Source organism: Campylobacter sp. JMF_06 NA1 (assembly GCF_027737785.1).
Lineage (GTDB): Bacteria > Campylobacterota > Campylobacteria > Campylobacterales > Campylobacteraceae > Campylobacter_B.
Map to the genome: position 1 here is coordinate 1 of NZ_JAOVUA010000006.1, position 56,887 is coordinate 56,887.

General features: G+C 41.5%; 59 protein-coding genes and 5 tRNA genes (1 of these 64 cut by a window edge). 28 read left to right on the plus strand and 36 right to left on the minus strand.

Features of this window, described 5'->3' with window-relative positions; genetic code table 11:
• Together OFO07_RS06700 and OFO07_RS06705 are read left to right on the plus strand one after the other, a co-directional pair.
• A partial coding sequence (locus OFO07_RS06700) for a hypothetical protein (RefSeq protein WP_270871395.1) occupies positions 1-190 on the plus strand: 190 nt, incomplete at its 5' end.
• A gap of 174 nt (positions 191-364) precedes the next feature.
• A complete protein-coding gene (locus OFO07_RS06705) occupies positions 365-1,210 on the plus strand; it encodes a thiamine-phosphate kinase (RefSeq protein WP_270871396.1) in 846 nt (281 codons plus the stop codon).
• Between the two features lie 182 nt (positions 1,211-1,392).
• On the opposite strand, the gene OFO07_RS06710 is transcribed toward OFO07_RS06705, so the two are convergent.
• From OFO07_RS06710 to OFO07_RS06730, 5 genes are all read right to left on the minus strand, one after another.
• On the minus strand, positions 1,393-2,199 hold the full coding sequence (locus OFO07_RS06710; RefSeq protein ID WP_270871397.1) for a hypothetical protein: 807 nt from the start codon (positions 2,197-2,199) through the stop codon (positions 1,393-1,395).
• Between the two features lie 427 nt (positions 2,200-2,626).
• Entirely contained in the window at positions 2,627-3,412 is a 786-nt protein-coding gene (locus OFO07_RS06715; RefSeq protein ID WP_270871398.1) for a DUF817 domain-containing protein, read from the minus strand.
• Positions 3,409-4,062, minus strand: coding sequence for a tRNA threonylcarbamoyladenosine dehydratase (locus OFO07_RS06720; RefSeq protein WP_270871465.1), 654 nt, complete (start codon positions 4,060-4,062; stop codon positions 3,409-3,411). The genes OFO07_RS06715 and OFO07_RS06720 overlap by 4 nt, the downstream gene beginning before the upstream one ends.
• Positions 4,059-4,832: a 5'/3'-nucleotidase SurE gene (gene surE / locus OFO07_RS06725; protein WP_270871399.1), complete on the minus strand. Its 774-nt coding sequence runs from the start codon at positions 4,830-4,832 to the stop codon at positions 4,059-4,061. The genes OFO07_RS06720 and surE overlap by 4 nt, the downstream gene beginning before the upstream one ends.
• Entirely contained in the window at positions 4,832-5,314 is a 483-nt protein-coding gene (locus OFO07_RS06730; protein ID WP_270871400.1) for a hypothetical protein, read from the minus strand. Before OFO07_RS06730 ends, surE begins: the two co-directional genes overlap by 1 nt.
• A gap of 84 nt (positions 5,315-5,398) precedes the next feature.
• Here OFO07_RS06730 and lpxB point away from each other — a divergent pair, with 84 nt between their 5' ends.
• The 19 genes from lpxB to serC all read left to right on the plus strand — a co-directional run bounded on the left by lpxB (position 5,399) and on the right by serC (position 24,114).
• Positions 5,399-6,529 (plus strand): lipid-A-disaccharide synthase, encoded by a 1,131-nt coding sequence (lpxB, locus tag OFO07_RS06735; protein WP_270871401.1) that lies wholly within the window; start codon positions 5,399-5,401, stop codon positions 6,527-6,529.
• 32 nt (positions 6,530-6,561) lie between these two features.
• Positions 6,562-7,044 (plus strand): transcription elongation factor GreA, encoded by a 483-nt coding sequence (gene greA / locus OFO07_RS06740; protein WP_270871466.1) that lies wholly within the window; start codon positions 6,562-6,564, stop codon positions 7,042-7,044.
• Positions 7,045-7,053: 9 nt separating this feature from the next.
• The gene (gene argC / locus OFO07_RS06745) at positions 7,054-8,061 is read left to right on the plus strand and encodes an N-acetyl-gamma-glutamyl-phosphate reductase (RefSeq protein ID WP_270871402.1); all 1,008 of its coding nucleotides are present in this window, start codon (positions 7,054-7,056) and stop codon (positions 8,059-8,061) included.
• Positions 8,062-8,064: 3 nt separating this feature from the next.
• Positions 8,065-8,781 (plus strand): UDP-2,3-diacylglucosamine diphosphatase, encoded by a 717-nt coding sequence (locus tag OFO07_RS06750; protein WP_270871403.1) that lies wholly within the window; start codon positions 8,065-8,067, stop codon positions 8,779-8,781.
• A 39-nt stretch (positions 8,782-8,820) separates the two neighbouring features.
• Positions 8,821-9,444 (plus strand): phosphoserine phosphatase SerB, encoded by a 624-nt coding sequence (gene serB / locus OFO07_RS06755; RefSeq protein WP_270859700.1) that lies wholly within the window; start codon positions 8,821-8,823, stop codon positions 9,442-9,444.
• Positions 9,437-10,447 carry a transaldolase gene (locus tag OFO07_RS06760; RefSeq protein WP_270871404.1) on the plus strand — a complete coding sequence of 337 codons (1,011 nt, stop codon included), beginning with the start codon at positions 9,437-9,439 and terminating at the stop codon, positions 10,445-10,447. Before serB ends, OFO07_RS06760 begins: the two co-directional genes overlap by 8 nt.
• Complete coding sequence (locus OFO07_RS06765; RefSeq protein WP_270859698.1) at positions 10,447-11,667, plus strand: type IV pilus twitching motility protein PilT; 1,221 nt, start codon at positions 10,447-10,449, stop codon at positions 11,665-11,667. The genes OFO07_RS06760 and OFO07_RS06765 overlap by 1 nt, the downstream gene beginning before the upstream one ends.
• Before the next feature lie 100 nt (positions 11,668-11,767).
• On the plus strand, positions 11,768-12,304 hold the full coding sequence (locus tag OFO07_RS06770; RefSeq protein ID WP_270871405.1) for a 50S ribosomal protein L25/general stress protein Ctc: 537 nt from the start codon (positions 11,768-11,770) through the stop codon (positions 12,302-12,304).
• A gap of 7 nt (positions 12,305-12,311) precedes the next feature.
• Positions 12,312-12,869: an aminoacyl-tRNA hydrolase gene (gene pth, locus OFO07_RS06775; RefSeq protein WP_270871406.1), complete on the plus strand. Its 558-nt coding sequence runs from the start codon at positions 12,312-12,314 to the stop codon at positions 12,867-12,869.
• Complete coding sequence (locus OFO07_RS06780) at positions 12,866-13,912, plus strand: LptF/LptG family permease (protein ID WP_270865238.1); 1,047 nt, start codon at positions 12,866-12,868, stop codon at positions 13,910-13,912. Before pth ends, OFO07_RS06780 begins: the two co-directional genes overlap by 4 nt.
• A 47-nt stretch (positions 13,913-13,959) precedes the next feature.
• Entirely contained in the window at positions 13,960-15,165 is a 1,206-nt protein-coding gene (lysA, locus tag OFO07_RS06785; protein ID WP_270859694.1) for a diaminopimelate decarboxylase, read from the plus strand.
• Positions 15,165-16,241, plus strand: a complete 1,077-nt coding sequence (gene pheA / locus OFO07_RS06790; RefSeq protein WP_270859693.1) for a prephenate dehydratase — start codon at positions 15,165-15,167, stop codon at positions 16,239-16,241. The genes lysA and pheA overlap by 1 nt, the downstream gene beginning before the upstream one ends.
• Complete coding sequence (gene hisC / locus OFO07_RS06795; protein WP_270871407.1) at positions 16,241-17,341, plus strand: histidinol-phosphate transaminase; 1,101 nt, start codon at positions 16,241-16,243, stop codon at positions 17,339-17,341. The genes pheA and hisC overlap by 1 nt, the downstream gene beginning before the upstream one ends.
• Positions 17,341-19,191 carry a 1-deoxy-D-xylulose-5-phosphate synthase gene (gene dxs, locus OFO07_RS06800; protein ID WP_270871408.1) on the plus strand — a complete coding sequence of 617 codons (1,851 nt, stop codon included), beginning with the start codon at positions 17,341-17,343 and terminating at the stop codon, positions 19,189-19,191. The genes hisC and dxs overlap by 1 nt, the downstream gene beginning before the upstream one ends.
• 56 nt (positions 19,192-19,247) lie before the next feature.
• Positions 19,248-19,658: a Fur family transcriptional regulator gene (locus OFO07_RS06805; protein ID WP_270859690.1), complete on the plus strand. Its 411-nt coding sequence runs from the start codon at positions 19,248-19,250 to the stop codon at positions 19,656-19,658.
• Positions 19,659-19,706: 48 nt separating this feature from the next.
• Positions 19,707-21,125 (plus strand): CYTH and CHAD domain-containing protein, encoded by a 1,419-nt coding sequence (locus tag OFO07_RS06810; protein ID WP_270871409.1) that lies wholly within the window; start codon positions 19,707-19,709, stop codon positions 21,123-21,125.
• 8 nt (positions 21,126-21,133) lie between these two features.
• Positions 21,134-21,850: a bifunctional demethylmenaquinone methyltransferase/2-methoxy-6-polyprenyl-1,4-benzoquinol methylase UbiE gene (ubiE, locus tag OFO07_RS06815; protein WP_270871410.1), complete on the plus strand. Its 717-nt coding sequence runs from the start codon at positions 21,134-21,136 to the stop codon at positions 21,848-21,850.
• Positions 21,843-23,012: an exodeoxyribonuclease VII large subunit gene (xseA, locus tag OFO07_RS06820; RefSeq protein WP_270871411.1), complete on the plus strand. Its 1,170-nt coding sequence runs from the start codon at positions 21,843-21,845 to the stop codon at positions 23,010-23,012. The genes ubiE and xseA overlap by 8 nt, the downstream gene beginning before the upstream one ends.
• A 16-nt stretch (positions 23,013-23,028) precedes the next feature.
• Positions 23,029-24,114, plus strand: a complete 1,086-nt coding sequence (gene serC, locus OFO07_RS06825; protein WP_270871412.1) for a phosphoserine transaminase — start codon at positions 23,029-23,031, stop codon at positions 24,112-24,114.
• 274 nt (positions 24,115-24,388) lie between these two features.
• On the opposite strand, the gene OFO07_RS06830 is transcribed toward serC, so the two are convergent.
• The 3 genes from OFO07_RS06830 to OFO07_RS06840 form a co-directional block, all read right to left on the minus strand.
• Positions 24,389-24,562: a hypothetical protein gene (locus OFO07_RS06830; protein ID WP_270871413.1), complete on the minus strand. Its 174-nt coding sequence runs from the start codon at positions 24,560-24,562 to the stop codon at positions 24,389-24,391.
• A gap of 38 nt (positions 24,563-24,600) precedes the next feature.
• On the minus strand, positions 24,601-25,185 hold the full coding sequence (locus tag OFO07_RS06835; protein WP_270871414.1) for a hypothetical protein: 585 nt from the start codon (positions 25,183-25,185) through the stop codon (positions 24,601-24,603).
• A gap of 434 nt (positions 25,186-25,619) precedes the next feature.
• Complete coding sequence (locus OFO07_RS06840) at positions 25,620-26,198, minus strand: PAS domain-containing protein (protein ID WP_270871415.1); 579 nt, start codon at positions 26,196-26,198, stop codon at positions 25,620-25,622.
• Positions 26,199-26,347: 149 nt separating this feature from the next.
• Between OFO07_RS06840 and OFO07_RS06845 the strand changes: the two genes are divergently transcribed.
• Both OFO07_RS06845 and OFO07_RS06850 read left to right on the plus strand, forming a co-directional pair.
• Positions 26,348-28,255 carry a zinc finger-like domain-containing protein gene (locus OFO07_RS06845; protein ID WP_270871416.1) on the plus strand — a complete coding sequence of 636 codons (1,908 nt, stop codon included), beginning with the start codon at positions 26,348-26,350 and terminating at the stop codon, positions 28,253-28,255.
• Between the two features lie 207 nt (positions 28,256-28,462).
• Positions 28,463-28,900, plus strand: a complete 438-nt coding sequence (locus OFO07_RS06850; RefSeq protein ID WP_270871417.1) for a hypothetical protein — start codon at positions 28,463-28,465, stop codon at positions 28,898-28,900.
• Between the two features lie 206 nt (positions 28,901-29,106).
• Here the strand turns inward: OFO07_RS06850 and OFO07_RS06855 are convergent, their stop codons facing one another.
• The 15 genes from OFO07_RS06855 to OFO07_RS06925 all read right to left on the minus strand — a co-directional run bounded on the left by OFO07_RS06855 (position 29,107) and on the right by OFO07_RS06925 (position 45,923).
• Positions 29,107-30,213: a hypothetical protein gene (locus OFO07_RS06855; protein ID WP_270871418.1), complete on the minus strand. Its 1,107-nt coding sequence runs from the start codon at positions 30,211-30,213 to the stop codon at positions 29,107-29,109.
• Between the two features lie 12 nt (positions 30,214-30,225).
• The gene (gene trpA / locus OFO07_RS06860; RefSeq protein ID WP_270868822.1) at positions 30,226-30,972 is read right to left on the minus strand and encodes a tryptophan synthase subunit alpha; all 747 of its coding nucleotides are present in this window, start codon (positions 30,970-30,972) and stop codon (positions 30,226-30,228) included.
• Entirely contained in the window at positions 30,965-32,146 is a 1,182-nt protein-coding gene (trpB, locus tag OFO07_RS06865; protein WP_270871419.1) for a tryptophan synthase subunit beta, read from the minus strand. Before trpB ends, trpA begins: the two co-directional genes overlap by 8 nt.
• Positions 32,147-32,287: 141 nt before the next feature.
• Positions 32,288-33,967: an ammonia-forming cytochrome c nitrite reductase subunit c552 gene (locus OFO07_RS06870; RefSeq protein WP_270865224.1), complete on the minus strand. Its 1,680-nt coding sequence runs from the start codon at positions 33,965-33,967 to the stop codon at positions 32,288-32,290.
• Between the two features lie 21 nt (positions 33,968-33,988).
• A complete protein-coding gene (nrfH, locus tag OFO07_RS06875) occupies positions 33,989-34,489 on the minus strand; it encodes a cytochrome c nitrite reductase small subunit (RefSeq protein WP_270859678.1) in 501 nt (166 codons plus the stop codon).
• A gap of 188 nt (positions 34,490-34,677) precedes the next feature.
• Entirely contained in the window at positions 34,678-35,949 is a 1,272-nt protein-coding gene (locus tag OFO07_RS06880) for a uracil-xanthine permease family protein (protein WP_270871420.1), read from the minus strand.
• Positions 35,950-35,963: 14 nt separating this feature from the next.
• Positions 35,964-36,545 (minus strand): LysE family translocator, encoded by a 582-nt coding sequence (locus tag OFO07_RS06885; RefSeq protein WP_270859676.1) that lies wholly within the window; start codon positions 36,543-36,545, stop codon positions 35,964-35,966.
• 6 nt (positions 36,546-36,551) lie between these two features.
• Positions 36,552-37,919: a sodium-dependent transporter gene (locus OFO07_RS06890; protein ID WP_270871421.1), complete on the minus strand. Its 1,368-nt coding sequence runs from the start codon at positions 37,917-37,919 to the stop codon at positions 36,552-36,554.
• Entirely contained in the window at positions 37,919-38,254 is a 336-nt protein-coding gene (rsfS, locus tag OFO07_RS06895) for a ribosome silencing factor (RefSeq protein ID WP_270859674.1), read from the minus strand. Before rsfS ends, OFO07_RS06890 begins: the two co-directional genes overlap by 1 nt.
• Complete coding sequence (nadD, locus tag OFO07_RS06900; RefSeq protein WP_270871422.1) at positions 38,242-38,796, minus strand: nicotinate (nicotinamide) nucleotide adenylyltransferase; 555 nt, start codon at positions 38,794-38,796, stop codon at positions 38,242-38,244. Before nadD ends, rsfS begins: the two co-directional genes overlap by 13 nt.
• 102 nt (positions 38,797-38,898) lie before the next feature.
• Positions 38,899-38,975 (minus strand) — tRNA-Arg (locus tag OFO07_RS06905).
• Between the two features lie 13 nt (positions 38,976-38,988).
• Positions 38,989-39,369, minus strand: a complete 381-nt coding sequence (locus OFO07_RS06910; protein WP_270859672.1) for a response regulator — start codon at positions 39,367-39,369, stop codon at positions 38,989-38,991.
• A gap of 10 nt (positions 39,370-39,379) precedes the next feature.
• On the minus strand, positions 39,380-43,516 hold the full coding sequence (locus OFO07_RS06915) for an ATP-binding protein (protein WP_270871423.1): 4,137 nt from the start codon (positions 43,514-43,516) through the stop codon (positions 39,380-39,382).
• Between the two features lie 147 nt (positions 43,517-43,663).
• Positions 43,664-45,469, minus strand: coding sequence for an excinuclease ABC subunit UvrC (gene uvrC, locus OFO07_RS06920; RefSeq protein WP_270865948.1), 1,806 nt, complete (start codon positions 45,467-45,469; stop codon positions 43,664-43,666).
• Positions 45,435-45,923, minus strand: coding sequence for a hypothetical protein (locus OFO07_RS06925; protein WP_270865947.1), 489 nt, complete (start codon positions 45,921-45,923; stop codon positions 45,435-45,437). Before OFO07_RS06925 ends, uvrC begins: the two co-directional genes overlap by 35 nt.
• Positions 45,924-46,074: 151 nt before the next feature.
• Between OFO07_RS06925 and guaA the strand changes: the two genes are divergently transcribed.
• Positions 46,075-47,610, plus strand: a complete 1,536-nt coding sequence (guaA, locus tag OFO07_RS06930) for a glutamine-hydrolyzing GMP synthase (RefSeq protein WP_270865946.1) — start codon at positions 46,075-46,077, stop codon at positions 47,608-47,610.
• A 32-nt stretch (positions 47,611-47,642) separates the two neighbouring features.
• Here the strand turns inward: guaA and OFO07_RS06935 are convergent, their stop codons facing one another.
• The 7 genes from OFO07_RS06935 to OFO07_RS06965 form a co-directional block, all read right to left on the minus strand.
• On the minus strand, positions 47,643-48,440 hold the full coding sequence (locus OFO07_RS06935) for a class I SAM-dependent methyltransferase (protein WP_270871424.1): 798 nt from the start codon (positions 48,438-48,440) through the stop codon (positions 47,643-47,645).
• A 69-nt stretch (positions 48,441-48,509) separates the two neighbouring features.
• Positions 48,510-49,634 (minus strand): ABC transporter permease, encoded by a 1,125-nt coding sequence (locus tag OFO07_RS06940; RefSeq protein WP_270871425.1) that lies wholly within the window; start codon positions 49,632-49,634, stop codon positions 48,510-48,512.
• Positions 49,631-50,545, minus strand: coding sequence for an ABC transporter ATP-binding protein (locus OFO07_RS06945; RefSeq protein WP_270871426.1), 915 nt, complete (start codon positions 50,543-50,545; stop codon positions 49,631-49,633). Before OFO07_RS06945 ends, OFO07_RS06940 begins: the two co-directional genes overlap by 4 nt.
• On the minus strand, positions 50,542-51,468 hold the full coding sequence (locus OFO07_RS06950; protein ID WP_270871427.1) for an HlyD family secretion protein: 927 nt from the start codon (positions 51,466-51,468) through the stop codon (positions 50,542-50,544). The genes OFO07_RS06945 and OFO07_RS06950 overlap by 4 nt, the downstream gene beginning before the upstream one ends.
• A gap of 107 nt (positions 51,469-51,575) precedes the next feature.
• Positions 51,576-51,651 (minus strand) — tRNA-Lys (locus OFO07_RS06955).
• 17 nt (positions 51,652-51,668) lie between these two features.
• Positions 51,669-51,745, minus strand: a tRNA-Asp gene (locus tag OFO07_RS06960).
• Positions 51,746-51,750: 5 nt separating this feature from the next.
• A tRNA-Val gene (locus OFO07_RS06965) sits at positions 51,751-51,826 on the minus strand.
• 118 nt (positions 51,827-51,944) lie between these two features.
• Between OFO07_RS06965 and OFO07_RS06970 the strand changes: the two genes are divergently transcribed.
• The 4 genes from OFO07_RS06970 to OFO07_RS06985 all read left to right on the plus strand — a co-directional run bounded on the left by OFO07_RS06970 (position 51,945) and on the right by OFO07_RS06985 (position 54,046).
• Positions 51,945-52,532: a transglycosylase SLT domain-containing protein gene (locus OFO07_RS06970; RefSeq protein WP_270862130.1), complete on the plus strand. Its 588-nt coding sequence runs from the start codon at positions 51,945-51,947 to the stop codon at positions 52,530-52,532.
• A 57-nt stretch (positions 52,533-52,589) separates the two neighbouring features.
• Positions 52,590-53,396, plus strand: coding sequence for a 3-deoxy-8-phosphooctulonate synthase (kdsA, locus tag OFO07_RS06975; protein ID WP_270871428.1), 807 nt, complete (start codon positions 52,590-52,592; stop codon positions 53,394-53,396).
• 10 nt (positions 53,397-53,406) lie between these two features.
• Positions 53,407-53,868, plus strand: coding sequence for a hypothetical protein (locus OFO07_RS06980; RefSeq protein ID WP_270871429.1), 462 nt, complete (start codon positions 53,407-53,409; stop codon positions 53,866-53,868).
• A 101-nt stretch (positions 53,869-53,969) separates the two neighbouring features.
• Positions 53,970-54,046 (plus strand) — tRNA-Glu (locus OFO07_RS06985).
• On the opposite strand, the gene OFO07_RS06990 is transcribed toward OFO07_RS06985, so the two are convergent.
• The 6 genes in view from OFO07_RS06990 to OFO07_RS07015 are tightly spaced (at most 35 nt apart) and all read right to left on the minus strand, a layout consistent with a single transcriptional unit that may run on beyond the window.
• Positions 54,025-54,804: an energy-coupling factor ABC transporter ATP-binding protein gene (locus OFO07_RS06990; RefSeq protein ID WP_270871430.1), complete on the minus strand. Its 780-nt coding sequence runs from the start codon at positions 54,802-54,804 to the stop codon at positions 54,025-54,027. The genes OFO07_RS06985 and OFO07_RS06990 overlap by 22 nt on opposite strands.
• A 35-nt stretch (positions 54,805-54,839) precedes the next feature.
• Positions 54,840-55,505, minus strand: a complete 666-nt coding sequence (locus OFO07_RS06995; RefSeq protein WP_333720462.1) for an energy-coupling factor transporter transmembrane component T — start codon at positions 55,503-55,505, stop codon at positions 54,840-54,842.
• 9 nt (positions 55,506-55,514) lie between these two features.
• On the minus strand, positions 55,515-55,991 hold the full coding sequence (locus OFO07_RS07000) for a hypothetical protein (protein ID WP_270871431.1): 477 nt from the start codon (positions 55,989-55,991) through the stop codon (positions 55,515-55,517).
• On the minus strand, positions 55,988-56,578 hold the full coding sequence (cbiM, locus tag OFO07_RS07005; RefSeq protein WP_270871432.1) for a cobalt transporter CbiM: 591 nt from the start codon (positions 56,576-56,578) through the stop codon (positions 55,988-55,990). The genes OFO07_RS07000 and cbiM overlap by 4 nt, the downstream gene beginning before the upstream one ends.
• Positions 56,568-56,711 carry a hypothetical protein gene (locus OFO07_RS07010; RefSeq protein ID WP_270871433.1) on the minus strand — a complete coding sequence of 48 codons (144 nt, stop codon included), beginning with the start codon at positions 56,709-56,711 and terminating at the stop codon, positions 56,568-56,570. The genes cbiM and OFO07_RS07010 overlap by 11 nt, the downstream gene beginning before the upstream one ends.
• A 10-nt stretch (positions 56,712-56,721) precedes the next feature.
• A protein-coding gene (locus OFO07_RS07015) for a DUF4198 domain-containing protein (protein ID WP_270871434.1) crosses the window boundary here: on the minus strand, positions 56,722-56,887 show its end. The gene runs 590 nt beyond the window's last position; only the last 166 of its 756 coding nucleotides appear in the window; its start codon lies off the right edge, out of view; its stop codon occupies positions 56,722-56,724.

Below are 56,887 nucleotides of genomic sequence, written 5' to 3' on the forward strand. Positions count from 1 at the left end.
CACTAGCGATCTAAAATCTGCCGCGAAAAAAGAAAAAGAAAAAGCCACAAAAAAAGCCGATAAAAAGGTCAAAAAAGAGGTCGTAAATCTAAAAGACAAAGCTAAAAACACAGATACGGCTAAAAAAGCCAAAAAAGTAAAAGATACAGCCGATGAAGCCAAAAAAATCAAAAAAGCTGTGAGCGAGTAGAGAATTAGAATTTATAAATTCTGCAAAATTTTCAAATTTCCAAATTTAGGCTATGGGTTAAATTTGAAATTTAGCCCATAGCTTGAAATTCACGCCTAATATCGCTTTTACCCATAAATTTAAGCTAAATTTCATATAATAGCAAAATTTAATTCTCGCGAAAAAGGTTAGCAAATGGACAAAGAGGCCTACATTTACACGAAATTCAAAAGCAAACTAAACGGCGATGATTGCGCTATCGTGGGCGATTTGGCGTATTGCAAGGACCTTTTTGTCGAGGGCGTGCATTTTAGGCGCAAGTGGCTTAGCATGCACGAAATCGGCGCGAAAGCCATGCTGGTAAATATCTCGGACATGATCGCCAAAAACGCTAAGCCAAAATATGCTCTAATCGGGCTTTCGCTCCCAAAGGACATCACCACTGCCCAGATCGACGAGTTGTGCGCTGGGCTAAACGAAACCGCGCAGAAATGGGGCATTGAGATTATCGGTGGGGATACGATTAGCGACGATAAAATTTCCATTAGTATCACGATGATAGGCAAGTGCAAAAAGCCGATTTTCAGAAATGGCGCGAAGTGCGGGCATTTGATCGCGCACACGGGCAAGCTCGGCTATGTGGGCATTGATTTGCAAATTTTGCTAGGTGGGGGCAAAAGAAGCGAAATTTCGCCACATTCTCGCATGCTCCGCCCAGAACTCAGGGCGAAATTTTTCTACAAAGCCGCCAAATACATAAGCGCGTCTATGGATATCAGCGACGGGCTAGGGCAGGATTTGGAGCGCCTTTTGCGCGCTAGCGGCGTGGGTATGAGCTGGCTTGTTAGCCCCAAAGAATATGTGCTAAACTCGGGCGAAGAGTATGAGATTTTATTCGCGTTCGAGCCAAAATTTCTTAGCAAAATTTACGAAATCGCCTCCAAAACCAAAACCCCAATTAGCGTCATCGGCAAGGCAGAGGATCGAAATTTAGACAATACTTGTGAATTCAAGGGCGAAAGGCACCATTTTAGCGAGTAAATTTGTAAATTTTGAAATTTCGCTGTCGCAACCTCGCAATACTGCGCCGAAATTTTAGTTATAGAGTGGATATTTTGTCTAGCAAAATTTTGACAACCTTATGGTGAGCAAGGATACCCACCCTACGGTGCTATCTCCTTAAAAAAAATTTTTTATTAATATTTGAAATTTAAATTTTAAACTCAACCGCCATTTAATTCACGATTGCTAAGATACATTTGCTCTATATCATATTTCACATTTCCACAATTATCAAAAAATCTAATTTCACGGTCATTTCCATTTGTCTTATGATAATATTCAGAAACTTCTTGATTAAAATTCGACCAAATTATGAAATTTATTAAAAAGTATCCTTTTTTAAAAATATATTCCCTATCTAGCATAAGTAGTTCATCTTCGCCGTCTATTTCAATTATGGGACTAGAAAAACCGACACTGTTGTCATCTAAATTTATCTTTAAGTAATTTTTGGGGTTAATTTCTATTGCATTAAAATCGTTAATAAAAACTTTTTCCAAAGTCAAGTTTCTATCTTTTAAATTACTAACTATATCTAAATAATTATCATAATTTATCAGTGGCGACATATAATATTTTACATCATATTCAGGTTTATAAAACCAATATTCTTTTTTTCTAAATTCTAAAATTTTTTTATTAGCTTCAATATAGGCGCCCAAATATCTTTGTATTGTTTTCTCATAAAGTTCCTTTTTATCTAAAATTCTATTTTCTGCCAAACAATACCCTTGCTGATATTTTTCAAATTCATCTTTGCTTACTATTTCAAAGCCGTCATCTATGCCATAATTTGGAACTACACTTACAAATTTATTTGCAAATTCAAAAGCATTTTCTTTTTTATGTTCTAGTATTGTTTTTACAATGAATTTAGTTATTTCTGTTTTGTGAGTTATTGTTTGATATGCAATGAAGCTCAATGTAAAAAATATTGCAAGAATTAAAATTTTATATTTTCTTTTCACTTTTATTTCCTTTCAATACCGACAAAGTCAGCATTATACAAAAACAAATCAAGCTTAAATTTGATATGTTTTTAACCTTAAATTCGGTGTTTCCTTGCAAATTCGAATTCGGTCAGTATCGTTTATCTACGATACGAAAGTTTTTAAATTTACAATTTTGTTTCAATCTTGTCATTGCGAGACGGCGAAGCCGTCGTGGCAATCCAGCAACAGCGAAAGCTGTTTTAAAATCAAACATTGTTTCAATTCACTGGATTGCTTCGAAATGCTTCGCATTTCTCGCAATGACACCTAACTGCAAATTCAAATCGCGCAAAGCTCGCGAAGACTTTCGAATTTAAATGCCACAAGCAAAATTTGCAAAATCAAAGCCGAAATTTAAATTTTAAATTTCGCGCTTAGTATTTTGGGGTTGCGCTAGCGAAATTTAGCCATTACCCAAAATTTTGCCCTCTATTCGCTTCAAAATCGCCACGATAATAAAGCTAATAATACAAAGCAAAATCCAGCTAGAAATCTTGCCAAAGCTCACAATATGCCAAGTCTGAGCTTGGTTTGGATAAACCCATGCGCCAAAAAATGTAGCGATATTTTCGGCAACCCAGATAAAAAATCCGATTAGGCAAAACGCAAGCAAAAGCGGCATTTCATACTCTCTTTGGCGCGGGCGAAAATAGACTTTCGCGCGAAAATACAGCGCGCAAACAGCGATTAATAGGACATAGCGAAAATCATAACCTATGAAATGGTGTGTGAAAAAATTCGCATAAATTAGCGCGCAAAGGGCGAAACTAGCGTATGAGCGGGGCATGTGAGCGAGGCGTAAATGCAAAATTCGCCATGCCTGAATCATATAGCTCCCCACTGCCGCATACATAAATCCGCTATAAAGTGGCACGCCATAAATTTTAAACACTCCCGCCTCTGGGTAGCTCCACGAGCCGATAGCTGGGTGGGTTTTGAAAATCTCTAAGGCTAGCCCAATGGCGTGAAAAAGGCAAATCGCGCAAAGCTCGCGAAGACTTTCGAATTTAAACGCCACAAGCAAATTTTGCAAAATCAAAGCCGAAATTAGCAAAAAATCATAGCGCGCGATGAAGCCCAAATTTAGGTGTTTTGAGGCGAAAAGTAGCACAAAAAATGAGCCAGCAAAAATGCAGGCTCGGATTTGTTTTAGCCCAAAAGCCCAAAATTCGGCGATGAAAAATTTCATTTTTCGCCTATTAGATTTCGCACGACATAACTGGCGATAAAAAGCCCAAAACTAGCCGTTACGCCCATAAAACTGCCAAGCTTTTCGCAGTGCGGAAGCTCGGAGCTAAAAACGCAAGGAAAATCGCCAGAAAATCCCGCTTTTTTGAGTTCGTAGCGAAATTTGCGCGCAAATGGGTCGGTGTGGGTTTTCCACACGGAGGCGATTTCGATTTTGGCGGGATCTAGGCGTTTGGCGGCGCCAAGAGAGCTTATGAATCTCACATTTTTTTCGTGCGCAAGCGAGGCAAGCGCGATTTTGGCGCCCACATCGTCGATTGCGTCGATTATGAAGTCAAATTTGCCTATGTCAAAACCAGCTAAAAATTCGCTATCTATTTTGGCGCAGATTGCGCGCACGCCTTCAAATTTACGCGCGAAAACTTCTGCTTTTTTCTCGCCTAAATTTTCGCTTGCAAATTGTCTGTTTTGATTGGTGATGTCAAATTCATCGCAGTCAATCACACTCAAATTTACCACGCCACTGCGATACAGCGCCTCGATAACTGCGCCACCTACGCCACCGCAACCACACACAAGCACGCGCGCATTTTGCAAAATTTCAAATTTCTCGCCAAAAATCCAGCGCGCTCTGGTGAAGCGGTCATTTATTTCATAATCCACTCTTCAAGCCCCTTTAATTGGTCATTTGCGGTCAAATTTAACTGCACCGGCGAGAGCGTAGCGTAGCCCTTCATCAAAAGGTCTATGTCGCTACCTGCGTTTTTTTCGCTGTCAAACTCAAAAACCGCATTTCCTAGCCAGTAATACTCCTCTCCGCGCGGATTGCGATTTAGCGTGGCGTCGTGTCCGTAAAATTTCTCGCCAAGCCTTGCGCATTTTAGCCCCAAAAACTGCGACGCACTCACGGCTGGGACATTTAAATTTAAAAATTGTTTTGGCGGAAGCGGAAAACCGGTAGCAAAAATCTTTTTAACCAAATTTCGCGCTAACTTGCAAGCTAGGCTAAATCCGTAGTTACCCAGCGAATCTGCGCTGTAATACTGGCTGATCGCGATAGATGGAATTCCTTGCAAAACCCCCTCCATAGCCCCTCCGCAAGTGCCTGAGTATGTGATATCCTCGGCTATATTTGCGCCGTGGTTTATGCCAGAAATCACAAGGTCTGGTTTGCGCGAATACAGGGCTTGAAGTGCGAGATATACGCAATCGCTAGGCGTAGCGTCGTCGAGTTTGTAAAAATCATCGCCGATTGCGATGAAGCGAAGCGGGCGAGTGAGCGTGAGAGAGTGCGAGCAGGCGGATTTTTGCGAGCTTGGGGCTACGATAGTGATATGCGCGATATCCCTTAGCGCGCTTGCAAGTTCCAAAAGCCCCCTAGCTTCGAAGCCGTCGTCGTTTGTGATTAAAATTTCGTGCATTAAAGCCCCTTGCTTAGGCAAAAGCTCTCATCGACATCACTAGATGAGAGTGGCGAAGCTGGGTCATCGTAGAAAAATCTATGGCTAAATTTCACGCCATGTCGGAGCAAAATGCGCTTGCTAGGCGAGTTGCAAGCTTGATTTGCTAGGACGATTTGGAAGGATTTGAGATAATTTTCCTTATTTTTGGGGCTCATTTCGCCCCATTTTGAGGATAGTTCGAAGTGGTAAATCGCGCTAGCTCCCTCGCTCGTGACATCTACTAGCCTTGCGCCGTTAAAATCAGCCTGCGCGCCAGGGTGAGCGCGAAAACTATCGCTGATTTGCCTTGCGATACCCTCTGGGGCGTTGTTTGCGGTCATTGTCTTTGCCACTTTTATGGCACTATCTGGTTCGTCGATTTGCATTTTTTGGTAGCTCGGAGTGGAAGCGCACCCTGCCACAAATAGCGCACAAATGGCGCAAATTAGGGATTTTTGCATAATTTTTCCTTGTGATTAAAATTTAAAAATGTTTAATTTTAGCACATTTTGATATAATTGCCAAAAATTAAAAAAGGTAAGAGTTTGAATTATTTGATTTCGTGTTTGGAGCCGTCTGCAAATCTGCATTTTAGCGAGGTTTTGCGTGAAATTTTAGCCCTCGATAAAAACGCTAAAATTTATGGCATTTTTGGCGAGGAATTTAGCGCGCACGGCGAGCCGTTGTATAAATCGAGCGAATTTTCGGCAATGGGGTTTGTGGAGATTATTCCACTGATTTTCAAGGCAAAAAGGGCGTTAAAGCAGATGTGCGAGCTAGCAAAAAACTGCGATGTGGTGCTATTAATCGATAGTCCAGCCTTTAACCTGCCCCTTGCAAAGGCTCTGAAAAAATCGGGCGTGAGTGCGAGGATAGTGTATTATATCCTGCCCCAAATTTGGGCGTGGAAGCGCGGTAGAGTCAAGGCTCTGCAAGAAAATTGTGATTTTTTGTGTGGAATTTGGCAGTTTGAGAGGCAGTTTTATTCTAAAATTTTGGATCTAAATTTTGAAAATTTGCCAAATTTAAGCGATAAAAGCGGTTTTTGCTTCGTAGGACACCCGCTTTTAGATGAAATCAAAGAGCGCAAAAGCTCGTATGAAAAAAACGGCCTAATCGCCTTTATGCCGGGCTCTCGCAGGGCTGAGATTTCGCGACTTATGCCAGTTTATAGGGAATTAGCCGAAAAGCTAAAAAGCGAAAATGCAAATTTAAAATTTAGCCTAGTTGTGCCACCGTTTTTGGCGGATAAGGTGGAGCAAATTTACGGCGATACGCGCAGTTTTAGCATAGAAACTGATGCTATAAAAACCCTAGCAAAAAGCGAATTTGCCTTTATCTGCTCTGGGACTGCGACCTTGCAAGCAGCGCTTATTGGCACACCTTTTGTGCTTTGCTACAAAGCCAAGGCCCTAGATGTCGCGATCGCGCGCAGGTTTGTGAAGCTAAAACATGTCGGACTTGCAAACATAATTTTTGATTTTTGCGAAAAAGACGAGCTTCACAAAGAATTAATCCAAGAAGAAGTGAGTGTCTCAAATCTCTACGACGCATACGCCCTGCGCGATGATGAGCGATTTGCGCGCGCTTGCGTGGAGCTTAGAGAGTATTTGGCTATGCCAAGTGCGAAAAATGTGGCGCGAATTTTAACGACAAACGCGAAATTTAAAGTATAATTAGAAAAATTTGAAAAAGGATTGCTATGAGTATCACAGAACCCATGACCTCTTACGGATACGAAAAAATCACTGCCGAGCTTAAAGAGCTCCAAAATATCAAACTCCCGCACATCATCAAACAAATCGATATCGCGCGAGATCACGGCGATTTGAAGGAAAATGCCGAGTATCACGCGGCGCGCGAGGAACAGGCGTTTTTGCTCTCTCGCATTGCCGAGCTAAATGACATACTCTCGCGCTCTCGCATAATAGATCCTGCAAGCTACGAGCACGATAAGGTCAAATTCGGCTCTACCGTGACTTTCATGGATGTGGAAACCGAAATCGAGGAAACCTATGTTATCGTGGGGCTTATGGAGGCTGATATTTCCAAAAGACTGCTTAATATCAACACCCCGCTAGCGCGCCAGCTTTTAGGCAAGGCCGAGGGCGATGAAGTGGTGCTAAACCTGCCAAGTGGCACCAGAGATGTCGAGATTATCAGCGTTAGCTACAAACCGATTAAATTTTAAGGCGAAAATATGAAAAGAGCTGGAATCATCGGCGTAGGGGGATATACTGGGCTTGAACTAGTTAAAATTTTACTAGCTCACAAAGGCTTTGAAATTTCGTATCTTGCCGCTACGAGTGAGGGCGAAATTTCTGAGATTTTCCCGCAGTTGGCTGGGATTTTGGATATGAGGGTGCAAATAGCAGATCCAAAAACTGCCGCGCAAAGTTGCGATGTGGTGTTTTTGGCGCTTCCGCACGAAAAGGCAATGGAGTTTGCGAGTGAAATTTTGAAATTTCCTAGCGTCAAAGTCGTGGATTTAAGCGCGGATTATCGCCTATCGCTTGAACTTTACGAGAAAAACTACACCAAACATTTAGACCCGCTAAATTTAGCCCATGCTGTGTATGGTTTGGCTGAGCTAAATGCCGAAAAAATTGCCTCTGCAAGGCTTGTGGCAAATCCCGGCTGCTATCCGACATGCTCGGTTCTAGCCGCTGCGCCATTTGTGAAATACATGGATAGTAAAATCGGCGTTTTTATCGACGCTAAAAGTGGTGTCAGTGGCGCAGGCAAGGGGCTAAAAGCCACTAGCCATTTCGTGAGCGTCAATGAAAACATAAACGCATACTCACCACTCACTCACCGCCACGCAGACGAGATTTGGGAGCAACTTAGCCTGATAAATGGCGCGGAATTTAGCGTAACTTTCGTGCCAAATTTAGCCCCATTTACGCGCGGAATGCTTGCAAGCGTATTTGGCGTGCTAAAAGAGAGTATTGACGCGGAGAAAATTTTGCGCGAATTTTATGCAAATTCGCCTTTCGTGCGTGTGCGTAGTGAGCCAGTGTCTGTGAAAAATGTCGCAGGAACGCATTTTTGCGATATTTTTGTCAAAACGCAGGGGGATAAAATTTGGATAAATTCGGCAATCGACAACCTGCTAAAAGGCGCGTCAAGTCAGGCCGTGGCAAATGCGAATTTGATGTTTGGCTACGATGTGGGCGAGGGTTTGCCACGCCTAGGAAATAGCATTTAAATCGTGGAAAATCTGCAAATAAAGCCCGGAGCTGTTTTTATCAGCGACGCGCACGATAACGCAAACAAGCGAAATTTCCTGAAATTTTTGCGAAATTTAAGGAGCGCGAAAACACTGCCGCCGCAAATTTTCATGCTTGGCGATATGTTTGATTTCCTCGCAAATACGACATTTGTGCGCGAATTTTACGCCGAATATATCGCCATAATCAACGAAATTTCGCAAAAATGTGAAATTTATTATTTCGAGGGAAATCACGATTTTAATTTAGAGGCTATTTTTCCGCACGCACTGGTCTTCGCAAACTGCGCCCAGCCAGCAAATTTTAGCTTTAAAGGCAGGCAAATCCAAATCTCTCACGGCGATATTTTTTTGCCAGCTTTGACAAAATTTGCGCTTTTATCACTGCGAAATAGGGCGTTTTTGAAATTTATGGATAAAATCGATTGCGCGCTAAATTTTAAAATTTCAAAAATGATTTTAAAAAGCCAAGAGAATAAAATTTTGTATAAAAAGGCTGAGAATTTCAAATCCTATATCGAGCCAAAAATCCACAACTACACCGCGCCTATCGTAATCGAGGGGCATTATCACCAAGATGAAATTTTAGAATTTGAGGGCGTAAAATATATAAATTTAAACTCATTTGCCGTGTGTGAGAAAATTTACGAGGTGCAAAATAGCCAAAATTTTGAGCTCTTTTCAAAAAACTTAAATTAAAACTTAGATATAATTGCTTTTTTTTATAAAGGAAATTTAATGATAAAACTTTGTGTGTTTGATTTCGATTCTACGCTTATGGACGGGGAGACGATAACGAATTTTGCAAAAAGCGTAGGAAAAGAAAAAGAGGTTAAAGAGATTACAAAGCGCGCAATGGCGGGCGAGATTGATTTTTTCGAGAGTTTGCAAGAGCGGGCTATGTTTTTAAAGGGTATGAAATTTTCGGATATGCAAAAAATCGCGCAAAATTTGCCCTTTGTGCCAGGCGCAAAAGAGCTTATAAGCTACCTCAAAGCCAAGGGAATTACCGTTGTGGTGTTTAGTGGTGGATTTCATGTGGCGACAGACTGGGCAAAAGAGGTGCTAGGATTTGATGCGAGTTTTGCCAATATCTTGCACCGAAAAGACGGCGTTTTAACCGGTCATGTGGGCGGAGAGATGATGTTTGGCTACTCCAAAGGCGTGGTCTTGCAACAGCTCAAAGCGATTTTGCATTTAAGTGCAGATGAGGTTATGTGTGTGGGAGATGGGGCAAACGATGTGGCAATGTTTAGGGAAGCGGGGCTAAGAATCGCGTTTTGCGCCAATGAAATTTTGAAAAAAGAGGCAACTCATTGCGTGGATAAAAAAGATTTAAGGGAGATAATGCAGTATGTATAACGACGATATCAAATTTAGCTTGTGGTGCGATTTTATCGAGCGCGATTTTATCGCAAAGGAATTTGGCGAATTTCTCGCAAAAGGCACATTTAACGGCGCGACCTCAAATCCCTCTATTTTCAAAAACGCCATTACCACCTCCCAAGCTTACGGCGCGCAAAAGGCGAAATTTGCGCACAAAAATACAAAAAAGCTTTATGAAATTTTAGCTATAACTGATATCAAAAACGCCGCAAATGCGCTTTTGGCAAACTACGCTAAGGGCGATGACGGCTTTATTAGTATCGAAGTAGATCCTAGTATCTCAGATGATGCAGAGGCTATGATAAAAGAGGGCAAAAGGCTGTTTGCGCAAATCGCAATGCCAAATGTGATGATAAAAGTCCCAGCGACCCAGGCTGGATACGAGACGATGAGAGCTTTGACGAGGCGGGGTATAAATGTAAATGCGACCTTGATTTTCTCGCCAGAGCAAACCGCAAAATGCCTAGAAGCGATTAAAGAGGGCACGAGCGAGTTCGCGGCTAAATTTGAAGGCGCAAAACTGCCACAATCTGTGATTAGCATTTTTGTTAGCCGTTTTGATAGAGCCCTTGATGAGGATATGAAAAAAGCTGGCTTAGAGCCTGCAAAAATCGGCATTATGAACGCTACGAAATGCTATAATATAATTGCAAAGGAAAATTTGCCGTTTGTTAGGGCACTTTTTGCTAGCACGGGGGTAAAAGGTGGCGAAATCCCTGCGGATTATTATATAAAAGAGCTTTTGTATCCGCTTAGCGTAAATACTGCCCCGCTTGATACAATTAAGGCTTTCATAGGGGCAAAATGTGAGCCAAAAACTCCATTTAGCGATGAGGAAATTGATAAATTTTTCGCCGATGTCGCGCAAAAGGCTGGCATTGATATGGATAAAATTTACAAAAAGCTTTTAAAAGATGGCTTGGTGGCTTTCGAACAAGCATTTGATGAGATTATGACAACACTTGAAAAGGAGAAATAATGGCTGACGCAATTGATTATTCACAATATCAAGTCGATGTAAGCACGCTGGATTTTAAGCAACGCGATAGACTTGATAAATTTTTGAATTTTTTGGTTCAAAACGGCGGTAGCGACTTGCACCTAAAAGCAGGTTCTGTGGTGCGTGGTAGGATTAATGGTGAGCTTGTAAAATTTACAAAAGATCCTTATCTTAAAGAGGATATGATGACTTTGGCAAAAGAGCTTTTAAAAACTCGTTTTCCAGAGATGATTAAAAATAAAAGCGTGGATTTTACATACAAATTAAACGACGAATACCGCTTTCGTGTAAATATCTTTTTCCAAATTGACGGCGTAAGTGCGGTATTTAGAACGATTCCAGTTAAAATTCCTACAATTGATGAGCTTGGACTTCCAAAAAGTATCAAAGAGATCTGCGATACTGCTATGCGCGGCGTCGTGCTTCTAACTGGTCCAACAGGTAGCGGTAAAACAACCACAATCGCTTCTATGCTAAATCGCATAAATCACGCTAGAACGAGCCATATCGTTACGATTGAAGATCCGGTTGAGTTCGTTTTCAAAGATGATAAATGTATCATCAACCAGCGCGCTATCGGCGAGGACTGTAACACTTTCGCTGATTCGCTTCGTGCGGCACTGCGCGAGGACCCTGATGTTATCTTCGTGGGCGAGATGCGTGACCTTGTGACGATTGAGACTGCGCTTCACGCTGCTGAGACTGGTCACCTTGTCTTTTCTACCGTGCATACAATCGACGCCAAAGAGACAATCAACCGTATCGTTGCGATGTTTGAACAAGCAGAGCAAGAGCGTATCCGTATGACCCTAGCTAGTGTTATAGAGGCTGTAATCTCACAACGCCTTGCGCGCACAATTGATGGAAAACGCGTGGCGGTAGTTGAAATTTTGCGTAAAAATACCCGTATTAGAGATATGATTTTAGAAGGACGCGACTCTGAAATCCCAGACGCAATCGCCGATGGACGCAATACTTATGGTATGCAAACCTTCGATCAACACCTGCTTGATCTGTATGTTCAAGAGGTGATTACGAGAGATGAAGCCCTTGATAAGGCCTCTAAACGCAACGACTTAGAGCTAAAAATGAAAAACGCAGACCTAGCGAAAAAACGCGGTATTATGCTCGCAAACGGCGAGGATATCCCAGATCAACTCGCAGAAGAGGTCGTTCAACTCCAAGATATTCGTCGTTAAAATTTACGCTAGCAAGAATTTCTTGCTAGCCCTTCCGCAAAAGCTATATTAAAGCTAAATTTTAGTAAAATCAGTCCCTATTTTTTTTAAAGGAAAACTCATGTTAGAAGGTATCGTTAGAGATAGTATCGGTAAAAAGGCTTCTAAGTCTTTAAAACGAGATGGTTATCTAATCGCTAATATTTATGCGAAAGGATTAAAAAACATAAATGCTGCGTTTAAAACAAACGATTTTATCAAAGCAGTTCGCAGCAAAAATACTTTGCCTTTCGAGGTAAAAGTTGGCGATAGCACATACAAAGTAGTAGTGCAAGAATACCAAAAACACCCTGTAACAAACGCCCTAACTCATGTTGATTTACGCGTAGTAGATGATAATGTAGTTAGCAAATATCTTGTTCCAGTTTATACGACAGGTATCGCAAAAGGCCTAAAAAACAAAGGTGTTTTAGTTCAATCAAAACGCCGTTTGGCTGTAAAATGTGCAGGTAAAGATCTACCAGATAGCTTTACACTAGATGTTACAGAGCTAGATTTGGGCGATTTTATCCTAGTTCGTGATATCCCCGTAAAAGATGGCGTAAGCATTATTATGGATGGCTCTGTTGCAGTTGTCGGAGTAACTTCGGCTAAATAGGTGAGCTATGATACTGCTCGTCGGACTTGGTAATCCAGGGGAGAAGTATTCTCACACTAGGCATAATGTAGGATTTATGCTAATCGACGCTCTGCTAAGCAATGGCGGTTTTAGCGATGTTGGCGGAGCAAAATTTCAGGGTGAGCTTTATAAAAAAGGCTCACTTCTACTTCTTAAACCTCAAACTTTTATGAATTTAAGCGGAAATTCAATCAAAGCGGTTTGCGATTTTTACAAACCTGATAGAGTTATCGTAATCCACGACGATATTGATTTGCCTTTGGGTGCGATTAAATTTAAGCTTGGCGGAAGTGCTGGCGGGCACAACGGGCTTAAATCAATCGACAATCTAATCGGAACTGAATATGAAAGAGTGCGTATCGGCGTGGGCAAAAAGCCAGAAGGCTGGGACGCTGCAAATTTTGTTTTGGCTAAATTTGGGGACGATGATACAGAAAAACTAAGCCAAATTTTAGAGTATGCCAAAAAGGCTGTAAATGAGCTAATTCGTAGCGATATAGATGAAATTTCGCAAAAATTCACGATAAAAAAGGTAACACAATGAAGCTGTATGCCAAATATGTAAGCCTTGTTTATCTTAAATATTTTTTTATTTTATTTGTAGCTTTGGACTTTTTTTATGTGGGAATCGATGTCTTAACCAATCTCAAAGACTTCCCGCAAAGCGCCAATACAGGGCTTTTATATGTGGCGCTAACAGCTGGCGTGGCGATTACTTATATTTTGCCATTAAGCCTGATTTTTGCGCTGATTATAATGATTTTTAACATGATTCGAAGTAGCGAGCTTATCAGCTTTTACGCCCTTGGCGTGAGCAAAAACGCCCTGATAATACCGCCATTTTTGATATCGCTTTTTATCACGCTAGGATATATTTATCTAAATACTACCCCTTTTGCCTATGCTTTGAAATTTCAAAAGAATTTGACGGATTTTACCCCAGTAGGGCCCGAGATGTTTCTCAAATACGAGGGCAAATATGTCTATATCAACGGACTTCACCAAAACCACGCTGATGAGATGATAGCATTTGATATCAACGCTAGTGAATTGCAAAGTAGAATTTGGGCTAAAAATGGCGAATATAGCGCAAAAGAGTGGAAATTTAGGGAGGGCGAAAAAACCCAAATTCCTACAAATTTAAGCCTTGGCGAGGCTGGGTTGAAAAAGGAAAGTATCCAAAACGAAGCCATGCTAAGGGGCTTTAACCCAAGCTCGATTGAAAGCGTGTATGATACGAGCAATGTATATTCGATCAAAGACGCGATTCGCTCTATCAAAACCTTCGCAAACCAAGGCGTCAATGTAAATTCAATCAAGGCAAATTTATACAATATGATATTTTTCCCGCTTTTTGCGCCGATTATGATTTTAATCCTTTATTATTATTTTCCGATTACTGGCAGGTTTTTTAACCTAGCTCTTATGAGTTTTGGGTTTTTTATCATTACGCTGTGTGCGTGGGGGCTGTTTTTCGTGCTGATTCGCTTCTCGCTTAATGGCGTGATACTCCCAGAATTAGGCATTATCGTGCCGATTTTGCTACTTTTAGTATTTGCGATTTGGCTGGTTTTTAAGCATCGTTAAGTCCGAATTTGCTAAAATGCGCAAAATTTTTTACCGAAAGAAAATATATGAATTACAAAAATTTAGTCTCAAAATACGGCTCTCCACTTTATGTTTATGATTTCGACGAGATTACGAAAAATTATGAATTGCTCAAAGGTGCATTTGCGGCGCGCAAATCGCTAGTTTGCTTCGCTATTAAGGCAAACTCAAATTTAAGCATTTTGCAACATTTAGTAAGGCTAGGAAGCGGGTTTGATTGTGTGAGTATCGGCGAGGTCAGACGCGCGCTACTAGCTGGGGCAAATTCGTATAAAATCATATATTCAGGCGTGGGCAAGCAAGATTATGAGCTAGAAGAGGCATTAAAAAGCGAAATTTTATATATAAATTTAGAGAGCGAAGCCGAAATGTATCGCTTAGAAAAAATCGCGCAAAATTTGGGCAAAACCGCTAGGATTAGTATCCGCGTAAATCCAAATGTCGATGCCAAAACCCACCCATACATTTCTACTGGACTTAACGAAAACAAATTCGGCGTTAGCATTGATAATGCGCGCGCTATGTATCTTTACGCTAAAAAGTCTGAATTTTTAAATCCAGTTGGGATCCACTTTCACATAGGCTCGCAGCTAACTGACATTTCGCCGATCCACGACGCAGCGAAAATCGTAAGCGATCTTTTGCGCGAACTGCTTGCGGCGCAGATTGAGATTAAATTTTTCGATATCGGTGGAGGGATTGGAATCCGCTATAAAGACGAAAAACAGGTTAGTTTGTATGATTATGCGCAAGGAATTTTGGCTGTTTTAAGTGGCTTAGATGTGACGATTACATGCGAGCCGGGCAGGTTTATCGTAGGAAATGCGGGCGAGTTTATCACTAGCGTTTTATACGAGAAATACAACGGCGCCAAACGCTTTGTCATCACAGACGGAGCTATGAACGATCTAATCCGCCCGAGCCTATATCAAGCCTATCACGAGGTCGTAGCAGTGCAAAAAGAGGGCGAAAGCTCGCTTTGTGATATCGTAGGGCCGATTTGCGAGAGTGGCGATTTTTTAGCCAAAAATGTAAATTTGCCAAATTTAGACCACGGCGATATTTTGGTGATAAAAAGCGCAGGAGCGTATGGGTTTAGCATGTCTAGCAACTACAACACGCGCCCGCGTCCAGCTGAGGTGGCTATTAGCGAAGGCAAGGATCGCTTAATCAGAGCCAGAGAGAGTTTCGAGGATCTCGTTGCAAACGAAAAAAAATATATGGAAGAGTGATGAAAAGCATAGAAGATTTACGCGTAGGTATCGATAAAATCGACGATGAGATTATTCGTTTGATTGATTTGCGTATGGATTATGTCAAAAAAATCGGCGAATTGAAGCAGACCACAGGAAGCGCCGTGTATCGCCCAGAAAGGGAGCGTGCGATAATTTCTAGGCTCGATGGCGTTAAACTTAAAAATTTAAATAAAGAGGCGATTGAGGCGATATTTTTTGAAATTTTCTCCGTTTCTAGAAATTTAGAAAAACCGCAAGTCGTAGCGTTTTTAGGGCCTTTTGGCACATACACTCACCAAGCAGCCAAGGCTAGGTTTGGCGCGATTAGCACCTATGAGCCACTCTCAAACATCGAGGCAGTGTTTAAATCCCTAATCACCAAAGAGGCAAAATACGGCGTCGTGCCCATAGAAAACAACACCGAAGGTGCAGTCGGCGTGACACTGGATTGTTTGCGCAAATACCAAGAGGTCAAAATCGTAGCTGAAATTTATATGGATATCCACCACTCTTTGGTTACAAACTGCACGCAAACAGCCGAGATTACGCAGATTTTCTCTCACCCACAAGCCTATAATCAATGCTTGAAATTCTTAGACGATCACGGACTTAGCGGGGTTAAATTTACAGCCACCAAATCCACTGCCAAAGCCGCCCAAGCCACGCTTGAAACCCCAAATTCAGCAGCGATTTGCTCTAAAATCGCAGCCGAGCTGTATGGCGTGCCTGTAATGTACGAAAAAATCGAGGATAACGCAAACAACCGCACGAGATTTTTCGTGCTAAGCGACTTCAAAAACCAAAGAAGCGACCGCAACAAAACCAGCATTTTGGCTAAAACCGATGATAAACCGGGTGGTTTGGTGGAGTTACTTCAAATGTTTCGCAATGAGGGGATAAATTTGACTAAATTAGAGAGTCGCCCGATTAAATCGCATGATTTCAAAAGCGTATTTTATATCGATTTTGAGGGGCATATCGACGATGAGGGTGTGATTAGAGTGCTAGAAAACGCCACTCGCCATGCTCATGAAATAACTTGGCTTGGAAGCTATTTAAATGGAGATGAATAATGAAATTTAACAAATTTTTGGACGATTTGAGTAATTACGAGGCTGGAAAGCCAATCGAGCTAGTGGTGCGCGAATTTGGCGTGAAAAAAAAAGATGTGCTAAAACTAGCTAGCAACGAAAATCCATTTGGATCTAGCAAAAAAGCGCAAAAAGCCATTAAAAAATGCGCCACCTGTGCTCATCTCTACCCTGATGATAGTATGTTTGAGCTAAAAGACGCGCTAGCGGCGAAATTTGGCGTAAAAAGCGAAAATATCATAATCGGCGCAGGTAGCGATCAAATCATCGAATTTGCCCTTCACAGCGTGCTTAGCAATGGTTTTGCGATACTTCAAGCAGGGGTAAGCTTTGCGATGTATGGCATTTACGCAAGGCACTGCGAGGGCAAAATTTATAAAACCAAAGAAATTTCGCACGATTTAGAGGCGCTAAAATCGCTTTACGAGGCGCACAAAAACGAGATAAAAGCGATATTTTTGTGTATGCCAAACAACCCTCTTGGCGAGTGTTTGGACGCTGAGAAAATTTACGAATTTATCGCTAGCGTAGATAAGGATACCCTCGTCATCATCGACGCAGCTTATAACGAGTTTGCCACATTTAAGGACAAAAACAAGCACCTTGACCCTAAATTTATAGCCACGCATTTCACAAATGCCCTCTATCTTGGGACATTTTCTAAGGCGTATGGGCTTGGTGGTATGAGAGTGGGATATGGAATTGGCGAGAGTGGAATTATTAGCGCGCTTTATAAACTGCGCCCGCCATTTAATATCACCACGCCGACCTTAGCAGCGGCGATTGCGGCACTTGGCGATGATAAATTTGTGCAAAAGACCTTGCAAAACAACTTTCAGCAGATGAAAAAATTTGAAAAATTTGCCACCAAAAACGGCATTAAATTCCTGCCAAGTTATGCAAATTTCATAACATTTATGCTGGGTGATAATCAAAATTCAACCCAAATTTGCGACGCACTTTTGCGACAAGGTATAATTTTGCGAAATTTAAAGAGTTATGGATTAAACGCGATTCGCATTACAATCGGACTTCCGAAGCAAAATTCGCGCGTTTTTAAAGCCTTAAAAGAGTTGTTATAGTGGATATCAAAAACAAAAGCCTAACCGAACTTAGCGAGCTTTGTGAGCAAATTCGCACCAGAATCGTCGAAGTCGTGAGCCAAAACGGCGGTCATCTTAGCTCAAATATGGGGGCTGTTGAGGCGATAGTGGCTATGCATGTGGTTTTTGATAGTGCAAAAGATCCATTTATCTTCGATGTCAGCCACCAAAGCTACGCGCACAAGCTTCTAACTGGGCGTTGGGAGGAGTTTGGCTCACTTCGTAAATTTGGCGGACTTAGCGGATACACTAAGCCTAGCGAAAGCGCGCATGATTATTTCGTAGCAGGGCATGCTAGCACTTCGATTAGCCTAGCTGTGGGCGCGGCAAAGGCGATCAAACTCAAAGGCGAGGATAGGGTGCCTGTGGTGCTAGTAGGGGACGGCTCGATGAGCGGGGGTATGACTTATGAGGCGATGAACGAGCTAGGGGATTTGCATTTGCCCTGCGTAATCATACTAAATGATAACAAAATGAGCATTTCTAAGCCAATCGGCGCATTTAGCAAGTATCTTAGCCAAATGATGGCAGGCGAGACATATCAAAAATTTAAATCGCGCATTAGAGAGCTTTTATCTCACGCACCCGAAAGCGCTACATACATGGCAAGGCGCTTTGAAAACTCGCTAAAACTCATAATCCCTGGCATGTTTTTCGAGGAGCTTGGACTTGAATACATCGGCCCCGTTGATGGACACAACCTAGGCGATTTAATTAGCGCATTTAAGGTCGCAAAGAGTGCTAAAAAGCCCGTAATCGTGCATATCCAAACAATCAAAGGCAAGGGTTATAAAAACAGCGAAAACGACGACGGCAACTGGCATGGCGTGGGAGCTTTCGACATAAAAAGTGGCGAATTTAAGAAAAAATCGGGCGCGAAATCGGCTACAAAAATTTACCAAGAAGCCCTTTTAGAGCTAGCGCAGGCTCACTCTGATGTAGTTGGCGTAACAGCTGCTATGCCAAGCGGGACTGGGCTAGATGCGCTAATTGAGCGTTTCCCGGATAGATTTTGGGATGTGGCGATTGCCGAAGAACATGCGGTAACTTCAATGGCGGCAATGGCAAAAGAGGGTTTTAGGCCATACATTACGATATATTCGACCTTCATGCAGCGCGCAGTCGATCAAGTAATCCACGATTTGGCGCTTATGGGCTTAAACGCAGTAATCGCCATGGATAGGGCTGGGATCGTGGGCGAGGACGGCGAGACACACGAGGGTGTGTTTGATATCAGCCTATTTAACGGGATTCCAAATTTAAGCATGTGTGCGCCGTGCGATGAGGCGAGTTTTAGGGCATTGATGAGGTATTCGCACGAGCATAAGGGGATTTTGGCGATTCGCTATCCACGCGGAAGCTTTACAATGCAAAGCTTGGAGCCAAATTTCGGGCAAATTCCTGAAATTTCGCCATTAAAATCGAGATTTATCAAAGAGTGTGAGACTAGCCAAATCGCATTTATTGGCTATGGAGATAGCACCGGCAAGGCGTGCGAGGTAGCAAAAATCCTAAATGATAAAATGAGCGTAAATATCGTTGATTTGGTCTTTGTGAAGCCACTAGATAAGGAATTTTTACTAAATTTAGCGAAAAAAACCAAAATTTGGTTCGTATTTAGCCAAAGTATGAAAAAAGGCGGTGTGGGCGAAATACTAGGCGCGTTTTTACAAGAGGAAAATATTCAAAATGTAAAAATTATTTCTTATGAATTTGACGATATTTTTTTACCGCACGGAAGCACCGCAGATGTGGAGAAATCGCTAGGTTTAGACGCGCAAAATTTGGCAAAGGTAATATCAAATACAAAAAATTATCAATTAGTATAATTTTAGTTTAATATTTTTTTGCATATAATGAGTAAATTTTATCTAAGGACGACATTATGACACATGTAGATTTGCTCAAAAATTGCGGGCTCAAAGCCACGCCACAACGCCTTTGTATCCTAAAAGTGTTAGACCGCCACGAGCACCCAAATATCGACTCACTCTATGACGGGATTAAAGAGGATTATCCATCAATCTCGCTTGCTACGGTTTATAAAAATTTAAATAGATTGCTTGATGAGGGCGTGGTTGTCGAGGTAAATACTCCAAACCAAAAGCCAAGATACGATATCTACAACACCCCACACATGCATGTTGTTTGCGAAAAATGCGGAAATGTCAGCGATATGTTTATGGGCGATATTTTTATGGACGATATGCGCACCAGCGTCGAAAAACAGCTTAAAAATTTTGTCCGCAAACTAAATATCACAGCCACAGTTGAAGACTGCGAGTTTTGTAGGTAATATAAGCTTAAATTTGCTATCATTACCCATTTTATTTTTGGAGTGGGTATGAAGACAAAGCGCAAATTTCTACTTTATGATAGGGCGATTTTATTTGCATTGCAAGATGCTGGCGTCAAACTTCGCAAAAGCGATGTTAGCTGGTTTTATACATCATTTTCGCCCGAAATTTACTATGTCTGCGAAAACAATACCTTTACGCTTCATCATAAAAAAGAAGATCTCATCCGTGAGGCTTTAAAATTTAAAATTTCCAAAGACGATTTTAACGAAGCCAAGGTCGATATGCAGGGCGAAATGGTGCAAAAATGTCGCTATGGCTTTGCGAATTCTCAGGCCGATTTTCACCTAGAAATTTACTCTTCCAGGCTATCTACGCTAATCACGCTAGTTGCGAATTTCAAAAGCGAAGAAGCTAGCAAGAAGTTTGATTTTATCAAAACATTTGGCGAACACGAATTTTTAGATATCAGCGATGATTTTCGCTACAAAACACGCTATTTAGCGCGTTTTGGTAAGCCTTGCGAAAAGCTAAATTATGGCTTTGCCAAAAGCGTTTTTGAAAAATTTGACGATATAAAATTTCAAATCCCGCCATACGCCGATAGCGCGCAAAGTGCTGGCGTGATTTTTGCCAAAATTTATTCGCAAATTTTAAAATCGCACGATGAATATATGGGTGCCAAAGATGAGGAAGCGCTTCATAAATTTCGCATTGCAATGCGCAAAATGCGGGTTATGGTGAAATTTTTCGCTCCGCTTTTCGCGCCAAAAATCACTGATGAAATTTTAACTCATCTCAAAAACATCGTCGGCAAAACAAATCAAATGCGAGATATCGAAGTATTTAGCAAATTTTTGGTGCAAAACTCCGCCCCGGCGCACTTTGGAGCGCAGATGAATACACTTGGGCGCAGTATCAATGAGCGTACAAAAAGGGCTTTAAGCGACGCTGAATTTGATAAATTTAGGGCTAAATTTGAGGATTTTTTGAAAAATTTAGGCGGAATTTACCTTAGCCCAGAGTATGAAAAAATCGCCAAAAAATTTATCTCAAACCGCCTAAACAAGGCGTTAAAAGCACTTAGAGGCGTGATTGGTGAATTAAACGAAAAAAGCGAAATCGCCAAATTTCACGACGCGCGAATTTATCTAAAAAAGGTTCGCTACGAGCTTGAATTTTGCGCTAGGATTTATGAGAGCGCTAGGATTAGCGAGGCTTACAAGCAGGTAAAAATCGCGCAAGAGAGCTTTGGCGCGCTCCAAGATGTGAGTATTTGGCAAAATTTCATCGCCATGTATCAAAAAGCAAGCGATAAAAACGACGAGAGTTTTAAATATCTTTTAGCTCTAAATAACGAGCTAATTGCCAAGACAAAGTCCCTAAAAAGCGAGATTTTAGACCACAAAGATGAGTTTTTAAAATCCATAAAAAAAGCAATTGCAAAAATCAAAATATACAGATAGGAAAAATCGTGGAAAAACAAGAAAAAATCATAAAAATGTTCGATGAAATCGCGCCTACTTATGACAAGGCAAATCGCGCAATCAGCCTTGGCGTGGATACTTCGTGGCGCAAAGCAGGCGTGGGAGTGGCGCTTGAATACTGCAAAAACAAAAGCGTAAAAATCGCCGATGTAGCGTGCGGAACTGGCGATATGATTAAAATTTGGGAGGAATTAGCCCCAAAACACGGCGTTTCAATCGAGCAAATCATAGGGATTGACCCAAGCGTGGGTATGCTAGGCGTAGCCAAAGAAAAATTCAAAGACCACACCTTCATCACCGCGACTGCGACGCAAACGACGCTAGAAAACGCTAGCGTGGATATCGTAAGTATCAGCTATGGCATACGAAATGTAGTGGCCCTAGATGAAGCTTTGCGCGAGTTTAACCGCGTGATAAAGCCAGGCGGCTTAGTCGTGGTGCTAGAATTTACCAAAGCCCAAAACGGCGGGCTAGTATTTAAAATGCGCGATTTTTATGTCAGCAAAATTTTGCCATTAATCGGTGGCGCGATTTCGAAAAACAAGGAAGCTTACGAGTATTTGCCAAGCTCAATCGGCAATTTCCTAGACACCGCAAGCTTCAAAGAAAAACTCATAAATTCGGGCTTTGAGCCACTTGTGATAAAGGGATTTAGCTTCGATGTGAGCACGCTTTTTATCGCCAAAAAGGTGCGCGATGCTTAGCGTCAGCGAAGTCAATGAAAAGGCCAAAGCGCTACTAGAAACGACCTTTGCTGGTATCGAGGTCGAGGGCGAGATCTCGAAATTTAGCGAGCAAAGCATAAGCAAACACTGGTATTTTACGATAAAAGACGAAAACTCAGCCCTTAGTTGCGCTATGTTTCGCTTTGCTAATCAAAGGGTAAATTTCGCGCCAAAAATCGGCATGCGTGTCGTGCTAACGGGCAAACTTACGATTTATCCAGCCTCAGGTGCGTATCAAATCCAAGTAACGCAAATGCGAGAAGCTGGGGCTGGCGAGCTAGAAATGCGCTTCAATGTGCTTAAAGAAAAGCTCTCTGGCGAGGGGCTTTTCGACGCGTCGCGTAAAAAACCGCTTCCAAAATTTCCGCGCCATATCGCGCTTATTACGAGTGCGGGATCGGCAGCGTGCGCGGATATGCTTAGAGTAGCAAACGATAGATTTCCTATGCTTAAAATCGATATTTACAACTCTTTGGTGCAAGGAACTAGCGCGCCAAGCTCGCTCATATCGGCACTGCGCAGGGCCGATAGCGCTGGGTATGACGCGATTATTATCGCAAGGGGAGGTGGCAGCAAAGAGGATTTGTGGTGCTTCAACGACGAAATGCTCGCCCGCGAAATTTATGCAGCGCAAACACCGATAATTTCGGCTGTGGGACACGAAATAGATTTTAGCATAAGCGATTTTGTCGCAGATCATCGCTCGCTCACGCCAACAGCGGCTATGGTGGATTTATTGCCTGAAATTTCCACGCTTTATCAGAATTTAGACGGCGCGGAAAATCAGCTACGAAAATTTATAAACGAAAAAATCGCAAATTTGCAAAATGAACTTAAAATGCGATATTTCGAGCTAAAAAGTAAGTCCGTGGATACCAAAATCACGCAAAATTTATTAAATTTGCAAAATTTAGAGATTAAATTTAAAAACACAATCAACGCCAAATTTGCAAATTTAACTCACCAAATCGAGCTAAAAAATGAAATTTTAAAACAAAAAGCAAGCTATTTTGAGCTCACAAAAGATTTAGTGCAAATCCAAAAAGATGGCAAAAAAATCAGCCTAGAAGAGCTACAAAGTGGCGATAAAATCGCGATTGTATCGCAAAATGCCAAAAAAGTGGCGCAAATATTAGATTAAATTTCAAGGAGGCAAAATGAGTAGAGTTATTAATTTCAGCGCTGGTCCTAGCACGATCCCGCTAAGCGTTTTGGAGCACGCTAAGGCCGAATTTACCGACTACAAGGGTCATGGATATTCGATTATCGAGATTTCTCACCGCACCAAAATTTTCGAGGAAGTCCTACATAGCGCAATGGCGCGCGTAAAACGGCTCTATGGCTTTGGCGAGAATTTCAAAATTTTGTTTTTGCAAGGCGGCGGCAGTTTGCAGTTCGCGCAAGTGCCTATGAATCTCATGACAAAAACAGGCTACGCCGAATACGCAAACACCGGCAACTGGACGAATAAAGCCATAAAAGAGGCGGAAATTTTAGGCATAAATCACCGCGTAATCGCAAGTAGCAAAGAGAGCAAATTCGACCATATCCCAGAGGTGAAATTCAGTGACGACGCCGATTATGGCTACATTTGCTCGAATAATACTATTTATGGCACGCAGTATAAGACTCTGCCAAAGTGCAAATGCCCGCTAGTCGTGGATAGTTCGAGCGATTTGTTTTCTAGGCCTGTGGATATTTCAAGTGTGGGGCTGTTTTATGGCGGTATCCAAAAAAACGGCGGCCCAGCAGGTGTAACAATGGTGGCGATCCGAGAGGATTTGCTTGATAGGGCTGATGATACCAGCACCCCTATGATTTTGCGCTACAAAACCCAAGCAAACGCCGATTCTATGTATAATACCCCAAATACCTTTGGAATTTATATGCTTGATTTGATGTTAGAGTGGATCGAAAACGAAATCGGAGGCCTTGCCAAAATGGCTGAGCGCAACGAGCAAAAGACCGCGATTTTATACGAGGCAATCGACGCGAGTGGCGGATTTTACACTGGGCATGCGAGGGCGGATAGCAGAAGCCTGATGAATATTAGCTTTAATATCGCAAGCGGGGCTGAGGTCGAGGCGAAGTTTATCGATGAGGCTAGCAAGGCTGGTATGATTGGGCTCAAAGGACACCGCGTGCTAGGCGGAATCCGTGCGTCGCTGTATAATGCAATCACAGCGCAAAATGTCAAAACTCTCGTGGAGTTTATGAACGAATTCGCTCGTAAAAACGGCTAAATTTTAAAATTTGGGCTAAATTTGGCAAAGGCTAAATTTAGCCATTTTCTCCAAATTCCGCTAGCGCAAACTTCAAAACACTGAGCCGAAATTATTCTTATTGCAAGCGCAACGCGCGAAGTAATTTAGGCAAATTTTGCAAAAAAACTGACTTTAAATTTTTAATTCGTAGATTGCTTCGAATTTGCTACGCAAATTCTCGCAATGACAGATTATGCAAATTTTGCTCGCTATGTCATTGCGAGGAGCGATAGCGACGAAGCAATCTACGAGTTTAAAATTTAAAGTATGCAAATTTGCTGTCATTGCGAGGCGTGAAACGCCGCAATAAAGTGCTTGCTGTGTCGAAATAAATTCCCGGAACTTTCAAAAAATCTGCATCTGTAAGAAATCTTTCTTCTACATTGTTAGAGTTGTTATTCTCAACTGTTAAATTGTTGTCTGGCATTTTTTGCTCCTTTAAAAAAAATTAGTTGTTTATCAATTTTATTTTAATTTTGTTTTTTCTATTGAAATTCGTTTGTCATTATTTGTTTTAAACTGCAAAATAATATCATTGTTCGTTAATTTATGTAGCAATGCAATCAAATTATCAAATCTATTAGTTCTATCATATACACATAAAATAAATGTCGAATTTTCATACAAATCAATACCATAATATCCGCGTTTATGACCACAATCTTTAAAATATAAATTTTCCAACAAAAAACTTTTGCCGTTAAATGTAATCAATTTTTTATCTGTTATGTAAAATCCTGTATTTATAAAATTTTTTATAGCACAAGGAAATACGCTAAATAAAAGAAAAAGCAACAACACTAAACAGCCAATTTTATAAACTATCGTTCCAGTAATAATAACGCCACAGCAACCGATAATGGCAACTAAAAAACAAAAAATTTCAATAAAAAGCCAAAATTTAGAGTGGCAAGTAAATTTATAAAATACGCTCTCATCGCTATCAAGCTTAATATCATATTTTTCTAAAAGCTCTTTTTCTAAATTTTCATCGTTTTCAAATTTTAAATTCTCAATATCGATTTCTTGGTTTTCTTTTAACTTTTCCAATTTTAATCCTTTTAATGAAATTTCCTTGCAAATTCAAATTCAGGTCGTATTGTTTAGCCACGATACGAATTTATTTAAATTTGCGATTTTGCAAAATTCTACTTAAATTTAGCATTGAACGATTTTTGAATTTAACCTGCGCCGTGAAATTCTTTGTAAGGGGGAAGGGAGCCCCAATTACTCTGCTTCGCTTCGCTCGCAAGAAATGCCGGCTGTCGCCGTCGCTACGCTCATTTTGCGAGGTCGCGCCCCTTCCCCTGCATTTAATTCGCACGCAAAAGCGCTGTTCGCGCCTTTTGCTCCGTGCGAATTTCCCCCGACGACGCTTTTAAGGTGGCTAAATTTTAAAAAGCGTTGCTTTTTAAAATTTAGCTGGTTTTATTTTTACGGAAATGCTTCGCATTTCTCACAATTATAATGAATAATACAAAATTTCAAATTTCGCCGCGGTTAAAGATATTTCTCATCGTGCGGAAAAAATTATCGGTAAATGTATCTTTGCGTAGTGTCAGCTCCAAAATCCACTCTTTGTAAGTTTTGCCCTTGCTAGCTAAAAGCTCGTCCAAAATTTTTTTGCTAGCCTTGATTCCGCCTGTTTTCTCAGCCTCCAAAAGCTTGGCATAAATTGGCGCGATTGTCTCAATCGCAGAGCGAGGCGGAGCCTTGCGGTATGCGGTATGCTCGTAAATCTCGCCACTTAGGGGATCGCGGTATGGGCGAAACTCTGTCATCACCCAATAATACCGCCCGTCTTTGGCTAAATTTTTAACTAGCGCGATAAAATCGTGCCCTTGATTTATCTCGTCCCACATCATTTTAAAGGCGAGGCGTGGCATGTCTGGGTGGCGTATAATCGAGTGTGGCGAGCCTAGAAGCTCATCGGCGCTGTATCCGCAAATATAGCAAAAATAAGTGTTGGCAAAGGTGATAAAGCCCTTGGTATCGGTTTTGGATACGATGTAGCGATCGGGTTCTAGGCGAATTTCTTCGTTTATGGGGGTTGGTTTTTTCATTTTGTCCGTTTTCCTTTTTTATAAAGCGATTATAATTTAAATTTGCTTATAAAACAAAATTTTATCCTAGTTGCGCCTTGGTGGGCGAAATTTGAAAAATAATAAAGCAAAATTTGATTATAATTAGGGATTAAATTTGAGGCGATGAAATGGACGAAATATACGAAGCACTGATACAAAAATTACGAAATTTAATCGACAAAAACTCTGCCAAGGCTAGCGATTTGCGCAATGCTATGGGGGATTTTTTCCCTAGCGAGGTCAAAATTTCCATTAAATGGGAATTTGACGGCGAATTTAGCGATGAGGTCGTAGCTGGCGGAGAAAACGCCTCAATCCATTTTGGCAAGGATAGAGCAGGGTTTGAAGCGCATGCAAGCGAGTGTATGAGCGAGGCCAAATACAGCCAAAAACTGCATGAAATTTTGCTTAGCTCGCTAAGAGAGGGCGCAAATTCGGCAATCGCAAGCGCGCAAGCACAGCAAAGGTATTATTCGTTTAGCACATTTAGCGTCTATGAGGGTTGCGAAAAATGCGCCCAAGAAGGCAAAATCGCCTGCAAAAAATGCGCAGGTTCAGGCACACAAGATTGCCCAGCATGCGAGGGTGCGGGCAAACAGCCCTGCTTTGTCTGCGCAGGCGCAGGTCAGATCCCAGCCACATACATTAAGGAGCAAAGCGACGGCTCTACCAAAATGGTCGAGGGCGTGCAAACCTGCCAAAAATGCGGTGGCGCAGGCTATGAAGAGTGCCAAAAATGCAGTGGCACAGGGAAATTGAAGTGCAAAGCCTGCGACGGAGCTGGTTGGAGCGATTGCGAAGTATGCGCGGGAAATGGCTTTTTTATCCGCACTAGAAGCGTTTGCGCAAATGCAAGTGCAAGCGCTAGAATCGGACTGCGCCAAATCGCTTATAATGATGAATTTTTGGCGTATTTGTGTGCGCAAAATTTAGAATTCATTGCTAGCAAAATCGCCTTTACCCAAAGCGGGGAAGAGCTTGGCGAAAGTGCGTGCGAGGCCGAATATATCGGCAAATGCAAGGTGGTCGAGCTAAGGTTTGAAATTTTTGATAAAAATTATGTTTTGGTGGGCTTTGGCGATCCGCTTAGTATCTTTATAAAGCCTAAAATTTTCGATGATTTATTCGCCGATGACGCCATAAATTTGGTCAAAATTCAATCCCAAGGCGGTATGAGTGCGCGTCAGGCTTATGGATTTTTCGAGAAATACTCTGCCCGGCCTGTGCTTGATAGCGCGATGAAAAAAATCGCTAGCGCGCCAAATCCTAGCGAGGACGAGGCTGTAAATATCGTAAAACGCTCATGCGAGGGCTTCATCGGCGATGAAATGGCGCGAAATATGAGCGCGATGATAAGGGGCTGTCTAGATAGGGTCTCGCCTACGCACTCGCGCGCTGTGTGGGGCGTGCTAGGCGCGATAGTATGGGTGCTAGGCGCGCTTGGGGCGTGTGGATTTATGGCGGGGGCGCTAGGTAAAAGCGCACTAGTGGGGATTTTGGGCGCGTTGTGTGTTTTCGCTCTGGCTGCGGGCGTGTGCGGTGCGGTGCTGTGGGGGCTAAGTAGCGTTTGGACGCTGATAAAACAGCGCGAAATCCCAAGCGAATATCGCAGAAGTCTGCGAAATCGCCCTGCGTTTGTGAAATTTGCGAAAATTTTGGCTGTTTTTATGCTAGCAGGGGGCGTGTATGGGGCGCTGGCGGCTAAAAACAGCGTCCCAAAAATCGCGCTTGCGGGCAAATTTGAAAATTTAGCCAGCCAGCTGTGCGCGAAATTTAGCTCTGGGGATAGCGCGAGCGCGCCCGTAGCGATAAAGGACGAGGGAAATTTCAGCGTCGTGATAATCCGCGATGCAAACGATAGCGTAAATATCAGTCAAAAAGAGAAAATCATCTTTATCCAAAAGGCTGTCGGAGCCAAGCAAGACGGGATTTTCGGGCGCAAAACCCGCGAAAGGGCGCAAAAATTTATCGAGCAGAATTTAACCAGCGTAGATGAAATTTACGAAGCCGTGAAAAAGAAGCAGAATTTAGAATAATATAGAAAAGTATAAAGAATTTGAATAATGCACTTAATAAAAACTGATTTAAAAAAATATAAGAGATATATACATATTCAATTACTTATAGTCAGCGTTTGTCTTTTGTGTATAGTTTTTCTCCCAGTTTCAAGCTCGATAAATTTAGGCTTGGCTTATTTTGCTTTATTTTCTGTGCTTTTAATCAAAATAAAGCAATTTTACATAATGTCAAAAACTGCAAAAAACAAAAATTCTTGGATTTTATATTTGATTGGAGTTTTGATTATTATGTTGGCGAGTTGTTTGCATTTTCGCAATCTTGTATCTGATGATAGCTTGCTGATTAATATTATTATTTTTTTAGGTTACCTATTTGGCGGTATTTTTATATACAAAACCTATTATGTTTTTTACAAATTGAGTGATAATGGTTATTTTTTGGTCAGCATTTTTGCGATTTTGCTTATATTTGTCCCAAATTTTCATTTTGCTTTTGTAGCTATTTTTTCAGGTATAGAATTTATAATGAATAGCCTAAAACCAATTACTTTTTTATTTTACATTTTATTTTCTTTCATACATATTTATGTGATTATTTTAATTTACGCTAATTTATTTTTTGAATTTTTGATATACAAAAAAATGGCAAATTTAAATAAATAAAATTATTGAAAAAATTTGTGCGTTGTAAAAAATGCAAAAAATATATAATTTTTACGATACAAAAGATATGACTTGTCCAAATTTGTGACAAACTCTAAAATTATGTAGAATTTGAAAAAGCACAAAAACTACAAGATGAGTGTATAAAGCAAGATAAAAAAGATAAAAAAGGCGAAATTTGACCAAATTTCGCCTAAAATTTAGAATTATTTGATGATATTTGAGTTTTTTAGCACGACAAGGTGTTTTTTGCCGTTAAATTTCAACACCACAGCGGTGCTACTTTCGTCGATTTCTTTGACAAACTCGACGCCGATATCGCTAGGACTTGCGCTCACACTCTCTTTGATTTCATTTCGCAAAACGCTTTCAAAGGCTGAAATTTTATCGCTTTTAGCCTCCAAACGCTCTTTAAGCTCCGAGCTAAACGAGCTTTGTGGCGCAGTATTTTTCGGGGCAGTGTTTTGAGAAGCGCTGTTTTGCGGGACTTCTTCAAATTCTTCTTCTATTTCATCTTGCATTTCATCGTCAAATTTATCGCCACGCGGTTCGTATTCCTCCGCCATGACTTCCTCTATTTCGTCGCTTTGGGCTAGTTCTTGCCACGATTTTTCGCTCTCTTGGGTGAAGGATATGTTTTGCGCTACTTCGTCGCTGATTTCATCGTCGAAATTTGCCCGCGCCTCATAGCTACGCTCGCTATCTTGCGCGCCTGTATCCTTGCTCTCGTCGCTACTTTGGCGTTCTAGCACAGATGAGTTAAACTGCTCCCAGGTATCATCTATGCTTTTGCGCCTTTTAAATCCCTTAAATTTGCGCACGAGCACCATTACTGCGCCGATTAGTAGCAAAATGACAATGCCAGGCAGTATCCAGCCAAGGCCAGAATTTGAGCTAGGTTTTTCTTGCTCGGTTTCGCTTTGGCTAGGCGAAACGCTCATTTGGCTTTGGTCAAAATTTGGGTTTTTGATATTGATCGAGAGCTTTAATTTCGCGTCTTGCGAAATCGCATTTGCGATTAAATTTGCCCCTGTGGGGAAGTTGATTTCGACATTGTTGCCCTTAGGCGCGATAGTAAATCCGCGCAAAACCTTTTGGTTGGTGCGCATTTCGTTGTATTTCTCTTCGCTGCCCAGGTTTTTTAGCACTAGGCTCATCGACTGCCCGTCGATCGTGCGCGTGATATCTGGCTCATACGACGAGTCGAAAGAGAGCACGATATCGACGCTATCGTCGTTGTTGAAAATTTCGTATTGTAATAAATTTGCCCCTAGGGCGAAATTTGCAAGTAAGATTAAAAGTAGTTTTCTCATTTTTTTCTTTCTTTATTCAAATAAATTTGCGATTTGTTTTTGTAGCTCGGCGCCACTAAATTTCGCGCACAAATTCACAATCGCAGTGCCGATTATCGCGCCGTCGGCAAAGGATTTGATTTCTGAAACATTTTCTTTGGTGCGAATTCCAAAGCCAATAGCCACTGGCAAATCGCTCATTTTATGCAGGTCGGCGACCATGTTTTTTAGCCTATCTAGCGGGGTTTGCTTCGTGCCGGTTACGCCGATCGCGCCCACGCCGTAGATAAATCCGCTCGCCCTGCTTAAAAGGCGCGTGGCTCTATGCTCGCTAGTAACGCTAATTAGCGGGATTAGGGCAAGGTTAAATTTTTGGCACAGAGCAAATACTTCCTCGTTTTCCTCATACGGCAAATCAGGGATTATAAATCCGCTAATCCCGCACTGCGCGGATTTTTCGATGAATTTTTCCACGCCGTAAGCAAAAATTAGGTTGTAATACACCAAAAAAACTAGCGGTTTTTGCGTCTTTACTTCGCCTAAAATTTCAAACACCGTGTCGGTGGTAACGCCATTTTGCACGGCGCTAAAACTAGCGTTAAAAATATCTTTGCCATCGGCGATTGGGTCTGAGTATGGTATGCCGATTTCTAGCAAATCAAGCGCGCCAGCGTCTAAATTTGATAAAAATTCCTTCGTGTGCGCCACGCTTGGGTATCCTGCGACGATGTAGCCGATATTTGGCTTTTTGCCCTTAAATGCGCTTGCTATCTTATCCATAGATTGTTCCTTTTTGATAATTCATTACGGTGTTCATATCCTTATCACCGCGTCCGCTGACATTTACGATTATGGTTTTTTTCTCTTTTAAATTTGGGCAGAGTTTTTCGAGATAGGCTAGGGCGTGCGAGCTCTCAATCGCAGGGATAATGCCCTCTAAACGCGAGCAAAGTTTAAGCGCGTTTATGCACTCATCGTCTGTGACGGCGGCGTATTTGGCGCGAGCGATATCGTGCAAATGCGCGTGCTGTGGGCCTACGCCCGGGTAATCAAGACCTGCTGAAATGCTATGGACCGGGTCGATCATGCCGTATTTGTTTTGTAAAACGATAGTTTTCATGCCATGGATTATGCCGGGTTTGCCCTTTGTGATAGTCGCAGCGTGATAAGGGGTATCCACGCCAAGACCAGCTGCTTCGACACCGATTAAATTTACGCTCTCATCGTCTAAAAACGCAGTGAAAATCCCAATCGCGTTGCTTCCGCCACCCACGCATGCAATGACGAAATCAGGCTTTATGCCAAGTTCTGTGGCTTGTGCTTTGGCTTCGTCACCGATAATGCGCTGGAAATCGCGCACCATAGCAGGGTATGGGTGCGGTCCCACAGCCGAGCCGATGACATAAAACACGCTTTCAATCTCATTTACCCATGCTTGAATTGCCGCTGTGGTGGCCTCTTTGAGCGTTTTTAATCCGTCAGAAATCGTAACCAAATTTGCGCCAAGCAGTTTCATGCGAAATGCGTTTAACTGCTGTCTAGCGGCATCTGTTTCGCCCATATACACATCGCACTCCAAGCCCAAAAGTGCCGCAGCTGTCGCAGTCGCCACGCCGTGCTGACCTGCGCCGGTTTCTGCTATGACCTTTTTTTTACCCATTTTTTTGGCGAGCAATGCTTGGGCTAGGGCGTTGTTGATTTTGTGCGCGCCAGTGTGATTTAGATCCTCGCGTTTGAGATAAATCTCATGCCCGTAATGCTCGCTAAGGCGCGTAGCGTGGTAAAGCGGGCTAGGGCGACCGGCGTAGTTTTTCAGCAAATCTGCTAGCTCATCTTGAAATTCTTTGGTTTTTGAAATTTTATCGTAAGCTTCCTCTAACTCTTCTAGCGCAAACATCGCAGTTTCTGGGACAAACTGCCCTCCAAATGCGCCAAAATATGCCTTTGCGTTCATAAGCGTCCTTCAAAAATAAAATCTGGCGATTATACAAAATTTAGCGTTAAATAGTGCTTTTGTGAAGGTTAAATTTTAAAATTTTAGGGCAAAAAAAATGCCCCGATTGCTCGGGGCAACTGAATTTCAATCAATCAAAGATTATTTGAAATTCATATTTTTAATATCCTCATCAAGCTTTCTTAGTCTATCAGATGGATCGATAGCTGTTGGAGCTTTGTGAGTTGTGATAACCTCTGGCTCAGGGATCTCGTCTGCGTTTTGGCGTAGAGCGATTGTGATACCGTATGGAGCTAAGGCATTAACAAGTGCTGCTTGACCCTCTCTTGCGATAGTTTGGCATTGTCCTACGATTCTGCTTGCTTCTTGTGGAGCGTGGAATCCGTAGCTGTTCTCGCTAAATCCGAAGTCCCAGCGGATGTGAGCTTTTCTGTGGTAAGCTAGAACATCTTTTAGTGCCTCGCTGATAGCTGCTTTTTGAGCGTCAGCATCAAGGCCTGAGAATTGCTCGTGTTTAGCTAGCTCTTCGCGTGCTGTAACGACATCTTGGATAAATGCCATTAGGTTGTTTTCGCATTTTCTAAGCTCGAACGCATAGCGATTTTGGATAAATGAAATTCTATCTTTTAGCTCTTGCTCGCTTTGCATGTGGCAAGTTTTGCAAGCACCAGTGATGTCAGCATAAGGTGTTTGGATAGTGTGATTTGTGATTTTCTTAGCACCTTCGCGTTTGTATGGCATGTGGCAATCTACGCATGTTACACCGCTTCTAGCATGGATACTTGTAGAGTATAGTTCTGCTTCTGGGTGTTGCATTTTTACGATTGGAGCGTCAGTTAGTTTGTGTTTATAGTCGAATTTGAACTGACCATTTGCGGCTTTCTCATCGTAGTATTCATCGAAATTCTCGATTTTGAAAGGCTCATCTTTTTTCCATTTAGCCCATGGGAAAACTAGTGTAGAGTTCATGCCTGGATAGTATTCGACATGGCATTGCATACAAACATAGTTTCTCATCTCGACTCTTGTGCCTTTGATACCTGATTTAGGATCTGCTTCATAACCGCGCTCAACCATTGCATTTACAAATCCTGGGCGAGTTACGCGCAAACTCATATCATCTGGGTGGTGGCAGTCTGCACAGGCTGAACCTAGTTGAGCGCCGCCGTGAGGATCTTCGCCGTGTTTTTTAGTAATCATTTTAACAACATCGAAGTATGGGATAGAGTTCATTTTTGTCCATGCTTCTTTTTTGAATACGCCATTTTCTTTGTCATTGTCGAAATAACCCATTGGTTGGTTAAATGACTCTGGGCGAGTAGCTGGATCGTGTAATTCTTTGTAATCAGGATCGCTCATTATAGCCATGATATGACCGCTGTGGCAGTTCATACAATATCCTGGTTGGCCGTTAAATTTAGGCAATCCGTGAGAATTTAGATACTCTTTGTTGTTGCGTTTAGTCTCCATTTGATCTATTTGTGAATAGTAGTGAAGTCTTGGGCGATTGTAATCTACCGCAAACGCATAGCCCTTCCAAAATACGCTAGCAGCTGGGAAGCGGCGAAGTTTTGAGTATGGTAATGAACCAGCCCAATCAGTCTCGAAATTTATGTCTTTCATTTTCAAAGTCATATCAAGATGGCTTGGGAAATTTTTACCCCACTCTTGGATATTTGGAACAGTATCGTCGTTTTTAGTAAGCATTAGTGGATATTCTCTATCCTCATTTTTTTTACTGTTAATGTCAGCGAAAAGCGCAAGGACGCCAGCACCTGCAAGTGCCGCGATGACAAAAACGGTAGCAAAAAGTTTTTTCATTATGGTACTCCTATTTAAATTTTAATAATTATGGGCGTGTCCGGCTTGTCTATGACAAGATACGCAACTAAGGGCTTCGTTTTGGACATCTGAGCCACCTGCTTGTTTAGCGTGAATCGCTGGTTCAGCATACTCTTTATGGCACTCGATGCAGTTTTGTTGCACGATTGCTTTGCTCTTAGGGCTAGCTGAAAAAGCTACCGGGTTGTCCTTGAAAGTAAAAGCATAGCCATGGTGAAGACCGCTTTCTGCTTTCATTAGCCATTTGCCGACAAAGTCGTGTGGCAAGTGGCAATCACCACAAGTAGCGACATGCTGGTGACCACCTTTTTCCCAGCTCTCATAGACTTGGTTCATGACATGGCATTTTTTACAGGCGATTGGATCTTTGCTAAGATGCACTAGGCCGTCTGCATAGACAAATGTAAAAACACCGAAGCCAAACACTAAGCCTATCAAGGCTGAAAGAATGAGGCCGGCTACAGAAAAAGGCTTTTTCTGTGATGATTTGTTAGTAATCAAAGCACTCCTTTCATTTAAAATTTGTTAAGTTGGTATTTTAGCACGATTTAGTAAAAATTTATTGATTTAAATCAATAAATTTGCTTAAAATGTTACATAATTATAATTTATTACAAAATTTGTTTTATTTTGAATTTTAGTAGGAATTTAAAGATAAATTTTTGCAAATTTATCTTTAAATTTTGAGTTTATTCTTCGTCGCTTTCTAACTGCTCGAAGTCCATTTCTTCGATTTTATCGACCTTTGGTAGGACTAAATTTAAAACTACGCCCACGATTGCTCCAAGGCCAATTCCGCTAAATTTAGCAAAACCAAAATCCAGCACCAACCCGCCGATTGAAACGACCAAGATTAGCGAGATTATGACCATGTTTCGCGGATTTGACAGATCAACTTTGGCTTTGATGAGAGATTCCATGCCCACAGAAGCGATGATTCCAAAGAGCAAAATCATAATTCCACCGATGACAGGCACCGGGATTGTGGCGATAAATGCGCCTAGTTTGCCCACAAATGCAAGCAAAATCGCAGTTATGGCTGTCCATGTCATAATGGCTGGGTTGAAGGCTTTGGTTAAGCGCACAGCACCCGTAACTTCGCTATAAGTGGTATTTGGCGGACCACCAAAACACGCAGCTGCCGTGGTCGCCAAGCCATCGCCTAAAAGCGTGCTTTTAAGTCCTGGGTTTTTTAAGAAATTTTCCTTTGTTACATTGCTAATGGTTAAAATATCGCCGATATGCTCGATTGTAGGGGCTATGGCGATTGGAAGCATGTATAAAATCGCGTTTAGATTAAAGCTTGGTGCGCTGAAATTTGGCATGGAAAACCACTTTGCGTTGCTAATGGGCGAGAAATCCACGATCCCAAAGCACAGCGAGGCGATGTATCCTACAAAAATACCAGATAGTATCGGTATTAGCCTGATGATACCCTTGCCAAACATTATGGCGATTATCGTGGCGATTAGCGAGATAAAAGCGATGATAAGCGCGGTGGTTTGCGGGATCGCGTCGATATCCTTTGCCATAGCCATATTCACGGCTGTTGGGCTTAGGATTAGGCCGATTGCGATGATGACAGGACCCACGACGACTGGGGGCAAGAGCTTGTGTATGAAGCCATCGCCCTTGTATCTAACCACAAAGCTAAGTGCGACATAGAGCAAACCTGCCGCCATTAATCCGCCCATTGTCGCACTCACGCCCCATTGTGATACACTGAAAGTTATCGGTGTGATAAACGCAAAAGAACTAGCCAAAAATATCGGCACGACCTGCTTTCTGGTGCAAAGTTGAAACACAAGCGTTCCAATACCAGCCGTAAATAGCGCGACATTAGTATCAAGTCCTGTCAAAATCGGCACAAGAACTAGCGCGCCAAATGCTACGAACAGAAACTGCACGCCTAAAAGCGAATCTTTTAGCCTAAAATTGTAGCCTTCATACCTCTCTGCCATTTTCCCTCCTTAAATCATCTAAAAATCATCAAAATTCCGATTACGCACATTAAAATCGCGCAAAAAATCTCTAAATATCGCAAATGCGTTTTAAGCAAATTTTTCAAAATCGTTCCGCCAAGCGAATACACGCTAAGCGCGATAATCTCGCTTAGACACATTACGCCGATTAAGCCGAAATTGTAATAACCCAAAATTTGGTTAGCATCGATAAATTTAGGATAAATCGCGGCGAAAAATATCCATGCTTTGGGATTTGTCGTAGAAATCACAAAGCCTTGTGCGAATAAATTTTTCTCTATTTTTTGTTCTTTTTCTTCGAATTTTCCGTTGCTTCTAAAAAGCGAAATTCCAAGGTATAAAATGTAAATTCCGCCCAAAACCTTGATTACAAAAAGTGCGCTTGGGTGCGTTATCAAAAGCCCAGCAATGCCCAAAATGCAAGCAAGCGAAACGAGCGCAATGCCGATAGTTTGGGCTATGAGCGCAGGAAGCGAGCGCGCGTATCCATGCGACATGCCTAAATTTAGCGCATAAATCATATTAATGCCCGGCATTAGCGAAATCGGAAACATTGTAAGAAAAAATAAAATCATAAATTTCTATCCAAAAATTCCATACACAAAGACGACCGCTATGATTAGTGGTAGCACAAATCGCACATACACTAGCCAAATTTTGGCTAAACCTGCGCCTTGTTTGCCGCCGTTCGTGAGCTCATGCACGGCGTCATCGCCTAGCACCCAGCCCACATAAAGGCTACACATCAAGGCTGTTAAGACAAAGAAAATATTTGCGCTCACGAAGTCAAATGCGTCAAATATCGAGCGAGAGAGAATTTGCACATCGCCCAAGATATTGCTTGAAAGTATGCAAGGGATATTTCCTAGCACAAAAATAGCTAAAAGCACGATATTTGTGGATTTTATGGTGGTGAGGTTGAATTTTTCCTCGACATAATTTATCAAAACCTGATAAATTGTAAGCGATGTGGTAAGTGCTGCGATGAGCAGTATCGACAAAAACACAACGCCGATTAGATTGCCAAATGGCATATACGAAAACGCGATAGGTAGGGATTCGAACACTAGCCTTGTGCCCTTTGTAGGTTCTAAGCCCACAGAAAAGAGCGCAGGGAAAATCATAAATCCCGCAAGTACCGCAATTATCGTGTTTATCACTGCTGTGAGTGTGGCGGTTTGGATTAAATTTTCTTCCTTGTCTAAAAAGCTAGAAAGGGTAATCATAACGCCAAATCCCAAAGATAGGGCGAAAAATACCTGTCCTAGCACATCGATTAGAAGTTTTGGCGTGATTTTGGCAAAATCAATGCTAAGGTAAAACCCCACGCCCGCTGTCGCGCTAGGCAGGGTCAAATTCGTAACAATAACCGCGATAAAACACAAAAAAAGTGCCGGCATGAGAAATTTGACAAATTTTTCAATTCCATCTATTATGCCCTTTTTTAGGATATACCAGTTAATGCTGACGAAAATAAATGTATAAATTCCGATCCAAAGCGGGTTGTTTTCGATATTTGCGTTGTAGAAATTTTCCGTAAATTTTGGGTCTGTTATCGGGGCGGAGAGATTGAAATTTCCATTGATTATGTTGATAATGTATGTCAGAACCCAGCCGCCAAGCACCATATAATAAGCCAAAATTCCAAACGCGCCAATTAGCCCCATAATGCCCACGATTTTCCATTTTTGCGAGATTTTCTCGCCATTAAGTTTTGGCACACCAAAGGCATCGACTGAATTTCTTAGTGCCCTGCGCCCGATGACATTTTCGACCAAAATCATTGGAATTCCAAGCGCAATCATCGCTACGCAAAATACAAAAACATACGCCCCACCGCCGTTTTCGCCGACTAAATACGGGAAACGCCAGGTGCAGCCAAAGCCGATTGTTGCGCCTGCGACGGTTAGGATATAGGTGAGTTTGTTACTCCAAGTTTGACGCTCCATTAGAACTCTTCTTTTTTAAGTTTTGCTAAAAAGTCCTCGATATCGTATTTGGCGCGGTATGTATCGCTCATAAGATGCACGATTATATCGCCTAAATCGACCACGCTCCAATCATCGCCTTCTTCAATCGCCAAAAACTCTTCGCCAGCTGGTTTGAGAGTGGTTTTCATTTCTTCAATCAGCGAGTATGCGTGACGACCGGTAAAGGTCGTGGCGATGACTACAAATTTAGCTATGTATTCTTTCTCACTCATGTCGATGATTTGGGGATTTTCTGCCTTTTTTTCGCTTAGGATATGAGCGATTTTTTCGGCTCTTTGTCTTACTTCTTGCATTTTTTTCCTTTATAAAAATTTATCACTTCATCTTTGATTTGCGCTGGAATTTCGCCTTTTAAGCTGGCGCGAAAAGATGAGGAAGAGATTTTAACATTAATATTAATTTTTGGCAAATTCGCCCATTTTGTGGGGATACTAGCGCCCTCTCTGGTGGCGATCACGAAGCAAACCAAATCTCGCAACTGCTCGAAATTTTGCCATTTTTCAAGTTCGGCGAGATTATCTGCGCCGATGATGAGGTAAATTTGGCTAGGGTTAAATTTTTGCTTTAAAAATTTCACGCTTTCAATAGTTGCAACCTTGCGGTTTTGCGAGATTTCGTAATCGCTAATAAGGACTTTTTTGCACTCACCCCAAAGGCTTTGACACCATTTTAGGCGCAGGCTCGGAGGGGCTGTGAATTCGGATTTAAACGGATTTATAAAAGTCGGCATAATCACTAGCAAATCGGCTAAATTTGCGCTTAGAGCCTCTTTTACTATCGCGTCGTGTCCGGCATGAGGCGGATCGAAACTCCCGCCAAAAAGTGCGATTTTCACTATTGTCCTTAAAATTTTGCCTTAAAATTTTGGCGCGATTATAGCGTTTTGTGCTTTATAAAGGGGTTAAATTTTAATAAATTTGATTTGAAATTTAATAGGTGGTGTCCCTGGCGAGATTCGAACTCACGGCCTCAAAATTAGGAATTTTGCGCTCTATCCAGCTGAGCTACAAGGACAAAATCGGTGAAATTAATCACCGATTATGTTCATAACATCATCTAGCTTGCGTTGTAAATCTGAATAATCGATTGGCTTAGTCATAAAGTCATACGCGCCTTTATTTAAAGCCTCTCTTTTTGCAGTTTCATCTGTGGTCAAAACTATTACAGGAATATGTGCGATATGCTCCCTAGAATGCAAGTTATCTAAAAATTCCAAGCCGTTCATTACAGGCATAACAATGTCAAGTAGGACTAAATCCACTGGCTCTGCCTCTAATACAGCCAATCCGTCCAAGCCGTTTTTGGCTTGGAGGATTGTGGTAAATTTACCATATTTTTTTATCATAACTTCTAATAGTTTCAAATTTATAAGGTCATCATCAATCATCAAAACTTTTAATTCTTTCATCAACTATCCCTTATATATATTTTTGCGCAAGTTTTTCTAGGCCAGATTTAGTGATGTTGTAAGTAACAACTTCGCTAAATGCAGGGTTCTCGTCGTTGTCGTTAGAGAACAATACTAGATTTGTATTTGGCGCTTTTTGGTGTAGATTTTCTAGGGCAGCGAAATCGATACCAGCTAGTTTTTTATCTATCAATACCAATTTGTAGCTATCGTTAGTTGCCATAGTAATTAGTTGCTCAAAATTCGCAGCCATATCAACATCTTTGTATTGGTGTTTCAAAATGCTTGCGAAAATTTTGCTTTCCATGATATTTGCTTTACAAATCAAGACATCTTTTGCTTTGACAGCTTGTGCTACTGGCTCATTAACGATAGTTTTCTTAGGAACTTGTTTCATTATCGTTTTAGGCACTTTCACGGTTTTTAGAATAGTTTTTGGAACTTGGCGTTTTACAAGTTTTTTGACTATTTGTTTGACTGTGCCACCAGCAGGAGCCGCGTCAGAGCGTTTGTCACCGATAAAGTCATTAAGCATATTGGCCAAAATGTCTTTTTTGATCGGTTTTGTACAATACTCATCCAAACCAGCTGCCATAAATTTCTCTCTATCGCCTTTTAGCGCGTTAGCTGTAACAGCTACGATTGGGATATGGCGTAGGTTGTTATCTGCTTCGTATTGTTTGATTTGTTTTGTTGCTTCGATACCGTCCATTACAGGCATTGAAATATCCATAAAAATCAAATCATACTCTTCGCCTGATTTTCTAGCTTCTAGTGCTAGCAAGCCGTTTTCTACGATTGTTAAATCCATTTCGAAGCTGTTTAATGTGTGCTTCATAAGTTTTTGGTTAATTTCATTATCCTCTGCGATTAGAATTTTAGCAGCGTATTTGCGATTAACCATAGGAACATTGTCATCGTTTGGATTGTGCTCAGCAGGAACTTCAACTTCCTCTTCGACTTCAACTTCCTCTTCAACCATAATTGTTTCTTCTTGTTGAACTTCCTCGTAGATTGTAACAGGAACTTCGATGATTTCTTCGATTACTCTTTGTGTAGTAGCTACTGCGGCAGGAGCGACTGTTTCTACCACTGGCTCGACTACTTTTTCTACGACTGGCTCAACTACTTGCTCTACTACTGGTTCTACAACCGCAGCAACTGGCTCGACTACTGGCTCAGGCTCTACGACCGGTTCTACCACAGGAGCGCTAACTTCTACGCTTGGAGCTTCTACTTTGATCTCAGGAGTTTGAATTGCTACTTCTGGCTCGCTGATTTGAGCTTCAATATCTGAAATTTCAATCTCTTGGCTTTCTGGTTCTACAACTGGTGCCACAACCGGCTCTTCGATTGTAATCTCAGGGATTTCTACCTCGACATTTGGTGTTTCAGGGATATCAAGAGTGATATCAGAAATATCAGTTCTAATCTCTGGGATTTCAGGCTCGATGCTTACGCTAGGTTCTACAACCGGCTCTGAGATTGCAGGCTCTGGTGTAGATACGAAGCTTGCTTCGCTAGCTGTGCCTCTGTGTCTATTTTGTAAAATAGCACGCAATTCATCTGCTGATGAGCTAGATGGTTTTGGTTCTTCTATTTTTGGTTCTTCTATTTTTGGTTCTTCTATTTTTGGTTCTTCTATTTTTGGCTCTTCTACGGCTAGTGGAGCTTCTTCCATAATCATCTCTTCTGCAACTATCGGAGTTTCTACGATAGGGCTTTCCTCGACGATTGGCGATTCATCAAGAGTGATATCTGGGATAATTGGTGATTCATCAGCGATAGCAGATAGGCTAGGCTCTTCTACTACTGGCGCTGCCGTCGCTGCTGGTCTAGCTTTTAATGAACCAGATTTTTGAATTTTGTCTATTGTTTTGCCTAGTTTTGATAAGTTCACTGGCTCAGATAGAGTGAAAATTCTAGGGTTTGTAATGCTAATACTTTGTAACTCTTTTGGTTTTAGAGTTAGGATTGTAGGTAAAATCGTAGTATTGCTTACATCGCCATAGTTTTTAAATCTAGTAATCAACGCATCAAAAGAGTTGTTGTTTTGTGCAGAGCGAAGTTGTGCGCTTGAATTAAAGACTGAAATTTTTGCACCTAGATTATTTACATATCTCTTAACGACATCGCTATACATTACATCGTTAGGATCTGCTAGAAGTGCGAAATTTAAGCCGCTGATGTGAGCAAACATCTCTTCTGCGTCTGATTTTTGAGTCTCTTTAAGTGGTAGAGTAAAGAAGAATTTCGTTCCTTTACCGACTGTTGATTTAACTTGTAACTTACCACCCATCATCGCAACATATTTAGATGAAATGGTTAGACCAAGACCGGTTCCGCCGTATTTTCTAGTGATTGTAGAATCAGCTTGTGAGAAGGCGTTAAATACATTTGCTAGTTTATCCTCAGAGATACCGATACCTGTATCTTCGACGCTAAATGTTACGATAGCTTCGCCAGGGTTTTTCTCTTCTTCTCTAACGATATTAACAGCAATGCTACCTTGCTCTGGTGTAAATTTAACGGCATTTGACATAAGATTAATAAGAACTTCTTTAATCTTAGTAATATCGCCGTATAGGTGATGAACCAATGTAGGGTCAATGTAAAGCAAGATATCGATGTTTTTCTCAGCAGCTTTTGCAGCGTAGATCTCAACAGCACTTTCGAAATCTTGAATTGGGTTGAATAAAATATCCTCAATCTCAACTTTATTGCTTTCGATTTTAGAAACATCAAGAATGTTATTAATAATGGTTAGAAGGTTTTCAGATGATTTTTCGATTGTATCGACATAATCGCGTTTTTCTTCGTCCAAATCTGTATTTTTGAGCAACTCTGTAAATCCGATAATACCATTAAGTGGAGTTCTAATCTCGTGTGACATATTCGCAAGGAAGATAGATTTTGCTTTGTTGGCATCCTCGGCTTCTGCTTTTTGCAAGGCAATGAAGTCGATCGCGTCCTCGATAAGTGAGTAGGCTTTGTCGATACCATCAGCTGTGTTGATATCGAATTGCTCGTTGTTGTTAGAAAGCTCACCAACTCTACCAAGAACCCTTCCAAGGTCGTTGATGTTTCTGTTAATGCGTCTAACGACGGCGATTGAGAAACCAACTAGGATAAGTGATAGCAAGAACGCAGCAGCAGCGAAAATCAATGTTTGAAGTTGTTGCGCTGAGTGAGTATCAACACGCTCTTGTAGTGCGTTAGAAGCCATTTTAACAGCTTCGTCTAGCATTGCATATTTTTTAGATTGGATACTAAACCACTCGTTAAATGGAATATCATACTCGCCAGTTGCTAATTGAGTTTCAATCGTTCTCATTGCATTTTGTGCATTTTCGGCGATTTGCTCATTTTCAGGTTTAGCGAAATACTCTTCTAGCTCGCCTTTGATAGCGATATCTTCACCAGTAGCAGCATAGTGAGTAGCGATGACTAGGTCAGGCATTTCTGATGTCCATGCGTGCTCTTTCCAGTGATCAATCTCTTCCCTAGGAAGTGGGCTACCTGAGATGATGTATTCGATACTAACATCGCGAACCGCAGCTGTTCCAGAGATCGTGTCATACATGTTTGCAAGAGTAAGCGATAGAGTACCAACATCGGCTGAATACAAGTTTTCGTTGATAGTATCACGGAAGGCAGTCATTTGCTCGTCAAATTTATCATAATACTCATCGAATAACTCAACGAATACTTTGTCACGATTGTCAATGCTTTTTCTAACCTCAGGAAGTCTGCCAATCAAATTTGTAATTTGATCAATCGCAGCAGATTGTGCCTCTGAGTGCTCGATGAAAAGTTGGTGAAGAGCATTGTCTTGTTCGTGTGTTTGAGCGTGATAGTCAAGGAAATCTTGCCATGCTTTATCAGTTTTGGCGCGTTGTGTTTTAAGAACAGAGCCAAGACCGACATTGTTACCGCTACCTAGATACGCCGCTGTGATACCACGCTCTTTGGCAAACTCCTCGTAGAAGTCATACAAAGCAGCTGAGATATCGACTTTATGCTTGAGGTTTTCGTTGATTTTATACAACCTCGCAGCATCATACAAATACCAAGACGCAACGACAAAAATGATTAAAAGTGGAACCCACGCAACCATTTTAAGAGCGCTAGAAGTATTTAGTCTCATAAAACATCCTTCGTATTTTGCAAAATGCAAAAAAGTGAAATTTCAACCTCAAAATAAGCTTTACAAAGAAAAATGAAAACTGTATTTCAAAGATTTAATCTCGGATTTTACTCTAAAAATCTTTAAAGGTAGCTTTGTTTGCCTATTTTATGGGCGGAATTTGAACAATTTTTCAGCAAAATTTTGTCCGATTAAGCTTTTTATTTCATCAAAATTTGCCAAATATATATTTTCGAAACTTCCGTAAAAATCTAAAAGTTTTTTGATTTTGCCTTGCGTAAGCCCTAAATTTAGGAGTTTTGAGCTATTTAAGTCATTTTTGCGTTTTGTTTTTTGATGAAATGAGATCGCAAATCTGTGTGCCTCGTCCCTTAATTTTTGGAAAAATTGTAATTTTTTATCGTTTGGTTGGAGTGCAAAAATTCCACTATTTGCGCAAATTTTATCCTTTGCCGATCCCTTGGCGCGGTGAGCTTTGGCGCCCAATTTTTCCTTTGAAATCGCGATTACATCGACATTTGCTCCCACGCTCGAAATAATGTCGCAAGCTAAATTTAACAAAACTTCGCCGCCGTCAATCACCCACAAATCAGGCGCGCCAAGCTCGTCAAATTTAAGCGCACGCGAGGTGAGATATTCCTTCATTTGGTCGTAGTCGTTGTTTGAGCTTAGGTGTTTGTGGCGGTAATTTTCTTTGAAAAACTCGCCCTCTTTATAGCAGACCATTGCCCCTACTGGCGCACTTCCAAACATGTGTGAGTTATCAAAAATTTCGATATTTACAGGCAAATTTTGCAAGCTAAAATAATCTTTCAATTCCGCTAAAAATCCATAATCATGCGTTTTGAGATATTTTTTTATGTTTATTTGGCAGTTTTGGTAGGCGATTTCGCAAATTTTGCGTTTTTCGCCGATTTTTGGGACGATAATGCTAAAATTTCTGCCATGCCTGCTGGCTAAAATTTCGCTCACAAGCGCCTTGTCGTCAAATTCAGCGTAGCAATAAATTTTTGCACACGCCACGGGCGAACCCCCTGGAAATGCGCTTAAAATGAGCTGTTTGTAGCCGTTTTTTGCGTCGTCATCGTTTGCGTTTTTTAGGTGAGAAATGTGATAGTTCGAGGCCGAAATTTTGCCCTCTCTCACGCTAAAATGCACGGCACAAATCAAATTTGCCTCCCCAGCGATCGCAAATACTTCAAAATCATCTAGCTTTGCTAAATCCACTTCAACTTTGATATTCATTTGCTTTAAAATTTCGATTTTATCGCGCATGCTGGCAGCTTCTTCAAAATTTTCATTTTCGGCAAATTTAAGCATTAGCGAGCTTAGATACGGCACCATTTTTTGCGGATTTTTGAGCGAATTTAACGCCTCTTCGACTATTTTTTTATATTCGCTACTTGAAATTTTGCCCTCGCACGGGGCTTTGCAGCGGCCAATCTGAGCAAACAGGCAGGCTTTTTTGTCTTTGATGCAGTTTTTTTTCTGCACGAGCGGAAATTTCATATAAAGCGTCTCTAAAATTTCCTTTGCGCCGTGAAAATACGGACCAAAATAGCGAATATTCGCCCCCTTTATCACCTTGCGCGTGATTTCAAAGCGCGGAAATTCGTCGTTTAAATTTATATAGATATAAGGGTATGTTTTATCGTCGCGCAAAAGGATATTGTATTTGGGTTTAAGCTGTTTGATAAAGGAATTTTCCAAAATCAGCGCGTCGCTTTCGCTTGGGGTGATGATGTATTCTAAATGCACAGCTTCGCTTATCATTTTTGCGATTCGAGCGCCAAGGCGCGGGCTTGGAGCGAGAGTGGGAGTGAAGCTAAAATAGCTTTTGACGCGGTTTTTTAGCACCTTTGCCTTGCCCACATAGAGCAATTTCCCGTCTGCGCCGAAATACTGATAAATGCCGGGATTAGCGGGTAGGGATTTGATTTCGTCGATTAGCAATGATAATCTCTCTTATTTCTTCAAAAATTTTATGAATTTTTTCATCTTTGATATTGTTTGTGAATTTGCCCTGTGATTTTTCTGCCACGCGCACATCGCTACTACTTGCCTTTTTTTGTGCGAGTTCTTGCTTGCGTTTTTTGCTCATTGTTTTGGTAGCAACGAAAATTTTCACATCCATATCAGCGTGAAATTCGCCAAATTTATGCACGCTGGCAAAGATTTTTAATATATCTTTTATCAGTTTTATACTACTATCTCGTTTTAGCTCTTGAAGTCCTGCTGGGTGCTTCACAGCTATCATCAAAATGTCATTTTTGGTGTAGATAAAGGCTATGATTTTTTGCCAGTTTTTGGGCAAAATTTTAATAAAACTCTCTCTGGCACGAAATTTGGCGTATAAAGGACTATTTTTCACATGTGCAATGATTTGTTTAATACTTTTAGTTTCCATAAGTTGATTTTAGCATTTTTTATTTTAGGTTTGCTTAGTGGGTGCGGATACAAAGCCGATCCGTTTTATAGCACAGACTCAAATTCGAGCAAGGTAACCAAATAATGGCTAAATTTAGTTATAATCAGTGAAATTTTAATGAAGGGAAAATATGCAAACAGCTGACATTTTAGTTTTGGATTTTGGTTCGCAATACACGCAACTTATCGCGCGTAGGCTTCGCGAACAAGGTGTTTATACGGAACTCATACCATTTGACGCCTCAATCGAGCAGATTATGGCAAAAAACCCAAAAGGCTTGATTTTAAGCGGTGGGCCAGCGAGCGTGTATGCGAAGGACGCTTATTTTTGTGATGAGAAAATTTTTGATTTAGGTTTGCCGATACTTGGGATTTGCTATGGTATGCAGCTAATTGCGCAGCATTTCGGCGCCTCTGTCGTGCCAGCAGCGAAAAAAGAATTTGGCAAAGCAAGCCTAAAACTACTTCGTTCAAACAAGCTTTTTAACGGCGTGAGCGATAACTCGACCGTGTGGATGAGCCACTCGGACAAGGTCGCTAGCCTGCCAGAGGATTTCGAGGTTTTGGCGTGTTCGGACGAGAGCGAGTGGTGCGTGTTTGGCAATGACGCGAAGAAAATTTACGCATTGCAATTCCACCCAGAGGTGCAACACAGCGAGTTTGGAGATCAAATTTTAAAGAATTTTGCAAAAGAGATTTGCGGGTTAAGTAGCACTTGGAATATGGGAAGCTTCGCAAAAGAGCAAATCGCAAAAATCAAAGCAAAAGTAGGCAATGACAAAGTCCTTTGTGCCGTAAGCGGCGGCGTAGATAGCTCCGTGGTGGCAGCTCTCCTTGCCCACGCAGTGCCAGAGAATCTAATCGTAGTTTTTGTAGATAACGGGCTACTTCGCACAAACGAAGCAAGGCAAGTCGAAGAGATGTTTAAGCTCAAACTTGGCGTAAATTTAATCAGCGTCGATGCGAGTGAGCTTTTCCTAAGCCGCTTAAAAGGCGTAACTGAGCCAGAGAAAAAACGCAAAATCATCGGCGAGACTTTTATCGAAGTTTTCGATAAGGAAGCCAAAAAATTTGAAAATGTAAGGTATCTTGCACAAGGCACACTTTATACCGATGTGATCGAAAGTTCGCCAAGCGGGGCAAGTAAGACGATAAAAAGCCATCACAATGTAGGCGGACTGCCTGAGTGGATGAAATTTGAGCTAATCGAGCCGTTAAGAGAGATTTTCAAAGACGAAGTGCGCCAACTTGGGCTTGAACTTGGACTTTCACGCGATGTCGTTTTCCGCCACCCTTTCCCGGGACCAGGACTTGCGATTCGCATTATGGGCGAAGTAAATACGCCAAATTTAGAGCTACTTCGCAAAGCCGATGTGATTTTAAGAGAAGAGCTAAAATCAAGCGGTTGGTATGATAAAACTTGGCAGGCATTTTGCGTGTTATTAAATGTCCGAAGTGTCGGCGTCATGGGCGATAACCGCACTTATGAAAATGCAGTTTGTATCCGCGTAGTCGATGCGAGCGACGGCATGACGGCTAGTTTTTCGCGCCTTCCTTACGACCTGCTAGAAAACTGCTCACGCCGCATTATAAACGAAGTAGAGGGCATAAATAGAGTAGTTTATGATATTTCGTCCAAACCACCTGCGACTATCGAGTGGGAATAATTTTTAATTTGACGGGCGTTTTGCCCGTCTTTTTATTTTTTTCGCAAATTTAATCTCAAAATAAACGCCAAATCAAATTTATCCACAAACGCCATTGTAAGGCGAGTGGAGAGTTTTGTTTTATTTTTTAGCATTTTTCGTGCAGTGGCGAAAAACGGCGTTTTGCTTAAAATTTCACACTCGCACTTACCGGCAAATTCGCCCCCATTTTGCACGAAAAACTCCATTTTAGCCATATTTTCGCCAAATCTACTTACATAAAAATTCGCGCATCTTATGCCAAATTTTGTCGTAGCGTCAAAAATGAGCTCGGAATTTTTAAAATTTGCTTTTAAATTTGAGATTAAATTTAGTATTTCTTTTTCGCAAAAATACATAAAAACGCCGTTTGCGACAAAAATCGTAGGCAAGCTTTTATCTAAAATTTCTGTCCATTTCATATCAAACATATCGCATGAAATCAGAGTTTCATTATCATTTTGTGGGAGTAAATTTTGCCTAAATTCGATAACTTCTGCCAAATCAACGCCGTAAAATTTCGCCCCATTTTTGCCGAAGCGAAACGCCAAAGTCTCCAAGCCACAGCCCAAATTTACGACATTGCAAACGCTGTGTGTAGCAATGAAATCCTTTATCATAATGTCGGTTTCATAGTATCTTGCTGCAGAAGCCAAAGACTCATATTCGGACGAAATTTTTAGGAATTTTTGCGGGATTTTATCTTCAAATTTCATCGCCGTCTCATCGTAAAAATACTGCTTGAAATTTTTACTTGCATGAATTCTTGCGATCAACGGAATAAATAGCGTATTTGCGATTTTATTTTGCATAAATATCCTTTTTACAGGATTTTTTAAATTTTAATAACGATATATTTTATCAAAAAATGCTTAAATTTCTCAGTCCAATGTGTTTTTGTAGGCTTTTAGCGTCAGGGCGGTGATTACAAGCACGATTAGGCAAAGCGGGGCAAGGTTTGGCAAAACATCGGCAAATTGCGCGTTTTTTAGCATTATCGCGCGACAAATTCGCAAAAAATATGTAAGTGGGAAACACTGTCCCAAAAACTGCGCCCAGCTTGGCATGCCTAAAAATGGGAACATAAACCCGCTTAATAGCATTGATGGAAGCATTACGAAAACCGACATTTGCAGCGCTTGGGTCTGGTTTTTGGCGATTGTCGATATCAAAAATCCTAATGCCAAATTGCAAACAATGAAAATAAACGAACAGAAAAAAAGCAGTGCCAAAGAGCCTAAAATAGGCACTTCAAAGAGAAATTTCGCCATTATGATTATGAGAGAGGTTTGCACAATGCTGATGAAAACAAATGGCGTGATTTTGCCAATCATCACTTCGAGCGGGGTTACTGGCATGGAGAGCAGATTTTCCATCGTGCCTAGCTCGCGCTCCCTCGTCAGCGATAGTGCCGTCATCATAACGCCGGTAAAAATCAAAACCATGCCGATTAGCCCAGGGATTATGTTGTATCTCGTAAATCCCTCTGGGTTGAAATTTCGGTGAAGCAGAATTTCAAATGGCGGATTTTTGGTGCGCAGATGAGCCAGATTTCCTTTAAATTCTTTATTTATCACGCTTTGGCTGACCCCAGAAATCGCACTTATAGCCGACGATACAGCCACTGGATCGCTAGCGTCTGCTTGAAGCAAAATTTTAGGATTTTCAGCGCGGATTATACCCTTGGTAAAATTTTCGCCTATATTTAGCACGAACAAAACTTTTCCCTGTTTTAGGAGCTTTTCGCCGGTTTTGTCATCTGAGATTTTGGCGACTATCCTAAAATAGCCCGAATTTTCAAGCCCACTTACAATGCTTCTGCTAAGTGGCGAATTGTCCCTGCAATTAAGCGCCATGGGCAGGTTTTTGGGGTCCATATTTATGGCGTAACCAAACATCAAAAGCCAAATTATCGGAATCGCCACGACCATGCCAAATGTGGTTTTATCGCGTCTTAGCTGGATTAGCTCTTTTTTGACGAGGGCTTTTATGCGTGCTAGCCTCATTTAAGCGCCTTTTTTAGGTAATACACGAAGGCATCTTCTAGCAAAACCTCGCTTTTTTGCCACGAAAGTTCGTGCTTAAATTTATAGGTTTGCAGGATTTTTTCTAGCCTTTGCTCATCTTCGCCACAAATTCGCAAACTCTCTCCAAACATCGCTGTGGTGGTGATTTCGTCCATGTTTTGTAAAATTTGCGCCAAATTTGCCAAATTTATTCCGCCAAGTATAAACGAAAAAAGCCCAGTTTGCCTAGCGACGCTTTTTGGCGTGCCTTTGACGACGATTTTGCCATTTGCGATATAGACCAACTCATCGCAACGCTCAGCCTCGTCCATATAGTGCGTGCTCACAAGCGTAGTAATTCCCTCGTCCCTGAGCCTGCCAAGCTCGTCCCAAAACTCGCGCCTAGCCTTTGGATCGACGCCTGCTGTGGGCTCATCAAGCAACAAAATTTCAGGCTTGTGCAGTATGCAAGCACTAAGCGCAAGTCTTTGTTTCCAACCGCCAGAAAGTCCCCTGCTTAGCTGATTTTGTCTATCCATAAGGCCTAAGTTTGCAAGTGTTTCGTCGATGATTGTTTTCGAATTTTGGATTTGATAAATTTGGGCTACGAATTCTAAATTTTCCCTTATCGTCAAATCTTCCCAAAAGCTGAATTTTTGGGTCATGTAGCCGACTTTTTCGCGGATTTTGTCGCTTTGGGTCAAAACATCGTATCCTAAAACCTGACCTTTTGCGCTATCTGGGGTCAAAAGTCCGCAAATTAGCCTGATTGTCGTGGTTTTGCCGCTGCCGTTGGGACCCAAAAATCCATAAATTTTGCCACGCGGGACTTGAAGCGAGATATTTTTTATGACCTCTTTGCCGCCGAAACTTTTTCTTAGCTCGCTAACATCGATTGCAAATTCGCTCATTTTATTCTCACGCTAACGCCCAAACCCGGCTTTAATTCGGTGTTTGGCGCAAAGGTGGCTTCGAGCATAAAGACCATTTTTTCTCTGCTTGCGACGCTGTAAATCACGGGCGGAGTAAATTCGGCGCTTGGCGAGATATACGAGATCACAGCTGGTTTTTCGCCCTCGCAGCCGTCGCACAAAACTCCGATTTCATCGCCGATTTTGAGCTTCGCAAGGATTTTTTGTGGCACAAAAAATCTGACTTTGATATTTTGCGGTTCTAAAATCGATAAAACCGGGCTATTTGCGCCGACAAATTCGCCTTTTTTGAAATAAATATCGTAAATTTGACCGCTGTGTTGCGAGACGGCTGTGTTTTTGGCAAAGATTAATTTTGTTTTTTCTAAATTTTGCTCAGCAATGGCGATGTTTGTTTTTGCGATTTCGATTTCATCGTCCCTTGCGCCAAGGTTAGCTGTTTGTAACACCGCCTCGAATTCTGCGACTTTGGCTTTTGCAGTGTCGAAATTCGCAGATTTTTGGTCGAATTCGGATTTGCTTATGGTGTTTGATTTGAAAAGTTTTTGCGCTCTAAGAAACTCTTTTTGTGCGTTCTCAAAGGCGATTTTAGCGGAATTTAACTGGGCATTTAGGGCAGAGATTTCGCTTTGTCTTTTGCCTTTGATTAAATTTTCGTAGTTTGATTTTGCCTTATTTACTTCGTTTTGGGCGATTTTGACATTTGCTTCGCCAAGACCCTTATCTACGCAAAAAAGTTTATCTTCTGGCGAAATTTCTTGCCCTTTTTGGACATAAATTTCATCTAAAATCCCAGAATTATACGGCGAAATATAGGTAAATTCAGCCTCTATGTAGCCATTTAGTAGCTCTTGCGAGTTTGCAAACAAAAAAAAGAAAATTAGCAAAAAGAAATTTTTCATAAAATACCCAAAAATTGAAATCTGGCGATTATATCAAAAGAAAAATAAAATTTATATAGATTTTAAGCCAAACACTTTAAGGATTAAAAATTATGTGGATAAAAAAGTGGTGTCCTGCGTTGGATTCGAACCAACGGCCCCCTCATTAAAAGTGAGATGCTCTACCGACTGAGCTAGCAAGACACGGATTGTAAAGTAAGTGGCGCGATGGATGGGGCTCGAACCCACGACCTCCGCCGTGACAGGGCGGCATTCTAACCAGCTGAACTACCATCGCACAAGTGGTGGTCGCTATAAGACTCGAACTTATGACATCCACCTTGTAAGGGTGGCGCTCTACCAACTGAGCTAAGCGACCATTTATTAAAAATGAAGTGTGATTATATATCGATTGATATTAAATTTCGCTTAAATTGGAGAAAAAAATCGAATTTTTTGCTATACTCACGCAAAGCTAAATTTAATAAGAAAGAGTTATGAGAAATTTTATACTGATTTTATTTTTTTCATTACGATTGTTTGGGTATTCGCACGCAGATATTACAAATTCTGTCGCGTATGTCGCCACAAATGAGGGTGTCAAACCCGAAATTTTATACACAATCGTAAAAATCGAAAGCGATTTTAACCCCTTTGCGATTTCATTTCTCACAAATAAAGCAAACGCTGATTATTTCGCCACCCTAAGCAGTCCAAATGCGCGAATTCGCACTAGCAATTACAGCCTAAATCGCTCCAAATGGGTCGTGGCGATCCACCCCATAAACGAAGCCTACGCAATCCAAATCGCAAAAGAACTCTACGAAGACGGCTTTCCTATCGATGTGGGACTTGGGCAGCTAAATGCCGTAAATTTCGACAAAAGCGAGATTGATTATATCTTCAACCCCGTTTATAATCTCACAAAATGCGCCAAAATCCTGCGCAAATGCTGGAACGCAAAAAACAAAAACATAAAAGACACAATCGAGTGCTATAATTACGGCATGCGCAAACGCTACTCCAACCCCTACTACAAGCGATTTTACGAGCATTACGAGAAGATGTTTGGCAAGCCGTATTAAGATTAATTATTAATTAAATTTGGTTAAAATAGCCGAAATTTAAACAAAGGATAGAAAATGATTTTAATCGCAGGACCTTGCGTCATCGAAAGCAAAGAGCTAATTTTCGCGGTGGCTGAGAAGCTTCGCAAATTTCACGAAATGGACGGAATCGATTTTTATTTTAAAAGCAGTTTTGATAAGGCAAACCGCACGAGTATCGCAAGCTTCCGCGGTCCGGGGCTTAAAAAGGGCTGCGAAATACTAGCCGAAGTAAAAGAAAAATTTGGCTTTAAAATCCTAACCGATATCCACGAAAGCACCCAAGCTGCGCCTGTGGCGGAGGTCGCCGATGCGTTGCAGATCCCGGCGTTTTTGTGCCGCCAAACTGATTTGCTCGTAGCCGCTGCCAAAACAAAAGCGGTAGTAAATATCAAAAAAGGGCAGTTTCTCGCACCGCAGGCGATGAATCACAGCGTAAAAAAAGTCCTTGAAACGCGTGGCGTAAAAAGTGCAGGTTACGAGGCTACCAAAGAAAACGGCGTGTGGCTGTGCGAGAGGGGAAGCACCTTCGGATACGGAAATTTGGTCGTGGATATGCGAAGTTTCCCGATAATGCGTGAATTCGCGCCCGTGATTTTCGACGCGACACACAGCGTGCAAATGCCAAGCGCAAATGGTGCGACAAGTGGCGGAGACGCGAGATTTGTGCCGTATTTAGCGCGCGCAGCTGCTAGCGTGGGGGTCGATGGGTTTTTCTACGAAACGCACCTAAATCCGTGCGAAGCCTTGTGCGATGGGCCAAATATGCTAAATTTAGACGAATTAGAAAAAAATATTAATGAAATTTTGGCGATTAAAAGGGCTTTGAATTTTGAAATTTAAAGGGGTTGTAATGCCTAAAACAATTTATATATTTTATATACTTTTTGCGATTTTTTTGAGTGGTTGTGGTGCAAAAGGCGCGAAATTTGAGCATTTTGTCGAACCACAAAATAATAATGCCGTAGTTTATGTTTATAGACAAACGAGTGCCATGGGGGCGTTGGTGCGCACTACGGCTTACTATGATAATGGAGATGGCGCGAAAGAAATCGGCACGATAAGCAACGGGGCGTATGCAAAAGTCGAAATTCCTGCAAATATACAAACAAAAATTTATGTTGGTATCCCCGAGTGGGGCGAAACAATCGTGGCAAAAGTTGGAGAGACTTTATGTTTCAAATATGGTTTAAAAGAAAATGGCACTGTTTTCAATGGATATACCTATGCGCCGATTTACACGGCGTTTCTTTATAGGGTAGATTTACAAACTTGCAAAAAAGAGATTGTAGAGACGCAACTACACAGCAAATAGCTAAATTTTGGCAAATTTTAGCCTTTAAATTTGCCAAAATTTTTAATTTTATTTAGAGTAAAAGCAAAATTTAGCAAAAAAATAGTATAATTCAGACTTTTGAGCTTTTCGTCTAGCGGCCCAGGACGCTACATTCTCAGTGTAGAAACGCGCGGTTCAAATCCCGCAAGGCTCGCCATTTGCGCTAAATAATCCCTCTTCGCCCAATGTGTAAATTTTATCCGCCACGGCACCTATAAATTTCTCATCATGGCTCACGATAATCTCGCTAATATCGAGGTTTTTTAGTATTTTTGCGACGCGCGATTGCATAGCAAAATCAAGCCCGGTCGTGGGCTCATCGAGCAAAACTATCTCAGGCTCGCACACAATCACCCCAGCAAGTGCTACGAGTTTTTTCTCGCCGCCGCTTAGATGATACGGCACGGCGTCCCTTAAATGCGAGATTCCAAAGCGCTGCAAAATCTCATCAACTTGGATTTTTATCTCGTCTTCGCTTAAAATTTTTCGCGGTTTTATGTGGTGATTGTGCGGCGTGGTGAAAATTTCGCTGGAATTTTTCCCCAAATTTCCGCCCGAATTTTTGCGGAAAAATTTTAAAATTTTAGCCTTTTTTGCGCCCCTGTTTTGCCCCTTTTTTATCGCTTCGTTTCGCGCCCTAAGCCCAAATGCGACATCGTCAAAGACATTGGCGCAGATGAATTGCTCGTCGGAGTTTTGAAACAAAAACCCGATATTTTGGCGAAATTTCGCAAACTCTTTGACACTAGAAATTTTTTCGTGAAAAATCTCGATCTCTCCGCCACTAGACGCCCTTAACCCACATAAAATCTCTAAAAGCGTAGTTTTACCACGACCATTTTCGCCTAAGATTACGATTTTTTCCTTGTGCGCGACATCTAAATTTAGCCCCGCAAAAAGGGCTCTCTCGCCCATTTTCGCGCTTAAATTTCTAAGTTTTACCGAACAGCTCAAATCATCTCTCCAAGCCTTGCAAAAAGGCAAATTAATACAAAAAATAAAAATCCGATTTCAAGTGCGCCAAATTTCTCTTTGGCGAAGAAAAATTTCCCGCTAAAACCGCGCGTAATCAGGGCGTTTTGCAGATTTTCTGCCCTGCCTAATGCCCCTAAAATCAGTAGCGCGACGCAGTTTGCGTAGGTTTTGTAGCTAAAAATCGAGCTTTTTGCCCTAAATCCACGCACCAAAAGCACGGTTTTTTGGCGTTCTAACTCCGCTCGCAAAAATGCGATAAATTTCACGCAAAAATAAAAAATCGATGAAATTTTATCCCCAAGCCCTAAATTTCGCACCCCGCGTGCCAAAAAATACTCGTCCCTCTTCCAAAAAATCAAAATCGCAAAAAGCATAATCAAATTTGCTCGAAAAAATACAAGCAGTGCAAAGTGCGAATTTTGCGCTATTAACGCGCTTAGTATCATAAAAAATACAAAAATATTTAAAATCGCAAGTTTTTTAAAAATCTCTTTAAAATCGGCGAAATTTAGCGCCAAAAGGGCTAAAACTGGCAAAAAATAGCTAAGATAAATTTTGCCCCCAAGTGCCACAAAAAAGCTATAAATCACAAAGCAAAGTAGGCTAATTGCGGCGTTTTGGCAGGGGTTAAAAGTTTTGATTTTTGATCCTTATTTGCGTTTTTTTATGGCGTAGAGTGCGCCAAAAATCGCGAAAATTATAGCCAAACTAAGCGCAAAATTTAATAAATTTTGGTTTGATGAATTTTTTGGTTCGAGCGAATTTTGCAAAATTTCGCTAGAATTTTGATCTAAATTTTGGCTTTGCAAATTTTGCGAATTTTCCACCACATTTTCCACTTTAAAATTTATTTTTTTCGCATGACCTGCGCCGCCGTAAATTTCGATTTCGTATTCCCCAGCGCCCAAATTTAGGCTTAAAACGCCAGTTTTATCGGTTTTTGCTTCCAGTAATACTGCGCCGTTTTGGCTGATTTTCACATCGCAGTTTTGGCAGGGCGAATTGCCGTAAAAAAAGCTTTTTATACGCACATTTTCCCCGTCTTGGCTGGCGAAAACTTTGAGCGAGTGAGCCGGGGCAGTATTCGCCAAAACTAGCGCAAACAGCGCAAAAACGAGCCTTTTCATAGCAAAATTTCCTTTTTTACCCGCACGATAAATTTCAGCGCAAACAGCGCGATAATCCCTTCTAAAACCGCCAAAACTACCGATTCTAGCGAGATTAGCGTGATGATTGTGTAAAATTCCTTGCCACTGGCAAAAAGGATTAAATCCAAAAGTAGCGTCGAGATGAGTATCGGCACCGCTCCTGCCAGGAAAAACGCCGTCGTGGCGGGCATTTTGGCATTTCGCCACACGCGCACAAACACTGCACCCAAAACGGCTGGAAAGCCGATGATTGCGGTATTTACGCCCAAAATCGTAATCCCGCCAAAGCCAAAGAAAACCCCTTGAAGCATGAGCCCCACAAATATCGCTAAAATCGCGTCAGCACCCAATACTGCGCCGATTAATCCGCCCAAAATCAAATGCACAGAGCTTGCGCCCACTGGCAAATGGATAAATGAAGCGATGAAAAAAATCGCGCTCATACACGCTACTTGCGGGATTTTCTCCACTTTTAAGCGGTATGCGAGATACGCCACCACGGGCGCACTTATCGCCCAGCCTGAGATTAAAATTTCGCTTGGTAAAACGCCTTCGCTAATGTGCATTTAATGTCCTAAATTTCGTAATTTTAAATGAAATTTTGCCCAAATTTGAGCTAAATTTATAGGTAAAATTTGCGCCAAATTTCTCGCTTAAATTCATACTAAATTTCGCTCCGATTTTCCCGTCAAAATTCACGCGCAAATCCCTATTTTTCGTAGTCTTTGGTCTGCACCCAAAGCACCGCGCCAAGCTCGACGCCGTATTCCTTGCCCTCGTGCGTGATTTTTTCATCATCATCAATCAGCGCCGCAAATCCCCAGTGCCCAGCTAGTGGCATAGCAAAGCAAAACTCCCCGTTTGCGTTAGTTTTG

What these genes read in the sequence shown, in the direction of transcription:
- OFO07_RS06810 (WP_270871409.1), top strand. Translation starts at nt 19,707, where the DNA reads ATGAAGACAAAGCGCAAATTTCTACTTTATGATAGGGCGATTTTATTT.
- xseA (WP_270871411.1), top strand. Translation starts at nt 21,843, where the DNA reads ATGCTTAGCGTCAGCGAAGTCAATGAAAAGGCCAAAGCGCTACTAGAA.
- trpA (WP_270868822.1), bottom strand. Translation starts at nt 30,972, where the DNA reads ATGGATAAGATAGCAAGCGCATTTAAGGGCAAAAAGCCAAATATCGGC.
- OFO07_RS06760 (WP_270871404.1), top strand. Translation starts at nt 9,437, where the DNA reads ATGTATAACGACGATATCAAATTTAGCTTGTGGTGCGATTTTATCGAG.
- OFO07_RS06855 (WP_270871418.1), bottom strand. Translation starts at nt 30,213, where the DNA reads ATGAGAAAACTACTTTTAATCTTACTTGCAAATTTCGCCCTAGGGGCA.
- OFO07_RS06840 (WP_270871415.1), bottom strand. Translation starts at nt 26,198, where the DNA reads ATGAAAAAACCAACCCCCATAAACGAAGAAATTCGCCTAGAACCCGAT.
- OFO07_RS06970 (WP_270862130.1), top strand. Translation starts at nt 51,945, where the DNA reads ATGAGAAATTTTATACTGATTTTATTTTTTTCATTACGATTGTTTGGG.
- argC (WP_270871402.1), top strand. Translation starts at nt 7,054, where the DNA reads ATGAAAAGAGCTGGAATCATCGGCGTAGGGGGATATACTGGGCTTGAA.
- pheA (WP_270859693.1), top strand. Translation starts at nt 15,165, where the DNA reads ATGAAAAGCATAGAAGATTTACGCGTAGGTATCGATAAAATCGACGAT.
- lysA (WP_270859694.1), top strand. Translation starts at nt 13,960, where the DNA reads ATGAATTACAAAAATTTAGTCTCAAAATACGGCTCTCCACTTTATGTT.
- OFO07_RS06940 (WP_270871425.1), bottom strand. Translation starts at nt 49,634, where the DNA reads ATGAGGCTAGCACGCATAAAAGCCCTCGTCAAAAAAGAGCTAATCCAG.
- OFO07_RS06990 (WP_270871430.1), bottom strand. Translation starts at nt 54,804, where the DNA reads ATGGGCGAGAGAGCCCTTTTTGCGGGGCTAAATTTAGATGTCGCGCAC.
- serC (WP_270871412.1), top strand. Translation starts at nt 23,029, where the DNA reads ATGAGTAGAGTTATTAATTTCAGCGCTGGTCCTAGCACGATCCCGCTA.
- cbiM (WP_270871432.1), bottom strand. Translation starts at nt 56,578, where the DNA reads ATGCACATTAGCGAAGGCGTTTTACCAAGCGAAATTTTAATCTCAGGC.
- OFO07_RS06715 (WP_270871398.1), bottom strand. Translation starts at nt 3,412, where the DNA reads ATGAAATTTTTCATCGCCGAATTTTGGGCTTTTGGGCTAAAACAAATC.
- rsfS (WP_270859674.1), bottom strand. Translation starts at nt 38,254, where the DNA reads ATGCAAGAAGTAAGACAAAGAGCCGAAAAAATCGCTCATATCCTAAGC.
- OFO07_RS06845 (WP_270871416.1), top strand. Translation starts at nt 26,348, where the DNA reads ATGGACGAAATATACGAAGCACTGATACAAAAATTACGAAATTTAATC.
- OFO07_RS07000 (WP_270871431.1), bottom strand. Translation starts at nt 55,991, where the DNA reads ATGAAAAGGCTCGTTTTTGCGCTGTTTGCGCTAGTTTTGGCGAATACT.
- OFO07_RS06915 (WP_270871423.1), bottom strand. Translation starts at nt 43,516, where the DNA reads ATGAGACTAAATACTTCTAGCGCTCTTAAAATGGTTGCGTGGGTTCCA.
- hisC (WP_270871407.1), top strand. Translation starts at nt 16,241, where the DNA reads ATGAAATTTAACAAATTTTTGGACGATTTGAGTAATTACGAGGCTGGA.
- OFO07_RS06945 (WP_270871426.1), bottom strand. Translation starts at nt 50,545, where the DNA reads ATGAGCGAATTTGCAATCGATGTTAGCGAGCTAAGAAAAAGTTTCGGC.
- guaA (WP_270865946.1), top strand. Translation starts at nt 46,075, where the DNA reads ATGCAAACAGCTGACATTTTAGTTTTGGATTTTGGTTCGCAATACACG.
- OFO07_RS06805 (WP_270859690.1), top strand. Translation starts at nt 19,248, where the DNA reads ATGACACATGTAGATTTGCTCAAAAATTGCGGGCTCAAAGCCACGCCA.
- OFO07_RS06910 (WP_270859672.1), bottom strand. Translation starts at nt 39,369, where the DNA reads ATGAAAGAATTAAAAGTTTTGATGATTGATGATGACCTTATAAATTTG.
- OFO07_RS06885 (WP_270859676.1), bottom strand. Translation starts at nt 36,545, where the DNA reads ATGATTTTATTTTTTCTTACAATGTTTCCGATTTCGCTAATGCCGGGC.
- OFO07_RS06850 (WP_270871417.1), top strand. Translation starts at nt 28,463, where the DNA reads ATGTCAAAAACTGCAAAAAACAAAAATTCTTGGATTTTATATTTGATT.
- pth (WP_270871406.1), top strand. Translation starts at nt 12,312, where the DNA reads ATGATACTGCTCGTCGGACTTGGTAATCCAGGGGAGAAGTATTCTCAC.
- surE (WP_270871399.1), bottom strand. Translation starts at nt 4,832, where the DNA reads ATGCACGAAATTTTAATCACAAACGACGACGGCTTCGAAGCTAGGGGG.
- OFO07_RS06870 (WP_270865224.1), bottom strand. Translation starts at nt 33,967, where the DNA reads ATGAAAAAACTTTTTGCTACCGTTTTTGTCATCGCGGCACTTGCAGGT.
- OFO07_RS06935 (WP_270871424.1), bottom strand. Translation starts at nt 48,440, where the DNA reads ATGCAAAATAAAATCGCAAATACGCTATTTATTCCGTTGATCGCAAGA.
- trpB (WP_270871419.1), bottom strand. Translation starts at nt 32,146, where the DNA reads ATGAACGCAAAGGCATATTTTGGCGCATTTGGAGGGCAGTTTGTCCCA.
- OFO07_RS06705 (WP_270871396.1), top strand. Translation starts at nt 365, where the DNA reads ATGGACAAAGAGGCCTACATTTACACGAAATTCAAAAGCAAACTAAAC.
- OFO07_RS06950 (WP_270871427.1), bottom strand. Translation starts at nt 51,468, where the DNA reads ATGAAAAATTTCTTTTTGCTAATTTTCTTTTTTTTGTTTGCAAACTCG.
- OFO07_RS06730 (WP_270871400.1), bottom strand. Translation starts at nt 5,314, where the DNA reads ATGCAAAAATCCCTAATTTGCGCCATTTGTGCGCTATTTGTGGCAGGG.
- kdsA (WP_270871428.1), top strand. Translation starts at nt 52,590, where the DNA reads ATGATTTTAATCGCAGGACCTTGCGTCATCGAAAGCAAAGAGCTAATT.
- OFO07_RS06980 (WP_270871429.1), top strand. Translation starts at nt 53,407, where the DNA reads ATGCCTAAAACAATTTATATATTTTATATACTTTTTGCGATTTTTTTG.
- OFO07_RS06925 (WP_270865947.1), bottom strand. Translation starts at nt 45,923, where the DNA reads ATGGAAACTAAAAGTATTAAACAAATCATTGCACATGTGAAAAATAGT.
- OFO07_RS06765 (WP_270859698.1), top strand. Translation starts at nt 10,447, where the DNA reads ATGGCTGACGCAATTGATTATTCACAATATCAAGTCGATGTAAGCACG.
- OFO07_RS06770 (WP_270871405.1), top strand. Translation starts at nt 11,768, where the DNA reads ATGTTAGAAGGTATCGTTAGAGATAGTATCGGTAAAAAGGCTTCTAAG.
- OFO07_RS06890 (WP_270871421.1), bottom strand. Translation starts at nt 37,919, where the DNA reads ATGGAGCGTCAAACTTGGAGTAACAAACTCACCTATATCCTAACCGTC.
- OFO07_RS06830 (WP_270871413.1), bottom strand. Translation starts at nt 24,562, where the DNA reads ATGCCAGACAACAATTTAACAGTTGAGAATAACAACTCTAACAATGTA.
- OFO07_RS06780 (WP_270865238.1), top strand. Translation starts at nt 12,866, where the DNA reads ATGAAGCTGTATGCCAAATATGTAAGCCTTGTTTATCTTAAATATTTT.
- OFO07_RS06880 (WP_270871420.1), bottom strand. Translation starts at nt 35,949, where the DNA reads ATGGCAGAGAGGTATGAAGGCTACAATTTTAGGCTAAAAGATTCGCTT.
- serB (WP_270859700.1), top strand. Translation starts at nt 8,821, where the DNA reads ATGATAAAACTTTGTGTGTTTGATTTCGATTCTACGCTTATGGACGGG.